The sequence below is a fragment of the Pseudoalteromonas sp. CO325X genome, assembly GCF_004208955.1.
GTDB classification, from domain to species: Bacteria; Pseudomonadota; Gammaproteobacteria; order Enterobacterales; family Alteromonadaceae; genus Pseudoalteromonas; species Pseudoalteromonas ruthenica.
Genome location: NZ_SGPG01000021.1, coordinates 1 through 57,671, shown reverse-complemented (window position 1 = coordinate 57,671; position 57,671 = coordinate 1). Strand labels below are relative to the sequence as shown.

The window sequence follows — 57,671 nt, the reverse complement described above, 5'->3', positions numbered from 1 at the left end:
AAGCACAGGCCATGAAGGTGAAGTAAGAAACTTTGGTGAAAGCTGTGATGCTCAACGCCCAGAAATTGAAACAGAAGAATACTATGACAAAGAAAATTCAAATCATGGTTCGAGTGTTTCATCTTCGAAAGGCGATGTTAGTAGATCTCCTATCCAAGGCACATTATCGTTAAAGAAAAATAACGGCTCTTCAAGAACTCCAAAGTCTAATGGTGAATATTTTTCTCCTGACAAAGGCGGTACCAAATACAATACCAGCGAACTGACCAACCAGGACTCTCTTGGTTATCGTCTATTCAGCTATGTAGAAAGTGAAGACACCCATGAGCGTTCTGAAAAGGCAGAGCGTGATGATTCAGTCTTCGGTTCAAAGGCTGAGATTTACGTTAAGCAATGGCTTGAGCAGCAAAGCTTCGTTGATGTTGAGTTATTAGGTGGTGTGAACAAAGGGTTTGATATGAAAGCCGTTGATCCCGATACAGGTGAAATTTATTTCATCGAAGTAAAAGGGCAAAGAGGTGCTTGGAACAGGACTGGAGTTGCATTATCCAGATCTCAAATGGAAAAGTGTTTAATCGAAGGTGATAACTATTGGCTGATAGTTGTCGAATACTTATTGACGAATCCAATAATTCATAAATTTGTGAATCCTGCCAAATTAATAGATAGATACTATTTTGACTCAAATTGGTCGAAAGTCGCAGAACTTCTTAAAACCCCAGAGCCGAAAGAAATTGACATTGATAACCTCTTCATTGATGAGATATCAAAAACTATTTATTGTGGTTTTCAACGTGAAGGTATTGATTTACCAATCGTTGGATATGAAATCTCAAATGCAAAGTTTGAAGTGATAGCTGAATTAGAATTTGCGTGGCCTGAACTTAAAATCGGCATTTATTTCGATGAACCGGAATGTGAAATAGATGACTGGAATTTGTTTAGTATAGAAGATGTTGAAAAGGACAGCAGCGCCATATCTGAACTGGTTACTAAGGGTTAAGGAAAGAATATATGTTACCTAGTATTATTAGCCAACAAACAGAACAAGCAATTCGCTCATTCCTTTTGCACTCATTTGAAATGAGTTCTCATTTGTTTTCGCGAACTGATGTGGATGGTGTTTATTCAAGCGCCATGGAGGATTTCCTCAGCACTAAGGAAAATCTATCAAAAGGGCCTTATATTTCGCTAAATTTGCCATTTAGACAAAGCAGCTTGAATCGTGACTTTTTCCCTAATCTTTATTTGCCTTTTATTCCGTATCAACACCAAGCAAAGGCTTATGAACGCTTAACAGCGGCAAAACCACTATCTACTCTGGTAGCAACTGGGACGGGTTCAGGTAAAACTGAATGTTTTATGAACCCAGTTTTAAATTATTGCGCCTCTTCAAAAGCGAAAGGCATTAAAGCAATTATTATTTACCCAATGAATGCGTTAGCGACAGACCAAGCGAAACGTTTTGCTGAGACGATATACTCTAATGAGGGACTAAAAAACAAAGTTACCGTTGGGCTTTTTGTAGGTCAGGAGGATAGTGAAAAGAGCAAGGTGATGGGTTCAGATAAAGTCATCACTTGCAAGGATACGCTGCGTGAAAATCCACCAGATGTTCTTATGACCAACTACAAAATGTTGGACTTTTTGCTATTACGTCCTAAAGATCAGGTGATCTGGAAACACAATACCCCAGAGAGCTTACAGTTTTTAATAGTTGACGAATTACACACTTTTGATGGTGCACAAGGCACTGATTTATCATGCTTAATCAGAAGATTGAAACACCGTCTGGAAATTCCAAAACAGCACTTAACCTGCGTAGGCACATCGGCAACTATCGGCGATAACTATGAAGAATTGACTGGGTATGCAGAAGATATCTTTGATGCTCAGTTTGATATTTCTTCAGTAGTTAATGAAGATAGATTGTCGGCTAAAGAATTCTTAGAAGAGTATTCACTAGAGTATTTTTCTTCACCAGAGAGCTTTGAACTGCCAAACTTTGAAGAAATAGATTCGCCAGAAGCGTATGTTAATCAGGTTATACAAGCTTGGTTTAAAACAGATGCGTTTTTAATTACGAAACCCGCCAATACTGACGATGGTATTCAGCAACGAATAACGCTAGGTGAAAAGTTAAAATCTCACCGCTTTTTTCACCGGTTACTCGATAAACTGAATGGAGAAATAACGTCTATAGAATCTTTGAGCCAAGACTTGTTTGGCTCGGCAGGAATAGCTGAATATGAAAGAACAAAGTTGATCGAAAGCTTTTGTGTACTTATTTCGGTAGCCAAAGAAGAAGTCAAAGAAGACGCTGATGCTTTAAGTAAGAGGCTGGCTGCTGGAAAATTAAAACCATCTTTGCCTTTGCTTCAAGTGAGGCATCAACTTTGGCTCAGAGAGTTAAGAAGAATGGTGGCTAGTGTCAATTCGCTACCACAATTAACCTTTAGTGACGATCTAACTCAAACCATTGCTGATACCAAGTATTTGCCGGTTTTACATTGTAGAGATTGCCACAATACAGGCTGGGGTGGTGTATTAGGTAATACCGACACACATATAAATGATGACTTGGCTCAATTTTATCAGCTTTATTTTGATAATAGGCCTGAAGCTAAGTTAATTTTCCCTGTACAGACCTTCGATGATAAGTTGGCTAAGCTAGGTCGATTTCAAAAGCTTTGTTCACATTGTCTTAAGTTAAATAATTTCGATAGTTCTACTAAGAAATGCTCTAGTTGCGGACATGACGAATTATTGCTGGTTTATATTCCTGACGACACTAAAAGGCGCAACTTAACCGACGGTGGCTCGGTTTTAAAAGCAAGCCACGACTGTCCTTTTTGCAAAAGTGATACGGGCGTCAGTGTTCTAGGTAGCCGGGCAGCCAGTTTAATTAGTGTTATGGCTCATCAATTATTTGGTTCACATTATAACCAAGACAAGCAACTTATTACTTTTAGTGACTCTGTTCAGGATGCAGCACATCGTGCAGGGTTTTTCACTGCTAGAACGTATCCATTACTCATTCGTAGTTTAATAGCCAAAGTTATTGAAACGGTAAAACCAAACAATTTGTCAGAGTTGTGCTCAGGTGTAGCGAACTATGCGAGAGATTATTTTGGCAATGATGAATCGTTTGTTGGCACATTTATAGCTCCGGATATGGAGTGGCAATCGCATTTTAAAGAGCTTCAAGAAAAAGCGAAGCTACCATCCCCAACAAACTTACCGAAAAATATTCAATCGCGACTTGAGTGGGAAGTCGTTAGTGAATTTGGTATTAAAAGTTTCTTAGGCAGATCTCTAACAAAATCTAAATTTGCAGCAATAAGCTTCGAACGAGAGTTATTGGATGAAGTGACCAATAAAATACATTCTATCTTGATTGAAGAAGTGGCTGAATTAAGTGATTTGAACGTGACTCAAGTTGAGCACTTTGTAGTAACGTTTTTGCACCTATTAATAAATAATGGTGGCATTTATCACGAAAGTTTAAGTAATTATGTTGCGAATGCAGGTGATACTTACGTACACAACAAAGTTGGTCAGACTCAATATTACATGCCTAACTGGGGCCGACGGTCACGTAAACCTCGATTTTTAAGTATTAAAAAAATATCTAACCAGTTTGATTATGTGTCGAAAAAAGATGCCGGAAACTCTCCCTATCTAATTAGTTTGTTGAAGAATTTACTGAATGAAGATTTGGTATTTGCGACTTCTCAATCTGAGTTAATTTTTACTCGTATTTTAGGTCAGTTGCGATCCGTCGGCATACTGGTAGAAAGAGAAGTAAAAGGAGAACCTGTATTTGGTGTTAATACTGAGGCGTTGTTGATATCGAATGAGCTGGTAAAGGTCGAATGTTCTGACTGTGGTTCCCCTCTTAATATAGATAAGAAAATAGACAGTTATTGGCTTAATTCACCATGCTTGGTTCCCACGTGTAGTGGTAAATTCAAGACATCAATTCACCAAGAAAAAAAGCTATCTTGGGATACTTTTGATTTAGTGAGAGTAAATGGATTTGAACATACAGGTTTATTAGATAGAGACGTCAGGGAAAATGTCGAAAATTCATTTATAAAGGGTAAAGAGAAGTGGGATATCAATTTATTATCCGCGACTCCGACTCTTGAAATGGGTATAGATATTGGAGACCTATCGAGTGTTGCACTTTGTTCAGTTCCTCCAGCTCAGTCTAATTATTTACAGAGAATAGGGCGAGCAGGCCGAAGAGATGGGAATGCGTTTAATGTCACGTTTTCCGAAGGTAATGCTCACGATCTTTATTATTACAATGACCCTATGGATATGATGGCTGGATCAGTTCAACCACCGGGGGTATTTCTAAAAGCTAACGCCGTTTTAGAACGACAACTGACAGCATTTTGTTTTGATTCGTGGGTAAAAGGTGGTGTAACAGAAAGTGATGTTCCAAGAAGTGTAAGGGATCTTTTGAATACTGTTGAAGGTGGCCACTCGCATCAATTTCCCTATATCTTTTTTGATTATATAACAAAACATCAAGGCTATTTATTAGAGCAGTTTTCATCATTATTTGAAGAAATGGATAGTGACATTGAAAAATCACTCTCGATCTTCTTACGAGGAGATGATGATGACCATATGTCTTTAAGCGGAAGGATCATTAACCGCATTACGCAGTTAGTTAATGATAGAAAAGGGTTAAAGAAGAGAGTATCTACCATTGATTCTGAGCTTCGCAAACTGGATAAACTTGAAGTGCAGGAGTCAGATCACAAAGAGAAGGTTGAGCTGTTAAATAATGAGCGAGCAGCCATTCGTTCTTTGATCCGACAAATGAATGGAAAACATACACTCAATTTCTTTACGGACGAAGGTTTGTTACCCAATTATGCATTCCCTGAAGAGGGCGTGACTATCCGCTCAATTTTGTGGAGAAAAAAAGAGCAAGCAGAATCACAAGAAGACGGGACAAAATTTCAAAGAAATACATATGATTATGAACGACCAGCTGCTTCAGCGTTATCTGAACTAGCGCCAGATAATCATTTTTATGCAGGTGGCAATAAAGTAGAAATTGAACAAGTCGATTTAAGTGTATCTACTGTTGAATCATGGCGCGTCTGTAATAACTGTAATTACAGTGAAGATATTAATATTAGCAAAGACCAGTTTAAAACTTGTCCAAAATGTGAAAGTGTTAATTGGAGCGATAACGGCCAATTAACACAAATGTTAAAGCTACGACAAGTCTATGCAAGAACGAACGAAAGAGATGCAAAGATTAGCGATGATTCTGATAACAGAGAGCCTAAATTTTATAAAAGACAAATGTTAGTAAGCTATGACGATTCGGATGTTCTATCTGCTTATAAGATTGATAGTGATGAAGTCGTTTTTGGCTTTGATTTTGTAAAAAAATTAAATATCAAAGATATTAATTTCGGTGTCCCTGACAATCAATCAGAACAGTCAACAATTGCTGGTGATGAAGACCACCGTACTGGCTTTAAGGTATGTAACAAATGCGGGATGGTTAAAACTAATAAGACAAAGCATTTTAAACATGATTTAACCTGTAGTTATAACAAGAATCCAGAAGCTGCTCTTGATGACAATAATTTTATTGATTGCTTATACCTGTATCGAGAATTAACTTCTGAGGCAGTAAGAATTCTATTACCAGTATCAAGTTATTCAATAAACTCTGCTAATGAAGCGACGTTTGCAGCGGCAATCCAACTAGGTATTAAGTTGTACTTTAAAGGTAGTATTGACCATATAAAAAGTACTGTTTATAGCGAGCCTGTTAACGCGGGCGAAGGCAGACGATATTACCTTGTAATTTACGATACAGTACCGGGCGGAACTGGTTATTTAAAATCACTTATGGATACCCCAGCTAATTTATTAAACTTAGTTGAAAAGTCGTTTAATAAATTAGATTCCTGTTCATGTAATCACGATCCTAGCAAAGATGGCTGCTATAAATGCATATACGCATATCGTGATCGCCAACGCATGCCCAAAATATCGCGAGATCTCGCTAAATCACTGTTTCAAAAAATACTTGAAAACAGAAATGATATTGTTGAAGTGGACACACTAAAGTCTGTTAATCCAAACACGCTGTTAGATAGTGAACTAGAACATAGGTTTATAGATACATTAAAAGCAGCCGGACAACCATGGAAAGTTAGTAACTCTATCGTCAATGGCAAAAATGGTTACGTTTTAACGATTGGCCGCCAAGATGAAATATCTCAAGCATGGAAAATTGAACCTCAGGTTGATTTGGACAAAGATAAAGGTATAGATATACCTTCACGACCTGACTTTGTCTTTTGGCCGGTTAAAAATACTGAAACAGTATTACCTATAGCAGTTTTTTTAGACGGATATGAATTCCATTTTGATAAAGTTGGAGATGATACTCGCAAAAGAAATGCTATTCGACAGAGTGGTAAATTTCTTGTTTGGACTCTTTATTGGGACGATCTAGATAAAAGCGATACGAGCCATTTAAAAGAGTATTTTGATTTATTCCAAAATAGCAAGTTAAGAGAGATGTTTGGTTCATCTCCCAAACAATTGACTGGTAAAAACTACAACCAATGGAACTCAGTATTAAATAAACGAAATAATTTCAGTTTACTGTCAGAGTTATTAGTTAACCCAATTGAAAATGCCATCCAGTTTAAAAACGTAGCATCGGTTCATTCGTTTTGTTGGTTAAATCCAAGTAAAGGTTTGAGCCAAAGAAACCCTGAAATAGCTCAACGATTAGAGTTTGAACTTAAGGAAAATGCACCTTTATTCCGAGTAAATGAGTTTTTAGATGATGAAAACTATTGGTTCGGTGGATTGATGGATTGCCTCGAGAGTTCAGAAAAGCTCGTTGAGTTGACAACTGCTTTATCTTTACAGAAGTTTCAACAAGCCAAATTTGGACAAAGTATAGAAGACTGCAATTTCTTAACGAAATTGTTAAAGGTCCATATTTGTTTTGATGATACAGATGTTGAAAATGTTAACTTCAAGCAATCATTAATAGGGTACTGGAAGTTATTCAATTTATTACAATTCATGGATGACGTTTCATTTACGTCAATGAGCATGATTGAACTTGAAACGGAGCAGATAGAACTGCCAAGAAAAGATGTCACTTCTTCCTTATCTAACCAATGGAAAGATGTTATTGAACAATCCGTGATTGATTCAAATCTAGAGTTGTTTGGCGAGTTTGAGATAGATTTACCTGAAGTAGGATTTGAACTTGTATCAAATGATGAAGTTATTGGATTGTGCGAGCTTGCATGGCCTAGTAACAAGGTAGCCTTATTCTGTAAAGATGAAAGTGAAGACATGGCTGAATTTGAGAAAGATGGTTGGCAGTGTTTTGAAGAGCCTGTTGATATCGCCCTAGTAGACAAAATAAAAATAATTTTGGGAGCATAATATGGATATTCAAGTTGCAATATCACAAGACTTCTTAACAGCAATACTGAAATTACCAAGAGCACAACAAAAAAAGGTTAATCAATTTGTTAGTAAGTTCAGGAGTGATCCTTTAAGTAGTGGTATTAACTACGAAAAAATCATCGATGCGGCTAACAGCGATATGCGGTCTGTTAGAATTGATCAAGCCTACAGAGGGATTATTTTAAAGCCTCAGCAAGGTAATGTTTACATTTTATTGTGGGTAGATCATCACGATGAAGCCTATGCATGGGCCAGACGTCATCAATGTAAAATTCATCCAAAAACCGGGGCTATTCAGTTGTATGCAACTGAAGTTGATGAATCGGTAAATGAAGTGGTAGAGAATACGACTTCAGTTATAGAACAAGACAGTTCATTCTTATTTGATGATTATTCTACCGAGCAATTAATAGATGTTGGTTTACCAGAGGAATTTTCAGAAAAAATATCACAATTATCTAATATTCAACAATTAGAAGCATATCGAGAAGCATTGCCTAATGATGCGTTCGAAGCGCTATATTTCCTTGCCGATGGCATTCCTTATGGTGAGGTGCTAGAAGATTATCGTTCTACTGGTACAGAAGATGTTGATACAGAGGATTTTGCCGCAGCTCTCATTAGAGAAGGCTCAAAGCGTCGTTTTGTGGTGGTTGATGACGAAGCTCTAGAACAAATGTTAGATGCCCCCCTTGAAAAGTGGCGCGTATTTTTACATCCATCACAACGAAAATTGGTTGAAAGGGATTGGAATGGTCCTGTCCGTGTCTTGGGAGGAGCGGGAACTGGTAAAACAGTTGCAGCGATCCACAGAGCAAAATGGCTAGCAAGCAAGCTAGTTGGAGTGCCAAATAAAAAAGTACTTTTTACCACGTTCACGAAAAACTTGGCATCAGACATTTCCGCACATTTAGAGCAAGTCTGTAGTCATGCGGAGTTATCCTCGATCGAAACAATTAATATTGATTCTTGGGTTCATAAGTTCCTAAAACGAAACAACTATAATTATGACATTGTTTATCCCGGAGATTCACATCCAAAGAGGGTAAATAGTTGGAATAGGGCACTTGATAACAAGTCACCAGATTTAGATCTATCCGATCATTTTTACGAAGAAGAATGGAAGCTAGTAATTCAAGAGCAAAGTATTACTGACAAATCTGAATATATTAGAGCAAAAAGAAATGGCCGAGGGACAAGGCTAAACAGGAAAGAGAGATTGTTAGCGTGGTCTGTATTTGAGGAGTATTTGTTACAACTTAATCACAACAAAATCAAAGAAATGCCAGATGCAATGAGAGATTGTATCTCGATTATAGATAGCAAAAACATCAAACCTATTTACGATTCAATTATTGTCGATGAAGGCCAAGATATGGGAACTCAGGCTTATGAATTGATTCGAAGAATTGTTCCAGAAGGTAAAAACGATATTTTTATTGTCGGAGATGGCCATCAACGAATTTATCGAAATAAAGTCGTTTTAGGCCGATGTGGAATTAATATTTTAGGGCGTAGCCGTAAACTAAGAGTTAATTATCGAACTACAGAGGAAACTAAAAAGCTTGCTGTGTCAGTATTGAATAATATCCCTGTAGATGATTTAGATGACGGGGCAGATACTAGTAATGGTTATGTCTCGTTGATGCACGGTGAACAGCCTGAAGTTATAACCGCAGATAGTTTCATTGATGAAGCAGATGCTGTTGTAGAAAGAATTGAGCAATTAGAAGCAGCGGGAGCCAAACTAAAAGATATCTGTGTAGTTGCTAGAACAAAGTCTTTGAGAGACTCGTTTGGTCAACAGTTAAAAAAAGCGGGAATAACGACGTATGAGGTTATGGCTAATGGAACTGATAACCGACAGCAGGATGGCGTTAGACTTGCAACAATGCACCGGGTAAAAGGCTTAGAATTTCAAAACGTATTTATCATGGGTTGTAATCAAAACACAATTCCACTTAAAAACTTCAAATCAGAGGATCCTGTTGAATTGCGCGAGCATGAACTAGCAGAAAGAGCGTTGCTACACGTAGCTATGACCCGAGCGATGAGAAGCTTAACCTTGTCATGTCACGGGCATTTAACTGAGTTTATTACAATATAAATGCGAACTAGACTGGCATTCAATGTAACCACTCATTATTTGGTAATAAGGATATTAGAAGGAAGCGCAATATGGCAAACATAGCAGAATTTAGAAATAATGAATTTACTCAATTTGAGCTGGCATTGGCAACCGGTTGTAAACGAGATCGCCTGTTAGAAAAAACCAAAGAATTACACGGAAATACACAATTCAATTCATTTTTGTATTGCACTCAACGTACAACAAGTCCTATAGACTGGTTAGAATATGAGCAATCAATGAATGCGAGTATTTTAGGTGTTAAAGAGGCATCTGAGAAGTTACAAGATCTTGAAGAGAGTGTCGGTTTATCTGTTTCTGAGATTATTGACGGTTTGAAGCACAAGCATGAGACAACAAAACTCGGTAGTATTTTCGATGATCTGTACTGTGAATTCTGGTCAAAAGTAACTAAAGGTGAGCTCCTACCTTTTTTAAAAGAATATGATTTTTGGCTCCAGTTTGTGGCTGATGAGTTCGAATCTTTTAATGATGTGGACTCAGCTGGTGGCTTGGCACATAGATTAGGGCAACCAGTATTTGGTCAATTAAAAAAGTTAGCAGACATTGTTTCAGTGGAAAGTCAAAACTGGGATATTGATAGTAAAGTTTACAATAATATTCTTAAAGGCCTGCAAAAAAACAACAAAGCCTTCATTGAAGAGTGGCTCTCTGAGCCACAATTATCGAGTCATTACAACGCTAAGACTCTGCGCCAATATCAGTCACTCTATTCTTTTGTCTTTCTCTCACTTTTCGCAAAAACCTATGGTTTGAAAAGTAACCTTTGGGCGACACAAACCCAATGGGAAAAACTAGGGTGTAGCTTAAAAGAAGGTGCTAAGCCTGCCGCAGTATTTCATTATTACCAACAAGATGTAGATGAAGAATTAAACCCAAATTCACAAGAATTTAAAGGTGGCTTAGGCAGTAAAGTGTCGATTGTTTTCAATTCCGAGTATGTAATCGGATTTGAAGGCAAATCATTTGTTGAGACCAAAGTTGCTAAGGTCTCCGTTATCGATAAAAGAATTAATGAGCTAAATGTTGAACTACGTGAGTCTGAAGGAGATAGCCAAGAAGCCTATTATTGCCCCAGCACCGATAGCATAACCATGCCTAGCAAAGCTTGGTTCAAAGCTAAAGATGCCACTAAGGCATATTACGCGACATTACTTCACGAGTTAGTTCATTGGACTGGTCATCATTCTCGTTGCAACAGAAAGTTTGGCAAAGAAAATGGTGATACTGATTACATATTCGAGGAGTTAGTCGCCGAGATTGGGTCCTCCTTTTTATGCGCAAGATTTGGGCTGACAAAGTCCGTTCGTACTAAAGCTATTCAATATATTGCCAGCTGGTTAAGAGGCATGGACCCTGACGAAGCAATGGCTAAACTAAGTAAAGCCTCAGGGTTAGCTAGTAAAGCGAGCAACTTTATTTATCTTCAACCACAGAATAAGTAATAGAATTATTTCCTGGTTGGCATCTAATTATGTTCGGTGAGTAGGCACGACCAGGAGGGTGCACAAGTGACCTTCAACAAGCACAGAAACATTAGTTGCTAAACAATAGCGTTGATTGGAAAATTTAATAAGCCGTTAAGGTTATAGTATGAGGTGTTCTGTGGGCAGAGAATGGGTTCCGTTTCTAAAAGAAGAAATCGACGAGCTATACGAGCTCGTTAAAGAACGTTGTGGCGACGCATTTCCTGATGAGCTGGTTTACCGGCTTATAGATATAGTGGAAAGTGCAACAATGGTAGAGATTGATTTTGGGGAGTTATTGATTTGCCTCGACGGCTGTAAGTCTGGTTATCTGGTTCTTGAAAGTGAAGAAGCGTTAGGTGGTTATCTCCAGCAAAACTCCGGGCCAATTAACTATATGCTGGCAAACAAAACGTACAACATCCAAGACCCAAAATGCACAATAGAAAACTTCGCACAGTGGGCAGAAGAAACACGCTCACTTATACATGATGAAGGCTATTTGGTTCTCTCTTGCTCTTTTGCAGATGATACGAGTAGTGATTTTTACCTGATATCGAGTAATTGATATGGCGCTAGGAATGATGTAGTGGAGTGAGGCGATTATTTGCATCGTATGATTAGGGCAGGTAGGTGTTACTGTGTTCATGAAGCAGAGGGCGACTACAAACTTTTTTGCGAAATTCGAGAAATCGATAGTGGTTTGCATTCGCACTTGCTTGTTACTAAAGACTTTCTATAGCTAAAGGTTTTAATCTGTAATTGAATAATTTACGTAATTGATACAGCCGCTGAAGGATACCAATCACGGTGACTGGTATATGATATAAATATTCGATTAACTCAGTGGCGGAAAGCGAGTTTAAATATATTTGAGAACAAGGACGACAATGACAATCGCATATCAAGATTTCAGAAAAAGTATTGTTGAAGCTGAAGAACTGGCAGATTGTTTTGATGAGCTCAACAACAATGATAAAGGTTTTAGTTGCCCAGATGCACTCAAGAAGGCGAGCTTAGTGATGGCCCTTACTGCCTGGGAGACTTATGTTGAGGATGTAGTTAAAGAAAAGGTAGCTGCAGACTTAAAAATCTTAGAAGGCTAACAAGTTCACGACTTTGTGCTCCGTCAACTTGAAACCCGTGTGAAGATGTTCCACAACCCGGATTCGAGTAAAACAAAGCAGCTTTTTGAAGAGTTTTTAGGGTATGACGTAACCTGTGATTGGGGTTGGGCTGGTGTTATCCCTAAGCAAGCAAGGGAGCAACTTAACGCCCTTCTGAGTAAACGAGGAGACGCAGTGCATCGTGGGCGCACATGCATCCACCAGCCTAGTGCCATTAAGCGAGATGAGTTGCATAAGGCTATTCGGTTTATTAAGGAGCTTGTGAGGGTCACAAATGAAGCTGTAGAAGCGAGATAATAGAATATGAATTATCTCCAATTTATTAAGGTGAGATAGTGTGGCTAAGTTCTATCCTACAATATGAAAACATATCGCGATTAAAGGTAACACCTACAAAGTGTGTGAGAACGTAGATGTGATTCACCAACCGGAAAACAACAGGCTAGAACAAGTCCAGCTATTGGATTTCATCTGGAGTCTTGATAACAGCATTATGGCCAGCGCCTATGCGTATTAAGAACAAATGATGCAACTATTGAACGACCTTAATCGTGAAGAACGACATGCGAGAGTGATATTTGAATTACTAAGCGGCGGCAAGCGAGTATAAATATAATCAGGATAATAATAAGATATGGATAATGAAAAATCACTTTTGAAAATTAGACAAGATCGCTCACTCCTAGAGCTATTGAAGGTTGCTTCGAATGATGAGTTGGTAGAGATCGCAAACATTATCACGGACAACGGTAAAGGTAGAATTTCTTTAGCTACAGAACGTCTTCAAGAAATTGAAACTGCATTAGAGCAGGGCAAGCTCCATGAACATGTTGATATACTTGCATATGAAATTAGGGCGTTCGGGAGTAACTCAGTGGCAAGTCGAGCTCGACGAGGGGAGCCTGTTTCCTATAAAGAAGTCTTATGTGATGTTGCGAAAAAGCTGGGTGTCAAGAAGCCGAATAAGGATGCTCTAGAGATTGAGTTAGAGGAGCAAATCCTTATGAGTTTGTTGACGAAGGTACATAAAGACAAGAGCGTGGAAGAGATACGTGAGTTGATACAGAATAGTAATTATGATTTGACTGAAAATATCAGTGAATCAATGTCGGAGGCCACAGACAAAGCTACATTATATAAAGCGATGACAAGTTCTGTAGGGTTCTACCCGATTGCTAAACTGCTTGCTGGGGCCTTTACTCGTCATGCAGTCGTAAGCAGCGGTAAAATTGCTAGTACTTCAGCTTTAGTGGTTAGAGGAGCGACTATGTTAAACCCTCTGGGCATTGCAATATCAGCTATCTGGACTACATATGAGCTCAGTGGGCCAGCATTTAGAGTAACAATCCCGCTGGTACTTCACATTGCACTTATACGTCAAACTCAAATTAAGTTTGAAATTGAACGAGCAAAAATGGAGTTAATACAATGTCTGTAGCAAAAGATATTCTTGTTCGCACTATTGATAATAGCCCAGAAATAATTGAAGGCTTAAAAGATGGAACATTTGAGCTATTTGGAGGGGTTATTCGAATTGCTAAAGGGCAGGCAGGCGCGGGTCAAATAGTGAAGCATCTTGTATACCCTGGTAGCCCAGAGGCACTGGAAAAAAGCATTACTAATTTGCAAAGTGTGTTACAGCAACAGTCAGGTCAAATACAAGACAGCATTAGTAACCTGCAAAGTAGTATGGATGTGTTACAGGGGCTCCAGTATGCAAATATCGCTTTATCGGGGTTAAACCTAGCCGTCTCATCTGTTGGTTTTGTAGTTGTATGTAATAAATTGAACCATATATCTAGGGTACTTGAGCAGCATACAACTAAGCTCGATATTTTGTGTGAGGGCGTGCTTCGGACTGAGCAAAGGGATGCGTTTAAAGATACAGCTAGGTTTACGTCGCTCTTAAAAAGGTTGAGCCAACTGTCAGTAGAAGATGATGCGCAATTAATCAAGGGTATGGTGTGGGAGATTATGAACCAATATCAATATACTAAGTTAATGCTCACAGAAGCGTGTAAGGTGCAGAAAAAAGAACATATTCTCAGCGCACTAGGTGGGATTGAGTTACTTCAGAGCCGACTGCAATATCTTGGTTTTGCGATGGCCTACGCTTATAACGCAGCAGATGAAAGTGCCCATGCTGTAGAGGCTATAATGGAGTTAGACAAAGAAATGATGTGCTTTGGCCGCACAATAGTAAACTTGGTGTCTTCTGAGCCTTTAATTAAATGTGTTAGTACTGAGCAGTTTGAAAAGCTAAAAGAGATTGTTTCTTTGAGGAAAGAAATAGAGCCTGCGATTGAATATCAGAAAAACGTGTTTAATCTTATTTCTGCTCGACCAGAGCTTAAAAGTATCGTTGCTCAAAATTGTGACGAGATACTGCTTATCGCAGCTTAACTTTCGCTAAGTATAAGTTGATTTAACTAGCTCAGATGATGTCTGAGCTAGTGCAGTTAAGTTGCAGTCATCCAATCTACTTTCAAGGTGTTGCCTTAGCGTTCTTTACTATACGACTTGACATAGTAATATGCTCCTATGCAAAAAACGAATACACCAGTTCCATAAACTTTGGTAATTATCCATGATAGGTCCCAGGCGTCTGCGTTTGCTCCGTAAGCCAAGAATATACACAACCTAAAAGTGAAAGTAATTAATAAGTATAATCCTCCCCACTTTACAATAAATGAAATAATTTTATCTCTTTTTTCTAAATAGGAAGCGTGTGAACTAGAAGTTTCTTTCAAAAGTCCTAGAACCATTCCAAATATTAACAAGCCTACTATTGCTGTAAAAAGAAACATTAGAGTTGTAAACTCAGAAAATGACTGCATGCCTCCCTGGATAAACTTTATATTGATTCCATAGATGATTGTTACCACTACAAGCAATCCGCAAAGCTGCTTTATTCTTTTTGGCATTATTACCCAAGCAATCAAGATGACAATCAGTCCAATAGCAAGTGCCATTCTAATTCCCCTACAAGTATTCTAAAAAATTCATATTTGTTGGCCTAAATATTGTTGAAACCCAACCAACTCATTTATAGAGCCACTAATTGGGTTAAATACCCATTCATGATCGAACAGACTCTCTTGTCTTCGAGACATAAAAATGTCGCCAACAACGAGAGAATAAAAGCGATTGCCGTTTTCTCTTTGAGCTTCAATTCGTTTCAATGTATCCGCGCAGAGGTGCCCCACAATAAAGTCGGAAATAACTAGCAGGTCTGCTTTTTTGTACACTTCTGTATCCATTATTTCCAGTGCATGGCTTAGAGCAGGACCCACATCAGTGCCACCATGAAAAGACATTTTTAAAAAGTCGATTATGGATGCTAATCCCATTTCCCCCGTGAGGTCGAGAGTTTGAATACCGGTGGAAAAATTTATTAGGTAGCAAGGTCGATTCTCTTTTTTGGCTTTAGCCGCCATAAATAGTGCTACACCTTTGGCAATAGTTTCTGGCATTTCGCTCATTGAACCGCTGGTGTCCACACACACTATCATTGGGCCATGGCTATCGTTGTCTTTGACTAGGATGTCTTGTTCAGTTTCAACTTCTAATGTCTGGTGTGAGTGTCCTACCATGTCAAAGCACATTAGCCTTGATTCTACGTACTTTAGATCAAAAAGAAGAGAAGTTACTTCATCAGCAAGTAATGCCTTTTCACTTGGCAGCACATTTTCTAAATCTCGGCCCAGGCGGATGCCGATGATTTCTTCATTGGAGTGTATATCAGGTAATGTTATGTCCAATTGTTGGGTTACATTGGCGCGCTCTAATTTTTCAGCCAATTCAAATTGTCTTACTCGGCCAAGTAAATCACAAAGTGATCTTAACCCTTCATCCTCGCTAAGATATTTTGCCCATCGTTGAAATTCTATAAAGTCCTGTTGATTTAATTGTCCGTTTGAAAAGTCAATGAGCAAACCTGGATCAATACCCAGCGAGTCGAATATTGGTTGGATCTGTTCCAACAATTTTAATAGTAATTCTATCTCGTCTAATAGTTGTCTCCGAAGGTTTGATATATATTCTAATTCCCATTCGCTCCTTGCCTTGTCTAATGCTTTTTGCCACGATTCGATGAGGTGACGGCCACAGACATTAAACTTCTTTACTAGGTCCTTGCCATTTAGTCCTTCAGATAGTAATCCATTTGGAAATTGTCCGAGTTGCGAGTGCCAGAAATCTTTATCTACTGGCTGCTTGGAGCTTTCGCAAAGGGTAAAAAACTGATAAACGGCTGCATGCAAAATTGACCTTGATCTGCTGCCTTTGATGAGTCTTTCAAGCTTTCTAAGTTCTAGTTCACTATTATTGAATGGCGAAGCTATGGCCAGATTTTTCCTACTCTGCCACTCCCATTCTTCAATTTTATTATCAATACTATGTCGTAGTGGACTAGGCCGCTTCAGCAACCGGCTGTATTCACAAAAAACAGTGCTTCTGACGGTATCTGCTGACTTTGCAACTATATCTACTTGCACAGCGATTCCATACGCTCACAATCTTTTATGCGAAGTTGAAGTTGAGTGATTTGCTCTTCAATTCCCTGAATAGCAATTTGACTTTTTTCCTGAGGAATAAAAACAGACTTCAAATTTTTCTCGTAGCCCTGTTTCATTAATTCTACCTGGCTAAGAGTTTTGATAAATTGTTCTTTCGTTTCTGAAATTGAGTCAAGTAATGAGTTTATAAGTCGCTTATTGACCTTCGATTTTTTATCCCCTTTGTGGAATCGAACCACAGGAGTGAAATTCTTCTCATCGTAATTGTCCTCACCGATAACACAGGTGCCTTGGCCATCAAACTTGCATGTTAAGTCATCAATTGAATTTCCGTTTTCATCTATGGGATTAAAGGAGTCAGTTGTTTTCATCTTGTTCGTATGGATAAATACCTTTCTATTTAATCGTCCATGGTAATAGCTTCGGTCTTTAAACTCAGTTACAAAATATTGCTCCCCATTGAGCTCCTCGGTTTCGTATATGTCTTTGGAGTAGTAAAGTTCTTGATGAATTTCCGCGTCTAGTTGCTCTTTTTGTTTGTCAAATTTGCTTAAGTCTATACCAGTGTCGAACCCTGCATCTTTGACTGCCTGCTCAACAATGGCATTAATTGCTTCACGGTTGGATTCTTCAGTCCAGAGACAATGGCGAAGAAGCAGTGCGTCACTGTGATTGGTTTGAGAGTTCCCGTTAAAAAAGGCCGAGGCCTTCATCAACATAGCTGCTCGTTGCCAACGACGGTCTGATACATATACTTTCAGTTCATCATATTGGTCAACCAATGCTTTGCGAATTAGATGGATAATGGTGAACGTTTCTTTGGACAGTTCAACAGCATGAATCTGCTTTTGCCAGTGCAACCATTCATCAGCGCAAACTTGTAAGTCATTTCCAACATCGATTTCGGCCTCAGTGGGGCGTTGACTCAGTAAGTGGTCAAAATTATCCGAGTTTTTAATAGGTCCAACCATTAGCCGTACAATGAATCTGTCGTATAAAGCTTCCAATCCTTGATTCGATTCTGGCGTTTCGTTAGAGGCTGCTATGAGAGCTTTTAAAGGAGCTTTTTCAACCACTTCACCATTTCGAAAAATACGCTCATTGATAAGAGTAAGTAGAGTATTTAATATGGCCGGACTGGATTTCCAAATTTCGTCCAAAAAGGCAATTTCTGCTTTTGGTAAGTAGTGATTGGTCTTTCGTGTATAGCGGTCTTCTTTAAGTGCTTTTATCGATACTGGACCAAACACGTCCTCTGGTGTGCTAAAGCGATTCATTAGGTATTCAAAGTAATCTGGCTGTGAAAATGCACATGCGATGCGTCTTGATATTAGGCTTTTGGCTGTACCTGGGGGGCCGTAAAGGAAAGTGTTTTGGCCACACAGTGCACTGAGTAAAGATACGGCAATTATTTCCTCTCGCTCATACATTCCTTCGCTTAATGCTTTAAGAAGTTTACTTACTCTGTCTTTTAACTCAGTTGTTGATGACTTGTCCTCAATGATACTTAAAACGCTTTTTTTTAAGGAATCAGCGTCTTTTGACTTACCTTGAAACGATATATTCCCTGATTGTCGAGACCAGTTCATAAATCCGCCATTGAGACGATAAGTCACCATATTTTCTTTAGAATTATCCCACTTACCACCTAATGGCATTAACTTGGCTTGCAACTCTTTAAAGCTTCCTGCAAAGTTCATCGCTTTTTTAACTCCATGTTATTTATATAGTTGTAGCGACTTTCATTATACGGCTACCTGCGCCTTTCTTCTAGCGCATTTAATTGTCTGAGATGTGCCCGTTGATGGGGCAAGTAAAGTCATGCTTTCTGATACCTATCAGAATTGGACTAATCGTAATAATCCTTAACTGTTGAGGGTTTCTAGGCCTATATGTTTTTAGGTTTACACCTTCGCTAGCAACGCATTTAACCAACGCTCATTTCTGTCTGGCCTATTATCCTCGGAAACCCATGTTGTTTTCACAGTGATGTTGGGGAGTTCAGAAACTAGTAATTCAAGTTTGTGCTCATTTAGGTCAGTAAAGTGACGGCCACCTTTAACGCGCTCACCATCACCATACTTGAACGACACATACCAAATGCCACCAGCCTTTAAGGAGGTTGCTAATTTATTTAAAACCCTCTGTAATTCATTTTCAGGAACATGGAGTAGGGAAGCGCAACACCATATGGCGTCATATTGTGATACAGCCGTCACATCGTTAAATGTGGCATGTTTTACCTCTATCCCGGTTTGCTTACTTGATAGCTCGCATAGCGCCTCAGAGGCATCAAAGGCATCTACCTTATAGCCCATGTCTAAAAATGCTTTCGTGTCCCTTCCTGAGCCGCATCCAGCGTCCAGTATGTAGCAACCTTTGGATAGGCCTTTTGTGAACCTTTCATATATATCTCTCATATCAACGTCAATGGTGCCGTCGAAGAACAACTGTGCGTTCTGCTCGTAAAACTCTATGCTCATATTAAAAAGTGATGATCCCTTTAATTTTTGGTCGCCAGGTGTGAATTAAAATGCTTTTGGCTAATGTGTAGTGTGCCTGTAAGAAGCCCCTGCGTTCCGCCTCGCTTTTGCCTGTTTGTTGTATAAGCGTTTCTCGTAGTGGCAAATGACTATTAATGAAATACTCATTGCGCTTATGCAGTCTTTGTAAAAGCTCGATTTCAGGCACTTTGGCAAACTTACCGTTCTCGCCGCGATTACAGTCTCGGCAAGAGAGTACTAAATTCCACACACCATTAATATTGGCTATTTGTTCTTTAAGGTTCCAAGGTAAAAAGTGGTCTACATCCACGAGCTCCTCGCTTCCTTGTTGAAGGCTCACGGGCTGATAGCAATAAAAGCATCGACCTTTTTGATAGCCATTTAAACTGTCTCTGCAGCTTGTAATATTCACCCTGCGCTCTTTTGTACCGGTGAATAGTGTCTTAAGCTTATCATCGTACTCTACACTGATTAGGTTTCTGGCAACGCCCATTTTCCATGCTTGCTCAACTAAGCGCCAGCGTGCTTCAGTTTCGTGTTCGAAATTAGAAAATTGCTCATTTTCGGCCAATTTGAAAAAGTTGTCGGTAATGCGAATGCCATTATGTGTTTTTCGTTCATCTATAAAGAATCGATGGTCAATTTCACCATTATTTACTACGTGAAAGGCGTCAATAACGTTGGCGAAACCAAGCTTCACTGTTTGTTTAATGAGCTCATCATGATTAATTTCATCTTGGTTATAGCTTGAGCAGGCATTGAGAAACTTACTCGATTTGGAAGTGATTTGCTTAGGGGAGTGCTTCAAGTGGTCACACAAATGCTGGCTAAAAGGCACAGCAAGTTGATCGAGCGTGACTAAATCATTGGGTACTGCCTTTAAGTCATAGAGTGCTTTTGCTAGCGCAAACTTATATGAGGCCACATTGCGGCCGAATAGAATGATAGCTCGCCAGTAGTTATCTAGCGTTGGTTCTACTTCATAAAATTCCATTTTATCTGCTCCTTACTAGCTTTCTTCAGAGGTTAAGAGTTAACGGCACTAAACGCAACCAGCATTTGATGTGCTGCTGGTGGGCGATTAGCAATTTGACCAATAACGCAGTGGAAGTAAATACAAACGAGTTTGTAAACGTGATCGGTTATGCCTTGATGAGCGATCACTTTAAATAGGTGATCGCTTTTTATCTGAATTAACCGACAGACTTCACTGTTTATGTGGGCTTGCGGCTGATGTTGCTTGTAAAATTAGTAGCGTTTGATTGTTTGGCGAACTTTTCGGAAAATTTCTGATGAGTAATATAACGTGATCGCTGTAATGCTCATCATACCCGAACTGGTAAGGTAAGGTTTTTTGCTGTTCGGTGATTAAATCTTTATCAATTTGTAATTGTTGATATTGAGCGTGATAAGCCGTCCATGGCTTATTTTAATAGTCTATGTGATCACTTTTTGATTGTTTGGTTTGAAGCGATCACTTGAGTGTTAGTCTTATTGGATTGCGATAGTACATTCCACACATTCTAAGGCCTATAGCTCCCTTGTAGCGCTTATTTAGCTCCCAGAACTTGCTACTCATACCGAGTCCAGTATTCTTATCTTCCTCAAGGATGTGATTTAATTGCTCAAGGCACAATGCTCGATATTCGATTCGGGTTAGCTCTTTATCCAAAGGGATGCCAAATAAAACCTTGGCCCGGCCACCGTGCTTTAGGGCGTTAGTATTCCCTTTAGGAGCGCCTGCGCCTTTGCGTTTTCCACCTCTGGGCATAACTTAATCCTCATAATAGAAGGCCACTCCTAATGGTTGGAGCGGCCCATCATAGCTTCAGACTAAATGCTGTTTCTTTGCACTGGGAACTTAATGTGGCTCGTACCAAAGCTGAATTTCTTGCCACCATCGGGCCTGTAATCCGTTTCAGTTTTTGCTAAATAACTTAATCTAACGAACAGGGCTTGTAGGGTAATCCAGAATGCTTCATCACTTTTACGTATCAGGTTGTAATGCACGTGCGGTATGTAAGGGACAACGCCACCAGCTTCATGAGCCCATAGCTCACGTACAAGCTCAAATACCTTCGCCGGTGAATTTACCTTGTTGCCATTTATCAGCAGGGCTAGGTGATAGTGATGATGAAGACTCTTGCACTTCTCACAGCTCCATACGACGTTGACTATCGATTTGTATTTTTTGATTAGTTTTTGCTTTAACTTCCGCAGGAAAAGCTGGAGTATCTGATTTGAATCATCGGTACTATGTTTGCTGTGATGCAAGTCAAAACGCAATGCAAAAACTTTTTGGTATTGGCAAATTGTTGAATCAACAAGTTTAATGATTTTATTCATACGAGAAGACTCAATTGAATAGTTCCTAAGTATTCTGATTAGAATAGGGGTACCATCCTCTGATTGATAAACATAATCTTTTGATAACTTTGACATGATAAATCGCTTGTGTCTGATTAGCTCTTTTTCTTTTGGCTCAAATAGATTCACTATTAGCTTTTTAACATTAACCATTTTCTTTAATTCCAGTTACTAGGGTGGCACCACAATCGCAAGATACTAGGATAAAACCTTTCATTGATTCGATTTGAACAGCCCGCGAAGACTGGGCTTTTAAAGTAATTTCAACCATAAAAACTATCGACTTGCTTAACATTTTTGTTCGTTAAAGTCCTGTAAGAACTTGTAGATATCCGCAGCACGCCAGAATGAGCTTCTCTTTAGCTTCAATGGCGCAGATATATATCTTTGCGAAACTAACTTCTTCAGCGTTCGGATGCTTATACTTAATTGGTCAGCCACTTCGAATTCATCTATTACAGTGAAATCTTCAGGCAGGGCAATATCGTGCTCAGATATAAACTTCATATTTACTGAACGCTAATATTGCTAATCCATTGTTGAACTTCACTTGCAACATACCTAACACTGCGGCCATTGGGGTGCAGCTTTCTCGCTTTGGGAAAGTTACCAGCTTTTTCCATTTCAAACAGGGTTGTTCTGCTAAATCCAACCAAGTTAAGCACTTCTTTGCGAGTTAGTAATTCTGGAAGCGAATTCATCACATCTCTCCAAATTTTCGTTAAGAATCTAGTGGTGTTCTTACACCTTCGAACATTGCAGATCAGCATTTGCCAACTGCGGACAAATTGGAGAATAAACATTTTATTTTAGTATGCAAATGACTGATATATCGAAACTTTAAAGTCTACGCTCACCGTTTTGATCCACTTTTATACTAGCGCTATTATGCATTATTAGCTGCGTCTAAATTTCAGATGTTAGTGTTCGCTTACCTTTTAGGTCATTTTTTATGTGAGACGTTTTACAAGCTCAATTTAGAGGCCTTACTTTGTATGATTAACTCAAACTCAATGAAAAAAAATTGAAAAAAAAGTTTGATTGGTTAATGTTGGTTGTTTTTTGAACTGTTTTTGGGCTGAGTAAGAGTTAGTCAATCTTTTGGATAGGGGCTGCTTTTGACTATTACTTTTGCATGTGGCGCTTATGTTGGGTCCTTTTTTATCAGTTTCTTATCTCCAACCTGACGATACTCACTTGGCTTATTGATTTGATAGGCAATTAAATCCTGGGGGAGATGTGGTTGGAGTAAATCATTAAGTAGGTCTGTATTTGTAACAGAGTTATCAAGCCACATATCCAATACTCCTCTACCTTGGGGTAGCATCAACGGCATCGCTTTAGAGTGAATAAGGGAAAGCTTGGGGTGAGGGGGCAAAGTGATAATTGAACAGCTTAAGGTAGGCTCGCCGGTTATAGGGTGGAGCCATTCACGGTATAGGCCAGCAAAAGCGATAGCTTCTCCTTTCATTGCTTCAAAGTCATAGTAGTGGATTGGCCTATTGTTAACAAATTCAGACTCGCCAAAGCCTTAAGCGAGTATCACACACCGGGTCTCTTAAAATGCCTTGTAACCAGCACTTCTAGGAACATTGAGCTTGTCAAAGCGGGTGTTGAACGAGGTGTACTTGGTAGGCTTAAATGCGCTCTCAGTTGTCTCAAGTAGCAACCACCAAGTGGCTTTATCTGCCTGTCGCTGCCCATGCAGCTCCCTAACTATGGTGATTGAATCAGTTGCTTGTTTAAAGCGGCCCTGTTGCAGGGGGGCAGACCAAAATTGAATTGCCTACAGAGGCGCTCATTCGGCCACACATACAGGTTCCTATAACTGTTCATTCTTCATTTAGGTTAGACAGCATTAGCGAAAGTAAAAACTTTCGCAGATCTCTGTTCTGATATCTAAACCTAACATATACTGTTTATATATACAGTATTGGTGTTATTTATGAAGGTTATCCCCATTTATGTCGAGGCGGGTATCACTGGCTTTGAGTCGCCTGCGGCGGAATACACAGAATTACGACTATCGCTAGATGAGTTGTTGATTAGGCATCCCAATGCAACCTTTATTGGACTTGCCAATGGTGACTCTATGCAAGAAGCGGGAATTTTTGACGGTGACTTGTTAATCGTGGATAGAGCAGAAACGATTAAGCATGGTGATATCATTGTTGCTAATTACAACGGGGCGTTTGTATGCAAGCAACTTGATGCGCATCGCCGCTTACTTTTGTCAGCAGCAAAAGGGTACTCTGCGGTAGCAATTACCGAAGGTGATGAGTTTCAGTTAGAGGGCGTGGTGACGTGCTCTATTCGTTTACATCGTAAATCAAAAGAGCTGTTGGTATGTATGCCTTAGTTGATGCTGTCGCATTTTATGCCAGTGCGGAAAAGGTGTTTGACCCCAGTATCAGAAAGCGTCCAGTAGTTGTGCTTACTAATAACGATGGCTGTATCTGCGCGGTTAGCCCAGAGGCAAGGGCGCTTAACATTCCAAAATTTGAGCCTTACTTTAAACTACGGCATCTGCTCAATAAGCATAATGTTGTGGTGCGCTCATCCAACTACGAGCTATACGCAGACTTAAGCACCCGGATGATGGAGGTTATTGGCCGCTTTAGCGATAGCCAGTATATTTACTCCATTGATGAGTCTTTTTTACAGTTCACAGGGTTTGCTGCATTAGTTAAAGATTGGCACCAATATGGTCACGATATTCGTAAAGCTGTATGGAGAGAAATAAAGTTGCCTGTAGGTGTGGGGTTTGGAATTACTCCTACGCTTGCCAAAGCTGCGAATCATGCGGCTAAGAAGCTTGAAGGGTATAACGGTGTTGCTGTGATTGATGATATACCTTCTGCTAAAGCTATTTTATCACGCATGAAAGTTACTGATATATGGGGAATAGGGAAGCGTTTGGGACAAAAGTTAGCGTTGATGGGGATTAATGATGCCTGGACGCTCGCAAAGCAAAGCCCTAAACATATGCGGAAGCAATTCTCTGTTGTTGTGGAGAGAACCATAGAAGAGCTCAATGGCCATATTTGTCTTTCATGGGATGAAGTAAAAAGCCCGAAGCAAGAGATCTACTCTACGCGTAGCTTTGGTGAACGGGTAACAAATATCAATGACCTTAAGGGTTCACTCGCAACCCACTGTGCGACGGTAGGCAAAAAGCTTAGACAGCAAGCGTCATTAACTCATCGTGTAGTGATATTTGCGCATAGCTCTCCATACGAGGATAACTTTTATAAACGTAGCTACCTGTACGACTTCCCCGTACCAACCAACGACAGTCGTGTTATCGCCAACGCCATGAATGAGGTTTTGTCACTCTTATATTCAGAAGGGGTTAGGTATTACAAAGCGGGTGTTGGTGCGCTGGAGTTAGTTTCTGAGCGATACATACAAGCAGATTTATTCTCCACCAGCGCAGACAATAAAACACTTATGCAAAGTATGGACAAAATAAACCACCGGTTTGGTAAGGGCACAATAAAGCTGGCGAGTGAACAGCAAAGTAAGGGCTGGTCCATGCGCCGTGAGTTTCTAAGCCCTCGATACACAACAAGGTGGAGTGATATTCCGCGTATAAATTGTTGTGATTAATGAGTATGCTCTGTTCGGTGTTCAGGCTATGGCGTTTGAGATGGGTAAGAGCAGCCCTAGAGCTGTCCAGTGGCTATCTTAATGACAAAGTGGAAGTCCAATACTATGATTGGAGGTAATATGCCACCCAATGAATAGGATGTTCAAAATGGCCAAGGGACACTCAGTATTTGTCAAACCTCTGTTACTCTTATACAACCTTCTCATTATCTGTTTGTTGCTCGCTGGTGGCGGTTATCTTACTTATGCTTTTTATGTAAGTTAAGAGTTGCCCCACCACATGGCTAGATTGGAAGGCGACACGAGGATTTATTTGCTGGTTTTTGAGATGGTCCGCAGTGCGGCAGAAGCGGAGCTTGAGGCGTAACTCGATACTGACCCAAAACAAGCTAGAAAATTTTGCTCAAAGGGCTAACAACACCTTTTGTGCCTTGCTGTAAAGCATGAGTGTATATTTGCGTTATCTTCACATCGGAATGACTCTGCTGAGCTTGCACGGTTCTTAGCAAAACTTGCTTCGCCAGCATAAACTCGGCGATGTGGTTTAAAATTATGAACAGTTTTTCATTGAATTAGCCCCAACAAATAACTGGGTTCATATACAGTTTTTATATTTCTCCTATAGTTAGGAAAATGGCCCATTGGGCCGTTTTTGTCATGTACACGTTCAGAGCAATGTAGCGTAATCTCAATGCTGGTAAGTGCTTTTTAAATTTGCTATCAATAAGCTAAGGACAAAAGTGAGACAGTTTGCGGCAGAAAAACGACCCTATTGCTCAATATCAAGTTGTTAGCCATTTGGCGATAAATATTATACTAATCAATAAATGTAAAAGGAGATAACATGGAAAGTACTACATTGTTAAAGGATATCTTGTTAGATAAGGGACAGATCCATAAATATTACGAGGGAATGGTTCCTGTAAATTTATGGAGAGGATTAAATGTCAAAAAGAATATGGAGTTATTTGAATTAATAGAAGATACTATTATTTTATCTAATGGTCGCCCAAGACCTGCGGATATAAGTTTAATCGGTGAAGGGGCTAATGCTAAAATCAATATTAAAGAGAGCCCTAGAGGTATAAGTACATTTGATAAACCTGGCATTCCTCAAGGCCCTAATTGGGAGCACTATAGAATATCTGCTGGGACACCTTTACCAAAAGGGTTAGCTATTATAAAAGATAACTATAATTCAAGGTTAGGCGCATATCATTATACAATAGCCCCAGCCTACAACATGCCTTTAACTGTATTTAAACTTTTACTTAACCAGCTAGCAAAATCGGTTGTTAAAGAGGTCGCATAAGATGAATATACCTAAAGCATATGTTCCAACGCTTTTATCAGCGATACGAGATTCTGTTCTATATAATGAGCAGTTATTAAAGAGTGAAACTTTACGTGATCGTGATGATTATGAAGAACATTATGTACATCTAACTCAGTTCTTCGAATATTTAAAAGAAGAGTATGTAAATAATGAAGAGCAATATGGTTTGAAGTTAGAGCAGATACTCCCAGAAGAAGGGGCTAATAAGCAAATCAACAAAGACTAAAAACAGTTGGCCACTGCCCGCGCCTCGCGGATTTTGGCCAACAATTTTTAGCGTGTTATTTGTGCGTTACTGAATAAATACCCTAACGCGTCTTTGTTCAAAAATGCACCAGAGAGAACTTCTGCTTTTTGATCTTAGCTACCAGTCAAGTTATGTATAGGGTAGTTATGGGCACAAGACTCAAATGACCTCTAAACTCTTAATCTGCGCTCGGGTAATAAAGTCACTCCACCAGCACATCATTTCACGTCGTTTTTCTAGATAGTCAGCTCGGTTGTATGCTGCGCGCACTTCATTCTTATCCTGGTGGGCGAGGGCGGCCTCAATGAGTAGATAATCAAACTGCTGGTGGTCGTTGAGTATTGTACTGGCGAGCGCCCGAAGGCCGTGGGCTACTAAACGGCCATGAAAGCCCATACGCTTAATTGCGGCATTAGCTGTTTGCAAGTTGGCATGAGTGCGAGGGTTTCTATCAGCTGGGAATACATGCTCACGATTGCCACTGATGGTACGCATTTTTTCTAATATTCTTACTGCTTGAGGTGAGAGCGGTATTCGATGTTCTTTACGGGTTTTCATCCGCTCAGCGGGAATAGTCCATATTTGCTTTTCAAAGTCGATTTCTTCCCAAGTCGTTTTGGCTGCTTCATTTGGTCGCGTCATCGTATGTAACTGCCATGCAATCAAACAGCGAGTGGTGTTTTTGATACTGGCATTTTGCAACGCCGACATAAACTCAGGTAACTCATCTTCCTTGATGGTCTTCATCGACTCTTTCTTTGGCGAAGTGAAAGCGGCTCTTATCCCAGCTAACGGGTTATGTTTAATGTAACCCGTATTAACCGCAAATGTCATTATATCGTTGAGGCGCTGGCAAAGTCTTTTCACTGTTTCTAAGTTACCTTTGGCTTCAATAGGCTTGATCACTTTTATCGCTTGTTGAGCATCAATAGCGTCGATAGGGTGTTCGCCCAATGTTGGGAATATATGAAGTTGTAGTGAGCTCCACACATTTTTTGCGTAGCCTGGGGTCACTTTACTTTTATGCACATCAAACCAAAGCTCAGCTACTTTTATGAGTGTGTTTTCTCTTCTGCGCGTTTCTTGTTCGTAATGGCGTTCTCGTTGCTCTTTTGGGTCGATGTTCTCAGCCAATAGAGCGCGCGCTTCATCTCGTTTTTTGCGTGCTTGTGCTAAGGTGACTTCAGGGTATTTACCAAAGCTGATGTTCGTACGTTTTTTGGTATAGGGCTTTTGATATTTAAACTGCCAGCTTTTTGTACTATTGGGCGCGACACTAAAATATAAGCCATAGCCATCAGCTAGACTTTGCACTTTATCAGTGGGCTTGATGTTTTTGAGTTGCGTGTCGTTGAGTGGTTTAACCGTTTTTGCCATATGTACTATTCCCTGAAGGCCTTTAAATATAAGGCTTTGTCGCATCGATGTACTACGATATCTGGCGCCATGTACTAACCTAGTACATGAAATAGTACATAAATAACTGAATTTCAGCAAACGTGGGCGAACATTACAGGCATTAAAAAACCCGCTAAGTCTTTATTCTCAGCGGGTTTTTAAACGTTCTCGAACTTAATCGAACAGTGAAGTGGTGGAGCTGGGGGGATTTGAACCCCCGTCCGGAAAACCTCGACCATCGGTCCTACATGCTTAGTGTCGTCTTTTGGTTAACCTTTGAGTCTCGGACGCACACGATAAACAAAGGCGAGGCCGCTTAGTTTTAACCCTTCAACCCCGGCCAGGGTTTCCGTAGCGAGTCTGTGTAGGGTGACACTTCAGAACCGGGTCCACAGACATACACCGGAGAAGTGCTAGCGGGCTATTATGCCGCTAGAGCGTAGTTATCGTCGTTTGCGATTACTTTAAAATGCGGCTTTTTTACGAGGCCAACCGCACCTCGACATGCACCTCAGGCGTCTTGAATCCCGTCGAATCCTAATCAGCCCCTGAAATACGTTTCAGTATCCATAAGTATAACTGAGAGCGTGACCCTACTACAAGCGAAAGCAACTGAATTTCTTATAAATCAGGCGTGTTTGCCTATTCTCTGTGCAAAATCAACGCATTTGCTATAACAACTGCGAAAAGAGTATGAACAATTACTTAACAATTAAGTATGAGTATGGTCAAATAGCGATCGATGCAAAAACACTAATAATAAAATCGTGCTCACTTGATGGGCGCTTCTTGGAAGTAAAATAACGTGTCCCTATTTGCCTTTGATAAGCTCAGTGGCGAGGTGAGCTTAATTGATCATCCCATGAATGGCTCAGTACCTGCCAGCGCTACCCAGCTTATGGAGTTACTGGCGCAATCGCCTTACGCCGACTGTGAAATTCTTGATGCCAATATCGCGGCATTATTTAATCCGTCTAAGTCTAACCAGTCACGTGTTGTAGCGCGGGCAGTTAATGCTCGTCTGAATGTGAATATCGATGAACCACTGATGATGGCAGAGGGCGAGCTCACCTGCGCTCGTGGTGGTGAAATTTTAGATTTAGACAACGCTGTGCGCCAACTTCGTGAAGCTGGAATTAAAAAAGGTATTAGTCGTAAAGCGCTTGAGTTATTGCTAGCAAAGCAGTTTGAGCTGCCACCAGGGGGGCGTGCCACGGCGATTGTTGCTGTTGGGCGTAAAGCCAAAAGTGGTGAAGATGCACGTTTTATTCGTCTATGCGCCACCGCTCAAGATCGCGTTTTATGCCCGAAAGAGGCCGAGAATGGCAAGGTGGATATGCGCGATCTTGGCGATATTATTACTGTGAAGCCGGGTAGCCCGTTAATGCAAAGAGTACCAGCAACGGCAGGGGAACCTGGGTACAATTTATTTGGTGAGCAACTTGCGCCTAAACCCGGTCGGCAGTTTCCGCTTGAGGTCATGGAAGGCACGCGTCTAGATAGTGACAATGAGAACCTTTTGGTGGCCGACGCTGTCGGGGTGCCGGTTGCACTTGCTCGGGGTGTGCGAGTGGACGATGTGCTGTGCTACGACTTTGTTGATGCAACAACGGGGCATATTCGCTTCGAGGGCAGTGTGATTGTCAGCGGTGATGTAAAAGATGCGATGCAAATTGTCGCCACTGGTGATATCACCGTCTTGGGCTTTGTCGAATCGGCAACGCTACAAAGCGACAATGAGATCACCGTCGTTAAGGGCGTGATCGGACGCAAACGAGACGAGTCTGAGCCCTGTAGTTGTCGTATTCAAGCTAAACGCAGTGTCTCTATTGGCTATGCTCAATACAGTGATATTCAATCGCAGCAAGATATCTTTATCGACCGCCAAGCACTGCACTGTGAGCTAAGCGCTCGGCGCTTAATTCGTGTTGGTCGGGGCAAAAACCCCCGAGGCAAGTTGATTGGTGGCTTTGTCAGCAATGCTTTGCGCATAGAAACTGGCGAGTTAGGTGCGCCATCGGGTACACGCACTAAAGTGTATCTGGGTCAGTATTACTATGAACTAAAACAAAAGCGTAAAACCTTAGCTGAACAGCAAAAACGCATTAACGAGAAGTTTGCTGCCTTACAGGTGCTTCGTAAAAAGGCCCTAAAAGAGGCGGATAATGACAAACGCAAACGTCAGTGCGCACATTTGGATAAGCATGAAGCTCAGTGGGTGGCCATCAAGCAAGGGTTAGAGAAGAAAAAGCGACTCGTGCAACAGCGTATTAATATGTTGTTGGGCACGAGCCGTGTGCGGGTAAATGACTTAATGCACCCTGGAGTGGAGCTGAAAATTGCCCATGATACCACGCAGATATCGCGTATCTATCCGCCGCATTCAGCGCTGTTGAGTGAAGGCAAAATCACTCAACAATTTCCACTTTAAGGCACTTGCGGCCTTAGACGCCCTCGGTATTTGCCGGCGGTGTAGGCTCTTCGCTAGTCTCGGTACTAGCGAGCGGCCAGCCTCCCAAGCTTTGCCATTTGTTAACGATAAAGCAGAACAGCTCAGCGGTACGCTCTGTATCATACAAGGCGCTGTGTGCTTGGGCATTATCAAACTCGATTCCCGCAGTGCGACACGCTTTCGCCAGTACCGTTTGTCCCAACGCTAATCCGGCCAGCGACGTGGTGTCAAAGCTTACAAAAGGGTGAAATGGCGTGCGTTTAATTTTACAGCGCTCAATGGCGGCATTTAAAAAGCCATGGTCAAAGGCGGCATTATGAGCAACCACCACGGAGCGTTGGCAACCAGCATCTTTTTGCGCTTTGCGTACAAATTTACAGATACTTTTTATTGCTTCGCTTTCATCCACCGCGCCACGCAATGGCGAGAAAGGGTCGATACCATTAAACTCAATAGCCGATTGCTCGATGTTTGCCCCTTCAAAAGGGTCAACATGAAAATGTTGCGTTTGGTCTAGGTGCAAGTAGCCTTGCTCATCCATTTTTAATGTGGTGACAGCAATTTCAAGCAATGCGTCGGTATTTTTATTAAAGCCAGCGGTTTCCACGTCGATAACTACAGGAAAGAAGCCGCGAAAGCGCTGTGCAAAGCGTGTTGGTTCTGTGTCTGCCATAATACTGCCCAAAGCCAATAAAGGCCGGCTATTATGGCAAAAACTGCGCCATGCCAACAGGGGCTAAGGTAAAATTAATCACGCCATAGTGCCATCATGTTCGTTTTCTGTGGTACAAGTATTGCATTGCGTTTCGTACACGGTAAAAGCGTCAATGATTCGACGAGGTATGTTCACATCATGATTAGGTTTTCATTAATTGCATTGAGTGTGTTGTTAAGCGCCCAAGCGCAGGCGGCGATGCGCAGCTATGAGGCTTCAGCACAGTCCTCGCATTGGACCTTGGTAGAAAACTCGCGTTTACAGTGCCAACTTAATCATGAAGTTCCCTATTATGGCGAAGCCATATTCCGCGCTCATGCCAGCAAAAATAAAGCCTTAAACTTTAATTTGGACATGGTTGTTCGCCCCAATAATTATGACTTAGCCGCATTGGAAGCGGTGCCGCCAAGCTGGCGCCCAGGCACCCATGCGAAAGCGTTAGCGTCAATGGAGCTACTGCGACAATTCGATGGCGAGCTCGGTGACAGCACGGCCTGGGAGATGCTCTCAGAGCTAGAAAAGGGCAATCATCCCACTTTTTACTACCAAGACTGGCGTAACGCCCGTGATCAGGTTTCGGTGGGCTTATCGTCGGTTAATTTTAAGCAAGCGTATTGGGCGTTTTTACAATGTCGTGACGGATTATTGCCTTTTAGTTTTGAAGATATCGCGTTTACGGTGATGAACTACAAGAAAAACTCTAGCGAGTTGACCAAATCATCGAAAAAGCGCCTCGCACAGATAGGTGAGTACCTCAAGCATGACAAAGAAATAGAGTCGGTGATGATCTCAGCCTACACCGATAGCTATGGTGGACGTTGGAATAACCTCGAACTTTCTAAACGCCGTGCGGCGGCGATTGCCGAGTATATTAAAGAGTTAGGTGTAGATGAAGGTAAGTTGGTGACTACGGGGTTTGGCGAGAAGCGCCATGTGGCTCCAAACGAGACGGTGATTGGTCGCGGCAAAAACCGTCGCGTAGTGATTCAAATAGCTAAGCCATAAGGCTCATCAGCGTAGCTTATTCGTTAGCGGCGCTGACCATGGCACTGATTTCTGTCCACTCATCACGTTGATACACACTAATGCGTACCGGGTGGCCGTTTACATCATAAAACAAGGTAAAGCGGCCAATATCACTGGTAATATTCAACGGCTCACCCAGCTTACTCTGATAAAAATCAGTGACTTCGTTGTCACTGAGTCGAGTGAAACCATCAAGCACCATGGGGTATTTTTTTTCCACGGTCATGCGGGTGGTAAAATCTTCTGGCAAAGGTAGCAAAGACAAGTCCGCATAGGCTAGGTTGCTCGCCGCTACCAAAACACTTCCTGCAAGGGTGGTAGCAAGTCGGCGAAAAGCGTTATTCATGGTTTCACTCCGATTATAAACACATCTTTATATTATAAAATTTAACCTATATTTAACCAAAAATCACTTTATTTGTCCGCGCTTTAGGTCGCGAATAATAAAACGGGCAGGGTGCAGGGCCTGATCGACACGATTTGAAATCGGCAATGGCTCGTCACATAGGCTGGCAACTAAGCTCTCAGCGCACAGCGGAGCCGTGCACAAGCCTCGTGCCCCTAAGCCAGTAAACAAGTGTAAACCAGGGTTTTGATGACGCAGCGGTTGCTGGCCTTGCCACTGTCCTTTAAGTAGCAAAGGGAAGGCCGCTATATAATCGTCTTGTTGCGCATATTGCCCAATAATAGGCAAATGATCTGCGAGGGTCGCGCGAATAGCGGCTTTGGCACCGTTAATATCCTGCAACTCTTGAGTCCAGTCGCATTCACCATAAAACCCGGCAAATTGTTGCCAATTAGTGCGATCATCAGCATCGCGAATATCCCGCGCTTGGGTGTCTTTTTCAAAGGTTGCACCCATACAATGGCTGCCATCGTGAGCCGGTGTAAAATACCCTTTGTGGCAAAGCACAGTGTTGAGCTTGCGCGAGTTATCGCTGGCGCTCAGGTGTGATACTTGACCGCGCACACTTTGTAGCGCCAACTCATTCTCTGGCAACAGCTCAGTGGAGTGCTCCCCCATACAAATAAATACATCGCTAAAGTCGTCATAGCCCTTGTTTTTGCACAGCAGCTGCCACCGCTCACCCACGCGATTAACGGCCGTAACCTGAGTGGCAAAGTGAATGTCGAGCTGCGCTTGCTGCTTGGCGTGAGTGACTAGTGCCTGCACCAGTTCCACGGGGCTAACCCAGCCCGCATCAGGGATGAATAAACCACCATAGGGAGTATCAATGCCGGCAATATCGCTGGCTTGCTCCGCATCGACACCTTGTATCAACCACTGCGGCCAATTGTTCTTACTGAGCAAGTTGGCATGGCGTTTTTTTCCTTCCTCTTTAACGCCTTGTAGCAGCACGCCACACCATTGGTGGGCAAAATCAACATCGTTTGCCAGTTGCTCGTACAAGCGCTTGGCATATAAAAAGCTGTGCGCGAAGAGCTCACTGGAGGGCGATACATCTGCTTGCAAGTGCGGATACACTGCGCCTTGTTTGTTGTGTGACGCACCTTGAGCCAGTTCGTCGTCAGCGCAAAAGAGGGTGCAAGGAATATTGCGTGCCGTTAACCGATGAGCCAATGTCGCCGCAGCAATGCCACCACCAACAATGGCAACCTTATCTAAGGGGCGGGTATGGCGAACAAATGGCGCCGGAACATTGGTTGTCGCGGTGGTATGTTCAAGCTCACCCACTATCATCTCGCGCTTGCGGCCATAGCCTTTCACTTTATTCACCTTGAACCCGGCTTGCTGCAGCCCTCGGCGTACAAAGCCTGCAGCGGTGAAGGTGGCAAAGGTGGCGGCTTCGCGACCAAGATGTGCCATAGCATCGAACAAAGACTGCTGCCACATATCAGGATTTTTACTCGGGGCGAAGCCATCTAAAAACCACGCATCGACGAGACCATGCTGATTGAAGTTCATCTGCTCGATGCTATCAAGCACATCGCCAATCCATAAATCCAAGGTCACATCACCAAAGTGCAGGCGATGGCAACCAGGCAAGGCCTCGGGATACTGTGCCACCAGTTGCTCACTGTAATGGCTCAGTTGCGGCCAGGCTGCTAGAGCTCGGGCTAAATCCTGACGCTGGATAGGGAATTTCTCAAAGGAGATAAAATGCAGCCGGGTGGCTTTTTTCTCTGTTTGGGTGGCAAAGCGTTGCCATGCATTCAAAAAGTTTAAACCCGTACCAAACCCTGTTTCGGCAATGACAAATTGCTCGCGCGGATGACTGCATAGTCGCTCACTGATGTGGTTATGCTGATAAAATACATAATCAGATTCTGCCAGGCCGTCTTCATTAGAGAAGTAAACATCGTCAAAATCATCGGCGACGGGAGTGCCGCAGTCATTAAAATGGATTTTAGCGTGGGTAATCATTTTAGCTCTTTGAGTAAGTCTTTGCCCACTATTTTAGCGACTTTACAGCGGTGCGTATATTGTCACTAAAAGATCATCTCGGGCGCTTGAAAATTTCAGTGTACATATGTACGCTGGAATGACCACTTCGGAATCAGTTTCCGCGTAAACTATACGCAATTTAGATCTAAGCTAAGGTAAATTCTCATGAGAAGAGCCGTCATTACGGGTATCGGTGTTGTTTCTAGCATCGGTAATAACAAAGAAGAAGTACTGGAATCTCTAAAAACGGGTAAAAGTGGTATTGCCTTTAACCCTGAATTTGCAGAATACAATTTGCGTAGCCAGGTCTCTGGCCACATTGATATTAATGTTAAAGATCACGTTGACCGCAAAGCCCACCGCTTTATGGGTGATGCAGCAGCCTATTCTTATATCTCAATGGCTCAGGCCATTGCTGACGCTAAACTCACCGACGAGCAAGTGTCTAATGAGCGCACCGGATTGGTTGTTGGCTCTGGTGGTGGCTCATCGAAGTATCAGGTGGAAGCCGCCGATATTCTTCGCGAGAAAGGAGTTAAGCGGGTAGGCCCATACATGGTTCCACGCACCATGGCTAGCACCACCTCGGCGTGTTTGGCCACGCCGTTTAAAATTAAAGGTGTGAATTACTCTATCAGTTCGGCCTGTGCCACCTCGGCGCATTGTATTGGCCATGCGGTAGAGCAAATTCAACTAGGCAAGCAAGATGTTATTTTCGCCGGTGGCGGTGAAGAGCTGCACTGGACCCTTGCGATGGAATTTGATGCTATGGGCGCCTTGTCGACCAAGTATAATGATGCGCCAGAAAAGGCGTCTCGTACTTATGATGCTAACCGAGATGGCTTTGTGATCTCTGGTGGCGGCGGTATCGTCGTGGTTGAAGAGCTAGAGCATGCATTGGCCCGTGGCGCGCATATCTACGCCGAAATCATCGGTTATGGTGCAACTTCCGATGGCTTCGATATGGTGGCACCATCGGGCGAGGGTGCCGTTCGCTGTATGAAACAAGCGATGCAAAACCTGCAGGGGCCTGTTGACTACCTCAATACCCACGGCACCTCGACGCCAGTGGGCGATGTCAAAGAACTCGGTGCTATTCAAGAGCTATTTGGTGAGCAATCACCGGCTATTAGCGCCACTAAAGCAATGACGGGTCACGCGCTCGGCGCAGCCGGTGTTCATGAAGCGATTTACTCTTTGCTTATGCTAGAGAATAACTTTGTAGCGCCATCTATCAACATTGATGAGCTGGACGAGCAAGCAAAAGGCTTGGATATAGCCACTGAACGCCGCGATGTGGAGCTTAATACCGTGATGTCGAATAGCTTCGGCTTTGGCGGTACTAACGCCACATTGGTGATGAGTAAATACAAAGGCTAATTTTGCTGCTTTGTTAATCATAAAGCCACGCTGACGCGTGGCTTTTTGCTTTGTGTGCCAAGGGCGATTAGAATGGCGCTCCAAACTGGGCTGGGATAACTGCCATGAAGATATTAGCTGATCAAAATATGCCTTTGGTGGATGCATTGTTTTCACCGCTGGGCGATGTCGAGCGCTTCGATGGGCGCACACTCACAGCGGCACAAGCGCAGCATGCCGATGTACTGCTAACGCGCTCGGTGACCCAGGTGAACGAGCAGCTATTGCACAGCAATGCGCAACTCTCTTTCGTTGGCACGGCGACCATTGGTATCGATCATATCGACCAAGGGTATTTGCAAGGCCGTGGTATCCCTTTTACCAATGCTCCTGGTTGCAATGCCATTGCGGTGGCAGAATACGTGCTAAGTGCCATGCTGGTGTTAGCGCAGCAGCAACGGTTTTCGCTATTCACCAAGAAGGTCGCTATTGTGGGTGTCGGCAATATTGGCCAATGCTTAGCCGATAAGCTCGCCGCCATCGGCGTACAAACCTTACTTGTTGACCCGCCGCGTGCCGCGCGAGGTGACAGCGGCCAATGGTACGAACTAGAGCAGGCGTTAGCGCAAGCAGACATCATTAGCTTCCATGTGCCTTTGGTAAAAGAAGGCAGCCACCAAACGCGGCACTTACTCAATGCCGAGCGCATTGCGGCTTTAGCCAGCAACAAGGTGATCATTAATGCCAGTCGCGGTGATGTGATTGATAACGCTGCATTGCTGGCGCGTCAGCAAAGTGACAATGACCTGCATCTGGTATTAGATGTATGGGAAAATGAGCCGCATATTCTTACTGAGCTGATGAATTATGTGGATTTAGCTACGGTGCATATTGGCGGTCATACTCTCGAAGGCAAAGGCCGAGGCACCTTTATGTTGTATCAAGCGTTATGTCAGCACTTGGGGATTCGCGCTGAAGCCACCCTCAGTGAGCTGCTGCCGACGCCGAGTTTAAATGAACTCACATTAAGCCCTAGTTGGACATTGCAGGAGCTTGGCTCGCTTGTGCACCTTATTTATGACGTTCGTCGCGATGATGCCATTATGCGTCAAGCACTCGCGACAGAGGGCTTTGATAGCCTAAGAAAGAATTATCCGGTTCGCCGTGAGCTCAGCACCTTGCGGCTGCGCGGTGATAACCCTCACCTCAGTGCGCTGGCTGCACTGGGGTTCAGTATTTAATGCCTGAGGAAATAGCATGTCGCAAAAGTTTAACGTCGCGGTATTAGGAGCCACCGGGCTCGTAGGTCGCCAAATTATCGAAACGCTCGCGGAGCGTAACTTTCCGGTTGATAACCTTTATCCATTGGCCAGCAGTCGCTCTGCGGGTGAGGAAATTGAGTTTAATGGCCAGAGTATTGAGGTTTTGGATGTCGAGCAATTCGACTTCGCCGATGCCCATATTGGTCTGTTCTCGGCTGGTGGCAGTGTGTCACAAAAATATGCTCCCATTGCCGCTGAGGCTGGTTGTATCGTCATCGATAATACCTCAGAGTTTCGCTATGAGTTTGATGTGCCACTGGTTGTGCCTGAGGTGAATGGCGCAGCGCTAGCAGATTTTCGCAATCGTAATATCATTGCCAATCCGAACTGCTCCACTATTCAGATGATGGTGGCACTGAAACCTATCTATGACGCCTATGGCATCGATCGTATTAATGTCTCAACCTACCAAGCGGTGTCGGGGGCAGGTAAAGAAGCGGTGGAAGAGCTGGCTAAGCAAACGGCGCACTTAATGAATGGCCGGCCCATGGAAAATGAAGTTTTTAGCAAGCAAATGGCTTTTAACGTCATTCCGCAAATTGATAAGTTTGAAGACAATGGCTACACCCGCGAAGAAATGAAAATGGTGTGGGAGACGCAAAAAATTCTTGGTGATGACAGCGTATTAGTGAACCCAACAGCGGTGCGCGTGCCGGTATTTTACGGTCATGCTGAAGCGGTACACCTAGAAACACGTATGCCGGTGGATGTCGAGCACGTTAAACAGCTGCTCGATCAAGCCCCTGGCGTTGAGCTTATCAATGATGACCATGATTTTCCGACGCCGGTGACTGATGCAAGCGGCAATGACAGCGTCTATGTTGGCCGCGTGCGGCAAGATATTTCTCATCCACACGGTTTAAATTTGTGGATCGTCAGCGATAACACCCGCAAAGGTGCGGCGACCAATAGCGTACAGATTGCTGAGGCGCTCATTGCCGAATATTTGTAAAATGAAGGCCAACGGCGAGTAAGTACAGTAAAAAAGCGGCAAATTGCCGCTTTTTTCTTAGTTATCAATTGTTTCGGAGTAAAGTGAAATTCCCTTTCCGGCGTGGATATTCCCCTATATCTGGTTTATAGTTTGAAAGTGGAATAAAGCTTGCTGATAAACACAAGAAAAACAATGACTCGGGAGATGGCTTTTGCGGCCGATAACCTTCCATAAAGCACAAAAAAATGAGTAAAGGAAAAGCATGCGCGGTTTAGTTACACTGGTTTTTGTTGTCGCGACCCTAGTAGCGGCTGGCACGAGTGCGCAAAGCACTGAAATTCGTGGTCCTAAAGGGGTCGACTATGGTGCTCAAGGCCGCTCTATCGGACCCATTAAGCCAACTGACACCTTGTGGCGAATCGCTGCCAAGGTGCGTCCCGACAACTCAGTGACCATGTATCAAGTAATGGTTGCCCTTTACGAGAAAAACCCCGACTCATTTTTAGACAAAAACCTTAACCACATGCGTGATGGCGCATATTTGCGTATTCCCTCGTTAAATGAAATTCGTACTATTGACCCAGCTCAGGCACGACAAAAGTCTGAGCAAGATGACCGTTTGTGGGAGAAAATTAAAAACGGCACGCTTAATAGTAATGAAATCGATCTGGTCGCGAAAAAAACCACGTCGGCGCGTCAAGAAGATGTCGAAAAAGCCAAAACGGAACTGAAAAGCGAATTAGAGCAGCTTAAGCGTTTACAAGGCGAGCGTTTGGTGGAGCTACAAGAGCAGTTCAAGTCGTCTGTGACCGATGTAGAGGCGATATTGACTGAGAATCGTCAGCTGAAATCGCAACTTGAGAAGATCAGCGAACAGCTTGCCACAGTCAAAGATCAGCTTGACGAAAAGGACGCAGAGTTGCAGCGCCAGCTGCAACAGATACTGGCTGAACGTGAGGCCATGGCGCAGCAGAAGTTACAGCAAGCGCAGCAAGAACAAAGTGCACTCGAAGGCATCCCAACGTGGTTGAAATTAGTTTTGATGATGACTATTCCAGCATTAGCCGTGCTCGGGTTAATTATTTTCATTTTAAAGAAACGTCAGTCAGCAAAAGAGCCTGAGCCAAGCGACGACGATGAATTCCTACCGCAAACACCGGCGCCGCAAATGCAAACTCAACCTGAGGCCGGTATCGATGACCTAGATTTAGGTGCGGATGACGACAGCTTAGACGACAGCCTTGATGATTTACCGCTCGATGACCCCGATGATGCGTTAGATGAGCCAGGCATTCAGTTAGACGATGACGACTTCCTTGATCAAAGCGACGATATTTTAGATGAAGGCGGTGATGGGGCTGACGATATCGACTCACTGTTAGACCAAGACGAGTTAGACGGCTTACTTGATGATGACGTGGTATTTGACGATGAGTCTGATGCTGAAGTGAGCCAAGAAGAAGCGGTATTACAGCAAAATTTTGATGCCCCTGGTGATGACATCAGTGTTGATGTGCCAGAAGAAAATGAACCAGATAGCGATATTCTTAGCGACGAAGATATTGACGACTTATTTGCCACCGATGACAGCGAAGACGAGTCACAGGCAAACGCTAACGGTGAAGAACCGAGCGATGATAGCGATGAGGCGATGGCCGCATTGTCTGAGGAGTTGGCTGACGATCAGCTCGAGCAGACAGATGCCGAGTCAGGGGATGATACCTTTGATATTGATGAGCTTGTTGATGAAACACAGTCCGAGCCGGCGGATGACGATTTCGATGTCGATGACTTACTAGAGGAAAACGCCACAGACGAGCAAGGCGCCGAAGAAGATGACCTTGATATTGATAGCCTGCTCGATGAAGTTCAAGAAGAGCCAGCAGCAGATGCCGATGAAAGCGATGTCGATATCGATGAGCTGATTGATAAAAACGGCGCAGACGAGCAAAGCGCTGAAGAAGGTGACCTTGATGTTGATAGTCTGCTCGATGAAGCGGCAGAAGCGCCAACAGCAGATGCCGATGAAAGCGACGTTGATATTGACGAGCTAATTGATGAAAACGGCGCAGACGAGCAAGGCGCCGAAGAAGATGAGCTTGATGTTGATAGCCTGCTCGATGAAGCGGCCGAAGCGCCAGCAGCAGATGCCGATGAAAGCGATGTCGATATTGATGAGCTGATTGATGAAAACGGCGCAGACGAGCAAAGCGCTGAAGAAGATGACCTTGATGTTGATAGCCTACTCGATGAAGCGGCAGAAGCGCCAGCAGCAGATGCCGATGAAAGCGATATCGACATCGATGAGCTGATTGATGAAAACGGCGCAGACGAGCAAGGCGCTGAAGAAGATGAGCTTGATGTCGATAGCCTGCTTGATGAACCGGCAGAAGCGCCAGCAGCAGATGCCGATGAGCTGATGGATGAAAACGCCGCAGATGAGCAAAGCGCTGAAGAAGATGAGCTTGATGTTGATAGCCTGCTTGATGAACCGGCAGAAGCGCCAGCAGCAGATGCCGATGAGGGCGATGTTGATATCGATGAGCTGATGGATGAAAACGCCGCAGACGAGCAAGGCGCTGTAGATGATGACCTCGATGGCGATGACCTACTTGATGACGCACCTCAAGAGGAGCAGACATCTGATGAAGAGGGTGACGTCGAGCCGGAGCCAGAACTCGCATTGGAAGAAGATGATGGTTTAGACGGCGATGACATTCTTGAAGATGTCCTTGGCGATGAGCAGACTTCTGATAAAGAGGGTGACGTTGAGCCGGAGCCAGAACTCGCATTGGAAGAAGATGACGAATTAGATGGTGACGATCTCTTTGATGACGCCCCTCGCGATGAGCAAGCGGCTGATGAAGAGGATGGCGTTGAGCCGGAGCCAGAACTTGCGCTGGAAGAGGATGATGACTTAGACGGCGACGATCTTCTTGGTGAAGCCGCTGGTGATGAGCAGACTCCTGATGAAGAAGGTGACGTTGAACCGGAGCCAGAGCTCGCACTGGAAGAGGATGATGACTTAGATGGTGACGATCTCCTTGATGACGCCCCTAGCGATGAGCAAGCGGCAGATGAAGAGCATGACGTTGAGCCGGAGCCAGAGCTCGCGCTGGAGAAAGATGACGACTTAGACGGCGATCTCCTTGATAATGCACCTCGCGATGAGCAGACCCTTGATGAAGAGCATGACGTTGAGCCGGGTCCAGAACTCGCACTGGAAGAAGATGACGACTTAGATGGCGACGATCTCCTTGATGATGCTCCTGGCGACGAGCAAGCGGCAGATGAAGAGGATGGCGTTGAGCCGGAGCCAGAACTCGCACTGGAAGAAGATGACGAATTAGATGGGGACGATCTCCTTGAAGATGCCCCTAGCGATGAACAAGCGGCAGATGAAGAGGGTGACGTTGAGCCGGAGCCAGAGCTTGCGCTGGAAGAAGATGACGAATTAGATGGTGACGATCTCCTTGAAGATGCTCCTGGCGACGAGCTAGCGGCAGATGAAGAGGGTGACGTTGGACCGGAGCTAGAGCTTGCGCAGGAAGAAGGTGACGAATTAGACGGCGATGACCTTCCTGAAGATGAGCAGACTCCTGATGAAGAGGGTGACGTTGAACCGGAGCCAGAACTCGTATTAGAAGAGGATGATGACCTCGATGGTGATGACTTACTTGCTGATGCACCAGAGCTTGAAATAGAAGATCAAGCGCAACCGGATGCGAGTGATGAAGGTACGATTGATGAAAGTGCTGACCAAGAGCTACTTGAAGCAGATTTTGCTGATTTTGATGAGCCTGATCTCGAACTTGACTTAGGCGACGATCCACTGCTTGAAGACGAAGATGCATCGGACGTTGAGCCTGTTAGCTCTCAAGAGCTCCAAATGGGGGATGTTGAACATCCTAGCCAGCAGCTAGATGACTATCCCGAGCTTGAACTCGACGAGCCATTTAGTAGCGAAGCTGAGCAGCAACTCAGCGAAGCGATGGCTCAAGAGGGAGATGAAGAGCTCGATCTCTCTAGTGATTTGGATGGCGACCTTGACGGTGAGTTAAGCGCACTGATGGATGACTCTCTAGATGACGATATCGATGGTGACGAACAACTCGACGACAGTCAGCTCGATGAGGATTTCCTTGCTGACTTAACGCAGACCGATTTTGATGCTCTGCTCAACGAACTTGCTGAGCCAGATGAAGATGTGATCGGTGAACCGCAAGATAACGACCTTGATCTGCAGAGTTTGCTCGCCGATAGTGACTTTGACGCGGATGATGACACGGTCGCAGACGCGGGTGCAGACGCGGTCGCAGACGCGAACGAAGACGACAGTGGCGCAGCAGAGCCGGACTATCTTGATATTGATGACCTGCTCGAGCAGAGTGATGATTCAGAGCCTGATAACGAACCCTATGATGAAGTCGATATGGATGTGGGCTTGGGTGAGTTTGATGACATGCTAGACGACTCGCAAAAGACCGATGTTGATAGTGAAGACGGCGGTTTCAGCGCTAAATTGGATTTAGCGAGGGCTTATATCGAAATTGATGATGTTGATTCAGCCCTCGAAGCGCTACAAGACGTGCTTGATAATGGCCCGCAGTCGCTCCATAAAGAGGCGCAAGCCTTGCAGGAACGTCTGAAACGCTAGCGTGCTAAGCTCAGCCGCGAGATGATAAATGCGCAGGCAAAGTGTCTGCGCATTTTTTGTATTAACTGCTTGTCTATGGGCAAGCTTACTCCCTTCGGGAGCCTCATTGCCCTCAGCATTAGCTATTTGCCCGCAGAGCGTTTAAAATGCCGAAAATTTTATTGAGCTAAGAGTATCAATGCGCGTCGCTTTAGGAATCGAATACAATGGTGCCCGCTACAGTGGCTGGCAGCGTCAATCTCATGTCAGCAGTATCCAAGCGGAAATTGAAACTGCGTTGTCCCGTATTTGTAATCACCCTGTGGATATTACTTGTGCAGGGCGTACCGACGCCGGTGTTCATGCCACCGGCCAAGTTGTGCACTTTGATACCCATGCTGAGCGTGATATGGGCGCTTTTACCTTAGGTATGAACTCGCAGTTGCCTGATGACATCGCCGTGCGCTATGCAATGCCAACCGCTGATGATTTTCATGCTCGTTTTAGTGCCACCGCGCGGCGTTATCGTTATGTCATTTATAATCACCCCTATCGCCCAGGGATTTTGCGCTCTGGGGTGACTCATTATCATCACCCGCTGGATGAAACACGCATGCAAGCGGCCTGTGCGTATATGCTCGGCGAGCAAGATTTCACCTCGTTTCGGGCGGTGCATTGCCAGTCCAACACGCCGTTTCGTAATATTCACCATCTATTTGTTGAGCGCATCGGTGATTACATCGTTGTTGATATCAAGGCCAATGCCTTTTTACATCATATGGTGCGTAATATTACCGGGTGCTTGATGGACATTGGTGTTGGTGAGCAAGAGCCGCAATGGATGCAGCATTTATTGGCTATTAAAGACCGCACCCAGGCCAGTGCAACCGCTAAGCCTAATGGTTTATATTTGGTGGACGTGGACTATCCCGAGCAGTGGCAAATTCCCAGCACGCCACTGGGACCGCTTTTTTTACCCGATAACGAGCCACCAAAGAGCTAATAAAAAGGGGTGAATGGTAGGTGTAAATGGACTACGCCGACCAGTTTTTTATATCTAAGCAACTAATTTCATGTTTTAATTGTGCTAATTTATCGGCTAATTTTGGGGTGCTCAATCCGCCCCGGTCCTGACAAGCATTAAGAGAGTTGCCAATGAGCTGGTTAGAAAAAATCTTACCAAAAACCACAAAATCTTCTGGCAAGAAAGAAATTCCAGAAGGGGTGTGGGCTAAGTGTACGTCGTGCGATTCGATTCTGTACAAAGCAGAATTAGAAAAAGCCATGAACGTATGCCCGAAATGTGATCACCACATGCGTATCAGCGCCCGTAAACGTTTAGAGCTATTTCTCGATGACGCTGGGCGCGCCGAGCTCGGTGAGCAGCATGAGCCAAAAGATGTACTGAAGTTTAAAGACTCAAAAAAATATTCAGACCGCATCAGCGCCGCGAACAAAAGCAGTGGCGAGAAAGACGCCTTAGTTGCTATGAAAGGGCAGCTTAAAGGCATTCCTGTTGCGGCGGTATCGTTTGAGTTTGCCTACATGGGTGGCTCAATGGGCTCGGTTGTTGGCGCCCGCTTCGTTGAAGCCGTCAATGTGTGCTTAGAGCATAATATGCCGTTGGTGTGTTTTTCTGCATCAGGCGGTGCTCGCATGCAAGAAGCATTGATGTCGTTGATGCAAATGGCTAAAACCAGTGCTGCATTAGCAAAAATGAGTGAAAAAGGGCTGCCTTTTATTTCTGTACTGACTGACCCAACAATGGGCGGTGTATCGGCGTCTTTAGCTATGCTAGGTGATGTGAATATTGCTGAGCCCAAAGCACTGATTGGATTTGCCGGCCCACGAGTTATTGAGCAAACAGTACGTGAAACTCTCCCAGAGGGCTTCCAGCGCAGTGAGTTCTTATTAGAGCATGGTGCTATCGACATGATCGTTGATCGCCGCGAAATGCGCGACACTGTGGCGCGTTTATTGGCTAAGCTAATGAACTTGCCTTCTACTGAACAAGAGCATAGAGTAGCGTAAATTTCTCGGTAACCTAGAAACTTACAACCTATGTCAGATTCCATACCGAGCCAATCGTCAAGCCTTGATGATTGGCTTTGTTATTTAGAGCAAATCCATCCTGCTAACATCGAAATGGGCCTTGAGCGCGTGCAGAACGTTGCCGATAAGATGGGCCTTGTTCATACCCCTAGCAAAGTAATTTTAATTGCTGGCACCAATGGTAAAGGCACCACCGCACAATGCCTGGAAAAGCTATTACTGAGCCAAGGGTATTCCGTCGGCACCTATGCCTCTCCTCATCTTATTCGCTATAACGAGCGGGTCCGCATCAATGGCGCCGAGCTTGACGATCAATACCATGTTGATGCCTTTAACAGTCTCGAGCAAGGACGAGGCGATGTGCCACTTACCTATTTTGAATATGGCACCTTGGCAGCGCTGGCAATTTTTAAACGCGAAGCGGTGGATTATGTGCTCTTGGAAGTAGGGCTTGGGGGACGTTACGACGCCACCAATATAGTTAATCCAGTCGCGAGCGTGATCACTACCGTCGATCTCGATCATAAAGAGTACCTCGGTGATACCCGTGAACTGGTCGGTTATGATAAGGCGGGGATTTTTCGTAGCAACGTACCCGCAGTGGTGGGTGACTTAGATATTCCCCACACTGTGGTGGATTATGGCGAGCAAATTAATGCCGATTTGTGCCTGTCTAAGCGCGACTTTATTTTTACTGAAGATGAAGCCACCTTCAATTGGCAGATGGGCAAGCTGTCGCTGACCTTTGCTAAACCCGCTATTCCGGCGCAAAATGCCGCTACCGCATTGAGTGTGTTAGCAAAACTGGATTTATTGCCGGCGGTAACAGACATAGCTGATTGTTTGAAACAACTTCAGGTAAAAGGGCGCTTTCAACAACTGAGTAAGGAGCCTTTGGTCTATACTGATGTGGCCCATAACCGAGAATCAGCCCGTTATTTAGCCACACGTTTACAGAGCCTTCAGGCACAGGGTAAGACAATACATGCCATTATCGGCATGCTGGGTGATAAAGAGCATGCCGACGTGATTACCGCGATGGCACCGGTGGTTACTCATTGGCACGTTGCTGGATTAGATAATCCGCGCGGGTTGAGTGCGCAGCAATTAACAGCCAAAGTGACACAGTCTGTCAAGGTTGAAGGAACATATGAGCAGGTCAGTGACGCAATGCGCGCTGTTTTACCACAACTTTGTGCGCAAAGCCTTTTGATTATATTCGGATCGTTTTACACTGTAGCACAAGCAATCACCTTTTTTGATAACGAGAGGGCGTAACAGTGAACTCAGGGTTTATAAACCGCTTAGTGGGAACCATTATTGTCGTCGTCGCTGCGGTCGTTTTTATTCCCAATATCCTTGATGGCGATAAAGTGCGCTACAAAGAAGGGTTTAAAGCCATTCCAGAGCGCCCTGAGTTTAAGTCTATTGATCTGCAAGAAGCGTTATCGGAAAAAGCCGATAGCGCACCACTGCCTGATGATGCCAAAAGCGAAGAACTGGCAGCCGATGACGATAAGTTGCAACAGCGTGGTGATACTCAAAGTGGGGCTGATGAACAAAGTGCGCAGCAGGTTACCGAGCGCAATGATACGGTCACGGTTAACACCTTAACCAAAGATGAGCCATTGACCCGCCCACAACAGAGTGCGTTAAAAGAAATGGCCTATGTGGTGCAGTTGGGGGCCTTCTCTCGCCAAGGTAGCGTGGATGCCTTGAGCAAAAAGCTTAAAGATGCCGGTTTTAATGTATTTACCCGCCCGGTGAAGACCCCAAATGGCGAATTGACGAAAGTGTTAGTGGGGCCTGAATTGGATAAGGCAACCTTGGAAAAGCAACTCCCCCAGTTGCAAAAGCTCACTAACTTAAAAGGGCGTATCACTCAATTCCAAGTGACAAAATGATCTGGTATTTAGTGCCTCGCTCCGTTAGAATGCGCCCCAAATAAACGACTAGTGGTTATTATGATCTGGGTTGATTACGCCATTGCCGGCATTATTGCACTGTCCACCATAATTGGTTTAGTGCGTGGCTTTGTTAAAGAGTCAATGTCGTTAGCCGTATGGGCCGCCGCGTTTTTTGTCTCCAGTTTATTTTACCCCTATTTAGCCTCCTACCTTACCAACATTTCAGAACCCCTTTTAAGAAATGCAGCAGCGATAGCCATATTATTTTTCTCTACGTTGCTTTTAGGCGGATTGCTAAACTATATTTTAGGCGAACTAGTGCAGCGCACTGGGTTGTCGGGCACCGATCGCGTATTTGGAATCGTGTTTGGTGCTTTACGTGGCGTGTTAGTCGTGAGCGCCATACTCTTCTTCCTGGATGCCTTTACCGGAGCCCCAAACACCGACTGGTGGAGCGCATCTCGACTAATCCCTGAATTTGGCTTTGTGATTGAGTGGTTTTTTGACTATCTCGAACACAATTCAAGCTTTTTAAATTCAGCTAACCGTTAATCGGCGAGGAAATTTTAATGTGTGGTATCGTTGGTATAGTCGGAACATCGCCCGTCAATCAGGCGCTGTATGACGGCTTGACTGTTTTGCAACACCGAGGCCAAGACGCGGCCGGTATTATTACCATAGACAATAATACCTTTAGTCTGCGTAAAGCCAATGGTCTAGTTAAGGATGTGTTCCATACTAGACACATGAAACGTCTGCAGGGAAATATTGGCATCGGCCATGTACGTTACCCTACCGCAGGTACGTCAAGCTCTGCAGAGGCACAGCCCTTTTATGTTAACTCGCCTTTTGGCATCGCCATGGCGCACAACGGCAACCTGACTAATGCCGAGCAGCTAAAAGAACAGCTATTTACCGAAGCGCGACGTCACGTTAACACGACCTCTGATTCAGAAATTCTCTTGAATATTCTTGCGCATGAATTCAGCAAATCTGACAAGCTGCACTTGGCACCAGAAGATATCTTCGCTGCGGTTTCTGAGGTTAACTCAAAAGTAGTGGGTGGGTATGCCACCATGGCGATGATTATTGGTCATGGCATCGTTGCTTTTCGTGACCCCCATGGCATTCGTCCGCTGATTTTCGGAAAACGTGAAACCGAAAAGGGCACCGAGTACATGTTCTCTTCAGAGAGCGTGGCACTGGATACTGACGGCTTTGAGGTGATTCGTGATGTGGCACCAGGTGAGGCTATTTACGTAACCGAGGATGGACAACTGTATTCGCAACTGTGTGCAGATAAGTCGGTACAAAACCCTTGTTTGTTTGAGTTCGTTTATTTTGCGCGACCGGATTCCACCATCGACAATATGTCTGTGTACGCTACTCGCGTTAATATGGGCACCAAACTAGGCGAAAAAATTAACCGTGAATGGGCAGACAAAGACATTGATGTGGTGATCCCCATCCCTGAAACATCCTGTGATATCGCCCTAGAAATTGCTTCGGTATTGGATTTACCTTATCGCCAAGGCTTTGTTAAAAACCGCTATATCGGCCGGACTTTTATCATGCCTGGGCAAGAGCTGCGTAAAAAGTCAGTGCGCCGCAAACTTAATGCGATAGATCGCGAGTTCAAAGGCAAAAATGTATTGCTGGTTGATGACTCTATTGTCCGTGGCACCACCTCTGCGCAAATCGTAGAGATGGCCCGAGAAGCCGGCGCTAAGAACGTTTATTTTGCTTCAGCAGCACCCGAGGTGCGCTTCCCTAACGTCTATGGTATCGATATGCCTTCAGCGGCAGAGCTAATTGCCCATGGACGTGAAGTAGAAGATATCAATGCGAGCATCGGCGCAGATGGCCTGATTTATCAATCGTTGGACGACTTGGTGGCTGCAGTGGCTCAGGAAAATCCAGAAATTAGTCGTTTTGAGACCTCTGTTTTTGATGGCAATTATGTCACGGGCGACATCAATCAGGACTACCTAAATCGTATTGATGAGTTGCGTAACGATGCCGCCAAATCAGTGCGAGAGCAAGCCATGTCATCGAGCTTGGAATTACACAACCAAGATAGCGATTCGCAAGATGACTAACTGTGGTTAAAGAGCAATAAAAAAAGGAGCCTTTGGCTCCTTTTTTTATTGCTCTCACACTGCTAACTGAAGACCGGCGAGACAATCCCGTTAGTCCACAAAATTGCGGTAGCGGCAAGAATAATAACGAGTAACACCAGGCCACATGTCACTACAGAGCTGGCGTAGATAAAGCCCCGTTCATGGGGAATATGCATCAAGATAGGAACACCTGTGTAGAGTAAATACACCGAGTAGCCAACCGCGACAATGCCCACAGACACGATAAACCATAAAGTAGGGTAGAAGGCTGCAAACGCGGCCATAAAAACGGGAGTAGAGGTATACGCCGCAAGCTCTAAGGTCTGCGTAAAAGTTGGCTCGGCGCCAAAGGTTTTTGCCATCCAGTGGGCCAGGTATGCAAGTGCAAAAACCCCGACAATTAGAGCAACATACATAGCCACAGCTATCAGCATGGCGCTGTTGTGAGTAAGAAATACGGCATCGCCCGTGCCGACATGCCAGCCTAAGTGTACGCCGGAGTAGTAGCCCATTGCACTGGGAATACAGGCGATGAGGAGAATATGCGATAAGCTGTAAAGTAAACTTTCGTGGCGATTATCAATCGTTTGCCACTCTTCCACTGGGTGGGCGTATAAGCCCCAAAGATGGTTCAAAATCATAGGTGTGCCCCTTAAATAAACTGGTTGTTATGGCTGTATTATTTTTCACCAGCCTTAATTAAGGTATCGTTCAGAGCAAAGAATTTGTCAAGAAAGCCCCATGGTAAAATCAGTATGGTAAAATGGTCAGCATTAGCGGTTAGTATTACAATTCTATGTTAGCGAAGTACCAACAACTCTTAGAACCGATCAACGCATTTTTACAATGTCAGACACCGGATGCATGGCTGCAGCAAGCAAAAAAGCCAGAGAACTTAACGGTAATTTTGACCGATCACCTTATTTGTGAGTTGAAAGCGGCACAAAGCGCCATGTACTTAATTCGTCGTTATGCGGTGGATGAGCAAAGTGCAGAAGCGCTGTTGGCTTGGCTCAAACCATACGAAGATTTTACCTACCGCCAGGTGGGGGATTGGCGAGAGCTAGCTGACTATAACCGCTTAAACAAATCGATGATGCCCAAGTCAGACACCCCTTATGGCCAAGAGCTGATCGATAAAATGGTGTTACTCATCAAAGAAGAATTACACCACTTTTATCAAGTGTTAGAGATTATGCAAGCTTGTGGCATTGAATACGATAAAATTACCTCCAGCCGCTACGCCAAAGGCCTGTTGCGACATGTGCGCACCTATGAGCCGCAGGCGCTGATCGATAAATTGATTTGCGGCGCTTATATCGAAGCACGTTCATGTGAACGCTTTGCTATGTTGGCCCCCCATGTTGATAAGCAACTGGGAGAATTCTACATCTCCTTATTGCGCTCAGAAGCGCGCCATTATCAAGATTACTTGAGCCTTGGCGAGCAAATAGCAGGTGAAGATATCAGTGCCCGCATCGCTTTTTTTGGTGAAGTAGAGGCGGAACTTATTTCATCTCCAGACCCAGATTTTAAATTTCACTCTGGTGCGCCAGTATCAAGATAGTGCTGTTTAAGTAAACTTAGTACTGCTTGTTGCTGCGGTGGCGGCAAAGGATGCTGTGCCAATATATCCGCCACCCGACCTTGTTTGAGCAGACTTTGCATGCCGCTGCGAAACGCTTTTAGATGGTAATGGCTAAGGGGATGCTGACGGGCGAAGGCTAAATGTAAGGTGTTTTCGCTCAACGCCGGTGAATCAAACATCAAATGCTCAGAGAGTGCTAATTCACGAATAATATGTTCACCCACTTCTTGCGGACCGAGCACCCAGCTAATTCGTCGGCGTTCGAGTAATTGTAAGGCTTTGCTCAGATTGGGCAATTCAACGTAGTCGATGCCGCCATAGTTTATGAGCAGTTGCTCTTCACCATAGTCGCGACCAACGGCAATCGGGTCTTGTGCGACTAACGCTAAGTCGCCAGTAAAATCACGATTGCTCTTTGCATGGCGGAAAAATCCACTATGGGCTTTTGCCAGTGCGGCGCTAAAAACAAAGTCTTGCTGCCGCGCCGTGGTTTTATATGCGCCCAATACGGCCGAATATTTCCCTTTCTTTGTCCCTCGCAAAGCCCGAGACCACTGCGTAAAATGAATACGCACAACTATATTTTGGCTTCGGAAAGCTTCACTGACTAAATGGGCCATCCAGCCATGTTGATACAAAGTACTGGAAAAATAAGGTGGGAAAGGTTCGGTGGCGAGCTCTAAACGCTCCAATGCATGTGTGTGCTGACTGAGTATAAACACGAGTGCGCTTAAAAGTGCACGCAAGACCATACTTTGCTCCTATCGCAACATTGGGCAATCGTTCATTAGAGCAAGTATAGTTTGAAACTCAGCGAGCGCGAGTTAGTCAGCCTGTTGCCACTGTGTAAGCGTATCAGCATGGTCGCCATAGTGCAGCCGCATATGCTGTTTATCAACCACTAGAAAAGAGCTTTGCTCGTACCAATCACCGAGGACGATACGGGTTTGCTCTTGACTGTAATGATGCACTGCTGGGCGGTGAGTGTGGCCGTGGATCATGATCCTTACTTGATGTTTCGAAAAGGTATCAAGTACTGCTGAGCGCTCCACATCAAGAATTTCGATGGCCTTGTGCTGTTGGCTTTGTTTACTTTTCGCACGGGCCTTTTTCGCCACACGACGGCGATACCAAAGCGGCATCGCGAGCATCAATCGCGGCCACCACCAACCTCGGCTTTTGCGCCGAAAGCGCTGATATTCAAGATCTTGTGTGCACATTTCATCGCCATGCAATAGCAACACCGGTGTCCCGTATAGGTCTATCACCGTTTGCTCTGCAAGCAGTGTCATGCCAGCTTTTTGCGCATAACGTTGACCAAGTAGAAAGTCGCGATTGCCATGGGTAAAGTAAATGGCAATACCTTGGTCTGCGAGTTGTTTAAGCCGAGCGGCAATATCATCACTGAATGCGTCACTGGCATCGTCGCCCACCCAAACCTCGAAGAAATCCCCTAATATGTATAAGGCATCTACTTGCTGATCTACTTCTTTATCAAGGAAGTCGAAAAAAGCATCTGTGATCTCTGGTTGGTTGCTACTGAGGTGGAGGTCGGCAATAAACAAGGTGCGTGACATAGGCGTCCAGATAGTAAGGTGGCGCGCGAGGCGCGCCTATAAGTTATTCAACAATGACTTTGTTGATGATTACATCTTCCAGGGGGACGTCTTGGTGGAAGCCGGCGCTGCCAGTTGCAACGTCTTTAATTTTCTCCACTACATCCATGCCTTCAACGACTTCGGCAAACACGCAATAACCCCAGCCTTGTGGAGTTTCACTGCTGAAGTTAAGGAAGTCATTGTCATTCACATTAATGAAGAATTGTGCCGTCGCTGAGTGTGGATCTGGGGTGCGAGCCATGGCCAGCGTGCCTTTTTTGTTGCTCAACCCGTTATTGGCTTCGTTTTTGATCGGTGACTGCACTTTTTTCTGTTCCATGCCCGGAGCAAAACCGCCGCCTTGAACCATAAAACCGTCGATGACACGGTGGAAAATAGTGCCGTCATAAAATCCGGATTTGGCGTAGTTCAAAAAGTTTTCAACCGTTACAGGGGCTTTGTCAGCAAACAGCGCGATTTTAATCGTGCCAAAGTTGGTATCTAGTACAACCATGATGAGTCTCTGATTTAATAATTAGGGGCCTATTTTATAGTAGGGTAGCGGATCAGACAATGCACCAAGCAATGACACTGCCCTAAAGGCTTTATTTTTGTTATTTTCAGAGGTCTTGCGTGTGGCGAGATAGTCGGGGCAGTGGTAAGATAGCGCCATTAATATAACGATAGGATCATATTGCAATGTTGCAGATATACAACACACTTTCACGTCAAAAAGAACGCTTTACTCCACTGAACGAGAATAAAGTAGACATGTATGTGTGTGGCATCACTATCTATGACTATTGCCATGTTGGTCATGCGCGCACCTATGTTTCCTTCGATGTGATGAATCGTTACCTCCGCTATCTCGGTTACGATGTCACTTATGTGCGTAATATCACCGATGTTGATGATAAAATCATTACCCGTGCTAATGACAACAATGAGCCTATTAACGCCTTAACAGAGCGGATGACCGCCGCGATGCACGAAGACTTTCGTGCCTTAAATATTCTTGATGCCGACATAGAGCCTACCGTTACCGGGCACATGGATGACATCATTGCGATGATCGAGCGGCTTATCGACAAAGAGCATGCCTATGTTGCCGATAGTGGCGATGTCTTATTTGATGTATCCACCTTTAAAGAGTACGGCAAGCTGTCGCAGCAAGACTTAGAGATGTTACAAGCGGGCGCGCGCGTTGATGTCGCAGCAGGTAAAGACGACCCCTTAGATTTTGTGTTGTGGAAAAAGGCCAAAGCCGGTGAGCCTAGTTGGTCTTCACCTTGGGGTGAGGGGCGTCCAGGGTGGCATATTGAATGCTCAGCTATGAGCTCAAAACACCTAGGTGAGTATTTTGATATTCACGGCGGTGGCTCTGATTTGCAGTTTCCACACCATGAGAATGAAATCGCTCAGTCATGCTGCGCCAATAATGGTCGCTACGTTAAAACCTGGATCCATACCGGCATGGTTCAGGTCAATAAAGAAAAAATGTCTAAGTCATTAGGCAACTTCTTTACCGTACGCGAAGTACTCAAAGCCTACGACCGCGAAACCGTACGCTATTTCCTTATAAACGGCCACTACCGGAGTCAGTTGAACTACTCGCAAGAGAATCTCGAGCAGGCGCGCTCATCGTTGGAGCGCTTATATACCGCTCTACGTGATGTTCAGCCTGTAGCTGTTGAACTGAACGGTCATCCGTTGGTAGCGCGTTTTGAGCAAGCCATGAATGACGACTTCAATACCCCTGAAGCCTTGCCCGTGCTGTTCGAGTTGGCGAAGGAAGTAAATCGCCTAAAAGGGCAAGATGAGCAAGGTGCAGGTGAGCATGCCTATATCTTAATTAAGCTGGCTGAAGTGTTAGGTATTGCCCAGCAAGACCCTGCTGCCTTTTTACAAGGTGAGCAAGACGATGATGAAACGCAAAAAATTGAAGCGTTGATCGCCAAACGTAATCAGGCTCGTGCTGATAAAGATTGGGCTGAGGCAGACGCCGCTCGTGATGCGCTTACGGCCATGGGAGTGGTACTCGAGGACTCCGCTGGTAAAACAACATGGCGTAAGGCCTAAGCGTTTATGTTAATTAAACGCCGCGCTTAGGCGCGGCGTTTTCGTTTTTACGTCACTCTTTTTCTCTCACCATGGTTGGCTGCACACTCAGTTCTTTGTTTTTTGAACGTTGCCTTTAAGTGGTGATTTTTCCATTGACCTCAATCTTAGTTGAGGTTTTACCCTGTTCGCGCTGAATGTAACTATGGAGCGTTGATGAATATTCTACTGGCAATGATCCCCGCATTTTTATGGGGCACCACTTATGCGGTCACTAAGTACGCCACCCCAGATTGGCCGCCAATTCTTCTCGGTGCTTTACGCGCCTTGCCTGCAGGGATACTGCTTTGGTTGATAAAGCCGTCGCTCCCTAAAGGTCGACAATGGCGGGGGCTAACAGTGCTCGCTTTGGTCAATATTGCTCTGTTTTTTGCTTTTATTTTTGTTATGGCGGTGAATTTGCCAGCAGCCATTGCCGGTGTAGGCATGGTCTCGGTGCCAGTGGTGGCGATGATTTATACTTGGGTTGTTAAAGGTCAGCGCCCAAGTGCCGTGCAATCGCTTTGTGCTGTGGCCATTGTTACCATCGCTTGGTTATTGTTTGACCCTCAGCATGTCGAATTGAGCCTCCTAGGGCTTGCTGCTTTAGCTGGGGCGTTGTTGTGTATTGTCATTGGTAGTTCGCTAGTGCAAACCGTGAGTATGCATATTCATTGGTGGACCGTGCTCACCTGGCAGTTAATTATTGGCGGCACTGCGCTGCTCATAGCCGCCGCAGTGCAAGCCAGCATATTTACACCCGATGCGTATATACCGCTTAGTGAGCCTATGACGGCAAAGCAATGGATCGCTTTGTTCTGGCTTATCGTTCCTAATACAGCACTTGCTTACACCTTGTACGTTTGGCTCTTAGGGCGTATGACGGTGGTGGAATTTACCTTTGGCACCATTGCCAACCCAATAGCAGGCATAGTAACAGCGGTAATTTTGCTCGCTGAACATTACCAAGGTTGGCAATATGCCTTGATGGCGTTGATGATCATGTTCTCGGTACTGCCACAGGGTGTTAACTTAGCAAAACAGCGGCTCAGACCGGTGGTGGCAGCACAGCCAAGGCAAGGAAAATAAGCACAAAAAAGCCAGCATTAAGCTGGCTTTTATTTTCAGCCCCTAAACCACCTACTTCAGTAGGTGGTTATCATCAATTTAGGCTTGGCCTGAAAAAGCTACCCATGTTAATTGCTCTTTTGATTTTTAGCGAAGTCAAAGGACAAGAAACATGAGTAGATACGAGAAAGCATCGCATGTGTATTGGCGATGTCAATATCATATAGTTTGGACCCCAAAATATCGTTTCAGAATACTGAAGAACAAGGTAGGTAAAGATGTCTATCGCTGTATTCACGTATACAGTGAGCAACTTGGTTGTAAAGTGGTAGAGCTCAATGTGCAGTTAGACCATGTTCATTTGGTTATCAAGGTCCCACCGAAGTTATCGATATCGAGCCTGATGGGAGCACTCAAAGGTAAAATAGCACTAAAGCTATTTAGTAAATATCCTTACTTGAGAAAAAATAAGATGTGGGGCAACCATTTTTGGCAACGAGGATACTTTGTCGATACGGTTGGAATAAATGAAGAGGTAATAAGGCGTTACGTCAGGCATCAAGAGAAAGAAGAGAAGCAAGAGCAAGCCCAATTAACGCTGGAGTAAACAACGCCCCCTTTGAGGGGGCATTCACAAAGCCACCTTCTTCAGAAGGTGGATTCTTTACTTCATATTGACACTGGCTGTCAGTCGCTGTGATAGTTCTCACAGGCCTCTAGGGTATTTTCTATTAGGCTCGCCACCGTCATTGGGCCAACACCGCCGGGCACGGGCGTGATGTAACTGGCACGTTGACTCGCAGCCTCATAGGCAATATCGCCAACCAAAGAGCCATTATCAAGACGGTTGATGCCAACATCAATCACTAAAGCGCCGTCTTTCACCCATTCACCAGGAATAAACTCAGGTTTGCCTACAGCCACAACAAGTAAATCGGCACGACGAACGTGTTGCTCAAGGTCTTGGGTGAACTTGTGACAAACAGTGGTGGTGCAGCCAGCGAGCAGCAGCTCCAATGACATGGGGCGGCCAACAATATTTGACGCACCAACGACCACGGCATGCATGCCTTTATAACGGACCCCAGTGGAATCTAATAAGGTAATGATCCCCTTTGGTGTACATGGGCGCAATGCCGGCATACGTTGTGCTAAGCGGCCAATGTTATAAGGGTGAAAGCCATCGACATCTTTATGAGGGGTGATGCGCTCTAGTACTTTCTCTGCGTTCAGGCCTTCAGGTAGAGGAAGTTGTACTAAAATACCATCAACTTCTTTGTCGGCATTGAGCTCGTCAACCAGCGCCAACAATTGCGCTTCGGTGGTATCACCTGGGAGATCGTAAGATTTGGAAACAAAGCCGACTTCGTCGCATGCTTTGCGCTTAGAACCTACATAAACTTGGCTAGCTGGATCTTGTCCAACTAGTACCACCGCTAAACCAGGAGCACGAAGACCTTGCTCTTTCCTAGCAGCAACACGTGTAGCCACTTGCGAACGTACTTGCTTCGCAATTGCTTTACCATCAATGATGTTTGCCGTCATGGGTAACCTATACCTTGGGGTTAGTGTGCTTTTTGCTTTAATGCATGAGCAACACATGTGAACGAAATACTTTTATTATCAGTGAGGGCATTTTGGGGTCTCCCGTCACCAACTGGCGGATATTTTCGCAGAAAAGCGTCTTGCCGCCAAGGTAAAGGGGGATGCTTAGCATGCTTTTATGGTCTAAGGTGATAAAAAATCAACCAAAATTGCTAAAACAACAGCACTATGTCCTAAAAATGAGCAAACGCGCAGTTCAAGGCAAAAAAATGTTTGACCTTGTCAGGGCAAATCACTATTATGCACCCCGTTGTCAGCGAGGGGTCAGTAAAGAGTCCTCAATGATGCATCAAGTATCGGCGATTAGCGCAGTTTGGTAGCGCACTTGGTTTGGGTCCAAGGGGTCGCAGGTTCAAATCCTGCATCGCCGACCACTTTCTTAGAAAGTGTCACTTGGTTCGCACGAAGAAGTATTCGTTGCACCGCGCCCGTAGCTCAGTCGGATAGAGCAACGGCCTTCTAAGCCGTCGGTCGAAGGTTCGAATCCTTCCGGGTGCGCCATTATAGTGGCGGCTGTAGCTCAGTTGGTAGAGCCCTGGATTGTGATTCCGGTTGTCGTGGGTTCAAGTCCCATCAGTCGCCC

Annotated in this window: 45 protein-coding genes, 3 tRNA genes, 1 other RNA gene and 2 pseudogenes (1 of these 51 running past the window's edge); 31 read left to right on the top strand and 20 right to left on the bottom strand. The window is 44.2% G+C overall.

Annotated features, from left to right (window positions below; all coding sequences use genetic code 11):
* From EXT46_RS11030 to EXT46_RS10995, 8 genes and pseudogenes are all read left to right on the top strand, one after another.
* A protein-coding gene (locus tag EXT46_RS11030; protein ID WP_130147278.1) for a DUF3883 domain-containing protein crosses the window boundary here: on the top strand, positions 1-1,003 show its final stretch. The gene continues 3,956 nt to the left of window position 1, outside the view; the window shows 1,003 of its 4,959 coding nt (coding positions 3,957-4,959); its start codon lies beyond the left edge, outside the window; its stop codon occupies positions 1,001-1,003.
* 11 nt (positions 1,004-1,014) lie between these two features.
* Positions 1,015-7,458 (top strand): DEAD/DEAH box helicase, encoded by a 6,444-nt coding sequence (locus EXT46_RS11025; protein WP_130147276.1) that lies wholly within the window; start codon positions 1,015-1,017, stop codon positions 7,456-7,458.
* Between the two features lies 1 nt (position 7,459).
* A complete protein-coding gene (locus EXT46_RS11020; protein ID WP_130147274.1) occupies positions 7,460-9,589 on the top strand; it encodes a 3'-5' exonuclease in 2,130 nt (709 codons plus the stop codon).
* 71 nt (positions 9,590-9,660) lie between these two features.
* Positions 9,661-11,076, top strand: coding sequence for a zincin-like metallopeptidase domain-containing protein (locus tag EXT46_RS11015; protein ID WP_130147272.1), 1,416 nt, complete (start codon positions 9,661-9,663; stop codon positions 11,074-11,076).
* Positions 11,077-11,236: 160 nt separating this feature from the next.
* On the top strand, positions 11,237-11,665 hold the full coding sequence (locus tag EXT46_RS11010; protein WP_130147270.1) for a hypothetical protein: 429 nt from the start codon (positions 11,237-11,239) through the stop codon (positions 11,663-11,665).
* A 322-nt stretch (positions 11,666-11,987) separates the two neighbouring features.
* A pseudogene (locus EXT46_RS11005) lies at positions 11,988-12,521 on the top strand (HEPN domain-containing protein).
* Positions 12,522-12,858: 337 nt separating this feature from the next.
* A complete protein-coding gene (locus EXT46_RS11000) occupies positions 12,859-13,662 on the top strand; it encodes a hypothetical protein (RefSeq protein ID WP_130147268.1) in 804 nt (267 codons plus the stop codon).
* Positions 13,653-14,627 (top strand): hypothetical protein, encoded by a 975-nt coding sequence (locus EXT46_RS10995; protein ID WP_130147266.1) that lies wholly within the window; start codon positions 13,653-13,655, stop codon positions 14,625-14,627. The genes EXT46_RS11000 and EXT46_RS10995 overlap by 10 nt, the downstream gene beginning before the upstream one ends.
* Before the next feature lie 95 nt (positions 14,628-14,722).
* Here EXT46_RS10995 and EXT46_RS10990 read toward each other — a convergent pair whose 3' ends face one another.
* The 9 genes from EXT46_RS10990 to EXT46_RS10950 all read right to left on the bottom strand — a co-directional run bounded on the left by EXT46_RS10990 (position 14,723) and on the right by EXT46_RS10950 (position 23,107).
* Positions 14,723-15,196 carry a hypothetical protein gene (locus EXT46_RS10990; RefSeq protein WP_130147264.1) on the bottom strand — a complete coding sequence of 158 codons (474 nt, stop codon included), beginning with the start codon at positions 15,194-15,196 and terminating at the stop codon, positions 14,723-14,725.
* 30 nt (positions 15,197-15,226) lie between these two features.
* Positions 15,227-16,720, bottom strand: coding sequence for a VWA domain-containing protein (locus tag EXT46_RS19040; protein ID WP_130147262.1), 1,494 nt, complete (start codon positions 16,718-16,720; stop codon positions 15,227-15,229).
* A complete protein-coding gene (locus EXT46_RS10980; RefSeq protein WP_240701122.1) occupies positions 16,711-18,441 on the bottom strand; it encodes an AAA family ATPase in 1,731 nt (576 codons plus the stop codon). The genes EXT46_RS19040 and EXT46_RS10980 overlap by 10 nt, the downstream gene beginning before the upstream one ends.
* 204 nt (positions 18,442-18,645) lie before the next feature.
* Entirely contained in the window at positions 18,646-19,224 is a 579-nt protein-coding gene (locus EXT46_RS10975; RefSeq protein ID WP_130147260.1) for a class I SAM-dependent methyltransferase, read from the bottom strand.
* 1 nt (position 19,225) lies between these two features.
* Positions 19,226-20,239 carry an HNH endonuclease domain-containing protein gene (locus tag EXT46_RS10970; RefSeq protein ID WP_130147258.1) on the bottom strand — a complete coding sequence of 338 codons (1,014 nt, stop codon included), beginning with the start codon at positions 20,237-20,239 and terminating at the stop codon, positions 19,226-19,228.
* 480 nt (positions 20,240-20,719) lie between these two features.
* Positions 20,720-21,016, bottom strand: a complete 297-nt coding sequence (locus EXT46_RS10965) for a hypothetical protein (RefSeq protein ID WP_130147256.1) — start codon at positions 21,014-21,016, stop codon at positions 20,720-20,722.
* Positions 21,017-21,078: 62 nt separating this feature from the next.
* A complete protein-coding gene (locus EXT46_RS10960; RefSeq protein ID WP_165381108.1) occupies positions 21,079-21,591 on the bottom strand; it encodes an inovirus-type Gp2 protein in 513 nt (170 codons plus the stop codon).
* A 530-nt stretch (positions 21,592-22,121) separates the two neighbouring features.
* Complete coding sequence (locus EXT46_RS10955; protein ID WP_130147252.1) at positions 22,122-22,313, bottom strand: AlpA family phage regulatory protein; 192 nt, start codon at positions 22,311-22,313, stop codon at positions 22,122-22,124.
* Positions 22,314-22,756: 443 nt separating this feature from the next.
* A complete protein-coding gene (locus EXT46_RS10950; RefSeq protein WP_346428465.1) occupies positions 22,757-23,107 on the bottom strand; it encodes an SOS response-associated peptidase family protein in 351 nt (116 codons plus the stop codon).
* Between the two features lie 450 nt (positions 23,108-23,557).
* On the opposite strand from EXT46_RS10950, the gene umuD reads away from it, so the two are divergent.
* Positions 23,558-23,971, top strand: coding sequence for a translesion error-prone DNA polymerase V autoproteolytic subunit (umuD, locus tag EXT46_RS10945; protein ID WP_130147248.1), 414 nt, complete (start codon positions 23,558-23,560; stop codon positions 23,969-23,971).
* Positions 23,959-25,221 (top strand): Y-family DNA polymerase, encoded by a 1,263-nt coding sequence (locus EXT46_RS10940; RefSeq protein WP_130147246.1) that lies wholly within the window; start codon positions 23,959-23,961, stop codon positions 25,219-25,221. The genes umuD and EXT46_RS10940 overlap by 13 nt, the downstream gene beginning before the upstream one ends.
* Positions 25,222-25,610: 389 nt before the next feature.
* On the opposite strand, the pseudogene EXT46_RS19035 reads toward EXT46_RS10940, so the two are convergent.
* Positions 25,611-25,727 (bottom strand): annotated as a pseudogene (locus tag EXT46_RS19035) (integron integrase); the annotation flags it as partial.
* 338 nt (positions 25,728-26,065) lie between these two features.
* Here EXT46_RS19035 and EXT46_RS10930 point away from each other — a divergent pair.
* Both EXT46_RS10930 and EXT46_RS10925 read left to right on the top strand, forming a co-directional pair.
* Entirely contained in the window at positions 26,066-26,533 is a 468-nt protein-coding gene (locus EXT46_RS10930; RefSeq protein WP_130147244.1) for a hypothetical protein, read from the top strand.
* Position 26,534: 1 nt separating this feature from the next.
* Positions 26,535-26,783 carry a hypothetical protein gene (locus EXT46_RS10925; RefSeq protein ID WP_130147242.1) on the top strand — a complete coding sequence of 83 codons (249 nt, stop codon included), beginning with the start codon at positions 26,535-26,537 and terminating at the stop codon, positions 26,781-26,783.
* A 180-nt stretch (positions 26,784-26,963) separates the two neighbouring features.
* Here EXT46_RS10925 and EXT46_RS10920 read toward each other — a convergent pair whose 3' ends face one another.
* Together EXT46_RS10920 and ssrA are read right to left on the bottom strand one after the other, a co-directional pair.
* On the bottom strand, positions 26,964-28,181 hold the full coding sequence (locus EXT46_RS10920) for an integrase domain-containing protein (RefSeq protein WP_130147240.1): 1,218 nt from the start codon (positions 28,179-28,181) through the stop codon (positions 26,964-26,966).
* 212 nt (positions 28,182-28,393) lie between these two features.
* Positions 28,394-28,751: a transfer-messenger RNA gene (gene ssrA / locus EXT46_RS10915) on the bottom strand.
* Between the two features lie 256 nt (positions 28,752-29,007).
* On the opposite strand from ssrA, the gene EXT46_RS10910 reads away from it, so the two are divergent.
* Complete coding sequence (locus tag EXT46_RS10910; RefSeq protein ID WP_022945662.1) at positions 29,008-30,633, top strand: FapA family protein; 1,626 nt, start codon at positions 29,008-29,010, stop codon at positions 30,631-30,633.
* 13 nt (positions 30,634-30,646) lie between these two features.
* Here EXT46_RS10910 and rnt read toward each other — a convergent pair whose 3' ends face one another.
* Positions 30,647-31,327, bottom strand: coding sequence for a ribonuclease T (gene rnt / locus EXT46_RS10905; protein ID WP_130147238.1), 681 nt, complete (start codon positions 31,325-31,327; stop codon positions 30,647-30,649).
* Positions 31,328-31,507: 180 nt separating this feature from the next.
* Here rnt and EXT46_RS10900 point away from each other — a divergent pair, with 180 nt between their 5' ends.
* Positions 31,508-32,374 (top strand): OmpA family protein, encoded by an 867-nt coding sequence (locus EXT46_RS10900; protein ID WP_045978129.1) that lies wholly within the window; start codon positions 31,508-31,510, stop codon positions 32,372-32,374.
* 16 nt (positions 32,375-32,390) lie between these two features.
* Here the strand turns inward: EXT46_RS10900 and EXT46_RS10895 are convergent, their stop codons facing one another.
* Complete coding sequence (locus tag EXT46_RS10895) at positions 32,391-32,741, bottom strand: hypothetical protein (RefSeq protein WP_022945659.1); 351 nt, start codon at positions 32,739-32,741, stop codon at positions 32,391-32,393.
* A 63-nt stretch (positions 32,742-32,804) separates the two neighbouring features.
* Entirely contained in the window at positions 32,805-34,781 is a 1,977-nt protein-coding gene (mnmC, locus tag EXT46_RS10890; RefSeq protein WP_130147236.1) for a bifunctional tRNA (5-methylaminomethyl-2-thiouridine)(34)-methyltransferase MnmD/FAD-dependent 5-carboxymethylaminomethyl-2-thiouridine(34) oxidoreductase MnmC, read from the bottom strand.
* A 186-nt stretch (positions 34,782-34,967) separates the two neighbouring features.
* Here mnmC and fabB point away from each other — a divergent pair, with 186 nt between their 5' ends.
* The 10 genes from fabB (at position 34,968) to purF (ending at position 49,111) form a co-directional block, all read left to right on the top strand.
* Positions 34,968-36,182 carry a beta-ketoacyl-ACP synthase I gene (fabB, locus tag EXT46_RS10885; protein ID WP_130147234.1) on the top strand — a complete coding sequence of 405 codons (1,215 nt, stop codon included), beginning with the start codon at positions 34,968-34,970 and terminating at the stop codon, positions 36,180-36,182.
* A 104-nt stretch (positions 36,183-36,286) separates the two neighbouring features.
* Positions 36,287-37,402 (top strand): 4-phosphoerythronate dehydrogenase, encoded by a 1,116-nt coding sequence (locus EXT46_RS10880; RefSeq protein WP_130147232.1) that lies wholly within the window; start codon positions 36,287-36,289, stop codon positions 37,400-37,402.
* A gap of 16 nt (positions 37,403-37,418) precedes the next feature.
* The gene (locus tag EXT46_RS10875; protein ID WP_130147230.1) at positions 37,419-38,435 is read left to right on the top strand and encodes an aspartate-semialdehyde dehydrogenase; all 1,017 of its coding nucleotides are present in this window, start codon (positions 37,419-37,421) and stop codon (positions 38,433-38,435) included.
* A gap of 244 nt (positions 38,436-38,679) precedes the next feature.
* Complete coding sequence (locus tag EXT46_RS10870) at positions 38,680-43,074, top strand: FimV/HubP family polar landmark protein (protein WP_130147228.1); 4,395 nt, start codon at positions 38,680-38,682, stop codon at positions 43,072-43,074.
* 178 nt (positions 43,075-43,252) lie between these two features.
* Entirely contained in the window at positions 43,253-44,056 is an 804-nt protein-coding gene (gene truA, locus EXT46_RS10865; RefSeq protein WP_022945653.1) for a tRNA pseudouridine(38-40) synthase TruA, read from the top strand.
* A 152-nt stretch (positions 44,057-44,208) separates the two neighbouring features.
* On the top strand, positions 44,209-45,084 hold the full coding sequence (accD, locus tag EXT46_RS10860; protein ID WP_022945652.1) for an acetyl-CoA carboxylase, carboxyltransferase subunit beta: 876 nt from the start codon (positions 44,209-44,211) through the stop codon (positions 45,082-45,084).
* Between the two features lie 30 nt (positions 45,085-45,114).
* The gene (folC, locus tag EXT46_RS10855; RefSeq protein WP_130147226.1) at positions 45,115-46,383 is read left to right on the top strand and encodes a bifunctional tetrahydrofolate synthase/dihydrofolate synthase; all 1,269 of its coding nucleotides are present in this window, start codon (positions 45,115-45,117) and stop codon (positions 46,381-46,383) included.
* Positions 46,384-46,385: 2 nt separating this feature from the next.
* The gene (locus EXT46_RS10850; protein WP_130147224.1) at positions 46,386-47,009 is read left to right on the top strand and encodes an SPOR domain-containing protein; all 624 of its coding nucleotides are present in this window, start codon (positions 46,386-46,388) and stop codon (positions 47,007-47,009) included.
* 60 nt (positions 47,010-47,069) lie between these two features.
* A complete protein-coding gene (locus EXT46_RS10845; protein ID WP_022945649.1) occupies positions 47,070-47,564 on the top strand; it encodes a CvpA family protein in 495 nt (164 codons plus the stop codon).
* Positions 47,565-47,581: 17 nt separating this feature from the next.
* Positions 47,582-49,111 carry an amidophosphoribosyltransferase gene (purF, locus tag EXT46_RS10840; RefSeq protein ID WP_022945648.1) on the top strand — a complete coding sequence of 510 codons (1,530 nt, stop codon included), beginning with the start codon at positions 47,582-47,584 and terminating at the stop codon, positions 49,109-49,111.
* Between the two features lie 62 nt (positions 49,112-49,173).
* Here the strand turns inward: purF and EXT46_RS10835 are convergent, their stop codons facing one another.
* On the bottom strand, positions 49,174-49,773 hold the full coding sequence (locus tag EXT46_RS10835; RefSeq protein ID WP_022945647.1) for a Yip1 family protein: 600 nt from the start codon (positions 49,771-49,773) through the stop codon (positions 49,174-49,176).
* A 155-nt stretch (positions 49,774-49,928) separates the two neighbouring features.
* On the opposite strand from EXT46_RS10835, the gene EXT46_RS10830 reads away from it, so the two are divergent.
* Positions 49,929-50,699 carry a tRNA isopentenyl-2-thiomethyl-A-37 hydroxylase MiaE gene (locus tag EXT46_RS10830; RefSeq protein WP_130147222.1) on the top strand — a complete coding sequence of 257 codons (771 nt, stop codon included), beginning with the start codon at positions 49,929-49,931 and terminating at the stop codon, positions 50,697-50,699.
* On the opposite strand, the gene EXT46_RS10825 is transcribed toward EXT46_RS10830, so the two are convergent.
* The 3 genes from EXT46_RS10825 to ppiB form a co-directional block, all read right to left on the bottom strand.
* Entirely contained in the window at positions 50,672-51,472 is an 801-nt protein-coding gene (locus EXT46_RS10825; RefSeq protein ID WP_130147220.1) for a transporter substrate-binding domain-containing protein, read from the bottom strand. The genes EXT46_RS10830 and EXT46_RS10825 overlap by 28 nt on opposite strands.
* A gap of 72 nt (positions 51,473-51,544) precedes the next feature.
* Positions 51,545-52,297, bottom strand: a complete 753-nt coding sequence (gene lpxH, locus EXT46_RS10820; RefSeq protein WP_130147218.1) for a UDP-2,3-diacylglucosamine diphosphatase — start codon at positions 52,295-52,297, stop codon at positions 51,545-51,547.
* A 43-nt stretch (positions 52,298-52,340) separates the two neighbouring features.
* A complete protein-coding gene (ppiB, locus tag EXT46_RS10815; RefSeq protein ID WP_045978120.1) occupies positions 52,341-52,832 on the bottom strand; it encodes a peptidylprolyl isomerase B in 492 nt (163 codons plus the stop codon).
* Between the two features lie 185 nt (positions 52,833-53,017).
* On the opposite strand from ppiB, the gene cysS reads away from it, so the two are divergent.
* The 3 genes from cysS to tnpA all read left to right on the top strand — a co-directional run bounded on the left by cysS (position 53,018) and on the right by tnpA (position 56,090).
* Positions 53,018-54,397: a cysteine--tRNA ligase gene (gene cysS, locus EXT46_RS10810; RefSeq protein WP_130147216.1), complete on the top strand. Its 1,380-nt coding sequence runs from the start codon at positions 53,018-53,020 to the stop codon at positions 54,395-54,397.
* Between the two features lie 195 nt (positions 54,398-54,592).
* The gene (locus EXT46_RS10805) at positions 54,593-55,504 is read left to right on the top strand and encodes an EamA family transporter (RefSeq protein ID WP_045978118.1); all 912 of its coding nucleotides are present in this window, start codon (positions 54,593-54,595) and stop codon (positions 55,502-55,504) included.
* 151 nt (positions 55,505-55,655) lie between these two features.
* Complete coding sequence (gene tnpA, locus EXT46_RS10800) at positions 55,656-56,090, top strand: IS200/IS605 family transposase (protein ID WP_130147214.1); 435 nt, start codon at positions 55,656-55,658, stop codon at positions 56,088-56,090.
* Between the two features lie 80 nt (positions 56,091-56,170).
* Here tnpA and folD read toward each other — a convergent pair whose 3' ends face one another.
* On the bottom strand, positions 56,171-57,028 hold the full coding sequence (folD, locus tag EXT46_RS10795; RefSeq protein WP_022945640.1) for a bifunctional methylenetetrahydrofolate dehydrogenase/methenyltetrahydrofolate cyclohydrolase FolD: 858 nt from the start codon (positions 57,026-57,028) through the stop codon (positions 56,171-56,173).
* Positions 57,029-57,385: 357 nt separating this feature from the next.
* Here folD and EXT46_RS10790 point away from each other — a divergent pair.
* From EXT46_RS10790 to EXT46_RS10780, 3 genes are all read left to right on the top strand, one after another.
* A tRNA-Pro gene (locus tag EXT46_RS10790) sits at positions 57,386-57,462 on the top strand.
* A gap of 50 nt (positions 57,463-57,512) precedes the next feature.
* Positions 57,513-57,589, top strand: a tRNA-Arg gene (locus EXT46_RS10785).
* A gap of 8 nt (positions 57,590-57,597) precedes the next feature.
* Positions 57,598-57,670 (top strand) — tRNA-His (locus EXT46_RS10780).
* Position 57,671: the final 1 nt, after the last annotated feature.

Coding starts and splice junctions, on each gene's coding strand:
- EXT46_RS11025 (WP_130147276.1), top strand. CDS start 1,015: ATGTTACCTAGTATTATTAGCCAACAAACAGAACAAGCAATTCGCTCA.
- EXT46_RS11020 (WP_130147274.1), top strand. CDS start 7,460: ATGGATATTCAAGTTGCAATATCACAAGACTTCTTAACAGCAATACTG.
- EXT46_RS11015 (WP_130147272.1), top strand. CDS start 9,661: ATGGCAAACATAGCAGAATTTAGAAATAATGAATTTACTCAATTTGAG.
- EXT46_RS11000 (WP_130147268.1), top strand. CDS start 12,859: ATGGATAATGAAAAATCACTTTTGAAAATTAGACAAGATCGCTCACTC.
- EXT46_RS10995 (WP_130147266.1), top strand. CDS start 13,653: ATGTCTGTAGCAAAAGATATTCTTGTTCGCACTATTGATAATAGCCCA.
- EXT46_RS10990 (WP_130147264.1), bottom strand. CDS start 15,196: ATGGCACTTGCTATTGGACTGATTGTCATCTTGATTGCTTGGGTAATA.
- EXT46_RS10980 (WP_240701122.1), bottom strand. CDS start 18,441: ATGAACTTTGCAGGAAGCTTTAAAGAGTTGCAAGCCAAGTTAATGCCA.
- EXT46_RS10975 (WP_130147260.1), bottom strand. CDS start 19,224: ATGAGCATAGAGTTTTACGAGCAGAACGCACAGTTGTTCTTCGACGGC.
- EXT46_RS10970 (WP_130147258.1), bottom strand. CDS start 20,239: ATGGAATTTTATGAAGTAGAACCAACGCTAGATAACTACTGGCGAGCT.
- EXT46_RS10965 (WP_130147256.1), bottom strand. CDS start 21,016: ATGCCCAGAGGTGGAAAACGCAAAGGCGCAGGCGCTCCTAAAGGGAAT.
- EXT46_RS10960 (WP_165381108.1), bottom strand. CDS start 21,591: ATGAATAAAATCATTAAACTTGTTGATTCAACAATTTGCCAATACCAA.
- EXT46_RS10955 (WP_130147252.1), bottom strand. CDS start 22,313: ATGAATTCGCTTCCAGAATTACTAACTCGCAAAGAAGTGCTTAACTTG.
- umuD (WP_130147248.1), top strand. CDS start 23,558: ATGAAGGTTATCCCCATTTATGTCGAGGCGGGTATCACTGGCTTTGAG.
- EXT46_RS10940 (WP_130147246.1), top strand. CDS start 23,959: ATGTATGCCTTAGTTGATGCTGTCGCATTTTATGCCAGTGCGGAAAAG.
- EXT46_RS10930 (WP_130147244.1), top strand. CDS start 26,066: ATGGAAAGTACTACATTGTTAAAGGATATCTTGTTAGATAAGGGACAG.
- EXT46_RS10925 (WP_130147242.1), top strand. CDS start 26,535: ATGAATATACCTAAAGCATATGTTCCAACGCTTTTATCAGCGATACGA.
- EXT46_RS10920 (WP_130147240.1), bottom strand. CDS start 28,181: ATGGCAAAAACGGTTAAACCACTCAACGACACGCAACTCAAAAACATC.
- rnt (WP_130147238.1), bottom strand. CDS start 31,327: ATGGCAGACACAGAACCAACACGCTTTGCACAGCGCTTTCGCGGCTTC.
- EXT46_RS10900 (WP_045978129.1), top strand. CDS start 31,508: ATGATTAGGTTTTCATTAATTGCATTGAGTGTGTTGTTAAGCGCCCAA.
- EXT46_RS10895 (WP_022945659.1), bottom strand. CDS start 32,741: ATGAATAACGCTTTTCGCCGACTTGCTACCACCCTTGCAGGAAGTGTT.
- mnmC (WP_130147236.1), bottom strand. CDS start 34,781: ATGATTACCCACGCTAAAATCCATTTTAATGACTGCGGCACTCCCGTC.
- fabB (WP_130147234.1), top strand. CDS start 34,968: ATGAGAAGAGCCGTCATTACGGGTATCGGTGTTGTTTCTAGCATCGGT.
- EXT46_RS10880 (WP_130147232.1), top strand. CDS start 36,287: ATGAAGATATTAGCTGATCAAAATATGCCTTTGGTGGATGCATTGTTT.
- EXT46_RS10875 (WP_130147230.1), top strand. CDS start 37,419: ATGTCGCAAAAGTTTAACGTCGCGGTATTAGGAGCCACCGGGCTCGTA.
- EXT46_RS10870 (WP_130147228.1), top strand. CDS start 38,680: ATGCGCGGTTTAGTTACACTGGTTTTTGTTGTCGCGACCCTAGTAGCG.
- truA (WP_022945653.1), top strand. CDS start 43,253: ATGCGCGTCGCTTTAGGAATCGAATACAATGGTGCCCGCTACAGTGGC.
- accD (WP_022945652.1), top strand. CDS start 44,209: ATGAGCTGGTTAGAAAAAATCTTACCAAAAACCACAAAATCTTCTGGC.
- folC (WP_130147226.1), top strand. CDS start 45,115: ATGTCAGATTCCATACCGAGCCAATCGTCAAGCCTTGATGATTGGCTT.
- EXT46_RS10845 (WP_022945649.1), top strand. CDS start 47,070: ATGATCTGGGTTGATTACGCCATTGCCGGCATTATTGCACTGTCCACC.
- purF (WP_022945648.1), top strand. CDS start 47,582: ATGTGTGGTATCGTTGGTATAGTCGGAACATCGCCCGTCAATCAGGCG.
- EXT46_RS10835 (WP_022945647.1), bottom strand. CDS start 49,773: ATGATTTTGAACCATCTTTGGGGCTTATACGCCCACCCAGTGGAAGAG.
- EXT46_RS10830 (WP_130147222.1), top strand. CDS start 49,929: ATGTTAGCGAAGTACCAACAACTCTTAGAACCGATCAACGCATTTTTA.
- EXT46_RS10825 (WP_130147220.1), bottom strand. CDS start 51,472: ATGGTCTTGCGTGCACTTTTAAGCGCACTCGTGTTTATACTCAGTCAG.
- lpxH (WP_130147218.1), bottom strand. CDS start 52,297: ATGTCACGCACCTTGTTTATTGCCGACCTCCACCTCAGTAGCAACCAA.
- ppiB (WP_045978120.1), bottom strand. CDS start 52,832: ATGGTTGTACTAGATACCAACTTTGGCACGATTAAAATCGCGCTGTTT.
- cysS (WP_130147216.1), top strand. CDS start 53,018: ATGTTGCAGATATACAACACACTTTCACGTCAAAAAGAACGCTTTACT.
- EXT46_RS10805 (WP_045978118.1), top strand. CDS start 54,593: ATGAATATTCTACTGGCAATGATCCCCGCATTTTTATGGGGCACCACT.
- tnpA (WP_130147214.1), top strand. CDS start 55,656: ATGAGTAGATACGAGAAAGCATCGCATGTGTATTGGCGATGTCAATAT.
- folD (WP_022945640.1), bottom strand. CDS start 57,028: ATGACGGCAAACATCATTGATGGTAAAGCAATTGCGAAGCAAGTACGT.